Raw genomic sequence first — 57,671 nt, 5'->3', positions numbered from 1 at the left:
TGATCGAATACCGCCAGAAGATTGAATATTTAAATGTTTAAAATTTTTACAAATATCTATATATAATGGTATATTAGGCCCTAATAATGTTCCATCTCTAGATATATCTGTACATAATATATGTTTTAATTCAGTATCAGAAAAAAAATTTAATATCTCTTCTAAAGTAATATTAGTTTTTTTTTGCCAACCATGAATTAAAATATTTTTATTATTATAATCATCTATATTTATATCTAATGCTAAAACAATAGAGTCTGAACCATAAATAGATATCCATTTTTTTACTTCATTTTTATTTTCAATAACAGACGATCCAATAATTACTCGTTTTGCACCTAATGTTAAAAGTTGATCAATATCTTTTTCTTTTCTTATACCTCCACCTATTTGAATTGGAATAATATTATAAGAAATAATTTTTTTAAAAAATTTAAACTGTTTATTTTTACTATTTTGAGCTCCATCTAAATCAACTAAATGAATAATTTTGACACCTTTTTTACTGTAATATTGTAAATTATGATATAAATCTATATCATAATAAGTGATTTTTGAATAATTTCCTTGATATAAACGTACCACTCTGCTTTTTATAATATCAAATGCTGGAATAATCATATTATTATATCTCTATAAAATTTTTTAGTAATTGTGCTCCTACACTTCCAGATTTTTCGGGATGAAATTGTACACCAAAAAAATTATTTTTTTGTATAGCAGCACTAAAAAAAACTCCATAATTTGAATAAGCTAATGTATATTTATTAATTGGAACAATATAATTATGTACAAAATAAAATCTTGATCCTATTTTGATATTTTTAAATAATATATTTTTTTTATTAAAGATGACTTTATTCCATCCCATATGTGGTAATGGTAAATGATTAGATTTTAAAGGCTGAACAAAAGAATTTTTTAATATATCTAATGTATTAATACCTGATCCTTCTTTACTAAAACTACATAATAATTGCATTCCAAGACAAATTCCTAAAATAGGCTGTGTAATATTTCTAATAACATTTTCTAATTTATTTTTAGATAATCTTTTCATAACCGCAGAAGCAGTTCCAATACCTGGAATGATTATTTTTTTTGCACTAGATACTAGTGAAATATTTGATGTAATTGTAGTAGAATAACCCATTTTTTTTATTGCTATAGAGATTGATTGCAAATTAGCACACCCAGTATCTAATATAACTATATCCATTTATAAAATTCCTTTTGAACTAGGTATAGCATATCCATCTATTTTAATGGCTTGACGCAATGCTCTACCCAGTACCTTAAATAAACTTTCAGCACAATGATGATCATTCAATCCTTCACTAGATAAATGTAGTGTAATACCCATAGAATAACAAAAAGAATGAAAAAAATGTTCAATCATATTTGTACTTAAATCTCCTATTTTTTGATTATGAAAATTACATTTAAACTGAAAATATGGACGACCAGAAATATCTAACAAACAACTTGCTTTAGATTCATCCATCGGTAAGTGAAAACCAAAACGATGCAAACCTTTTTTTGAACCTAATGCTTGTAATAATGATTGGCCTAATACAATACCAGTATCTTCTACTGTATGATGATCATCAATTTTTAAATCACCTTGAACCATAATATTCATATAAATACCACTATGAAATGATAACTGTTCTAGCATATGGTTAAAAAAATTTATACCAGTATTAATATGACTTTTTTCATCTGAATCTAAGCTAATTTGTATATGTATTTTAGTTTCTTCTGTATTTCTTAGTATTTCACTATATCTATTTTTTTTAAGAATAAATTTAAAAATATCATTCCAATTACAAGTATCATCTTGATATTGAATTCCTGTAATGTTTATATTATGTGCCATCTCTATATCAGTTTTTCTATCTCCAATTACATAACTGTATTTTTTATCAATTATATTACTTTGTAACCATGGTGTTAATAATTTAATTTTTGGTTTTCTACAATCACATTTATCTTCTAAAAAATGAGGGCAAATTAAAATATCATCAAATATAATACCTTCTGAGCGAAAAATATCTAACATAAAAAAATGGGGAATGTTAAAATCCTCCATGGGAAAAGTACTTGTACCAAGACCATCTTGATTAGTAATCATAATCAATTTATAATTTAATTGAATTAATTTTAATAATGAAGAAATAACATTTTTTTTAAATATCAATTTATTTATGTTATCTACTTGGAAATTATCAGATGGTTCATCAATTAATGTTCCATCCCGATCAATAAATAAAATTTTTTCTTTCACTTATTCCTCATACAAGAATATTTTTCTGTAAACAAAATTTTTTAATTTCTGAAATAACACGAACACACTCAGTACGCGTTCCAATTGAAATTCTTATACAATTTTGAAGATATATCTTTTGATTTTGATTTCTTAAAATAATTCCACTGTTCCATAATTCTGTAAAAAGTTTCTCACACATATGAAATTTAACTAATATGTAATTAGCACTACTATCAAAAATTTTCTCTACACAAGAAAATATTTTTAATTGATTAGAAAACCAAATACGATTAGCATTTATTTCTAATACCCTATTGTTCATAGCTATCAAAGATTTTTTCTGTAAAGCTTGATATGCAATATCAGAAACTGGTATTGAAATAGGATATGGACTAATAACTTTATGTAAAATATCAATAACATCTTTATTCGCTAATAAAAAACCACATCTAATACCGGCTAAAGAAAATGCTTTAGATAATGTTCTTAAAATTACTAAATTTTTATGATTTTTTAAATCATTTACCATACTATTTTCTAAAGAAAATTCAATATAAGCCTCATCTACTATAATTAAAGATTTACCTAAAGTTATATCAAGTAAATCTATAATATCTTTCTTTGATATAATAGTACCAGTAGGATTATTAGGATTACATATATATATTAATTTAACTTGCTTAAGATTTAATTTAATATTTAATAAATCTAATTGCCATGTATTTTTTTTAGTTGGAATTTTTTTAATTTCAACACCAGCTATATCTGCAGTAATGTGATACATATCATAAGTTGGAGGACAGCAAATAATAATATCTTTTCCAGGTTCGCAAAATGCTTTAATTAACAACTCAATACCTTCATCTGCTCCTCTAGTCACTAAAATATTATTTGAATGAATATTAACAAAAGCAGAATAAGCAGCAATTAAATTTTTAGGTTGACCTTCTGGATAACGATTCCATTTTTTATTTTTTATTGAAAAAAATACTGGAACAGGAGATTCATTAGCATTTAAAAAAACATCACCTTTACCACCAATTCGTCTTGCAGATTGATAGGGTTTTAAAGATTTTATATTTTTTCTTACCAAATTTATAATATTATCTTGTTTCATATTGTTTCCTTGATCACATTCATTCGAACTTTTACAGCATTTGTATGTGCTTCTAATTTTTCTGCTGAAGATAAAACAATAAGAGAAGAAGATAATTTCATAAAAGCGGGATATGTTAATTCTTGTACTAATACACGCTTTTGAAAATCAGATACTCCTAATGCAGAATCAGTAGTAGATTTACCATATGTTGGTAAAACATGATTAGTTCCAGAAGCATAGTCACCTGCAGACTCAGGAGACCAAGGACCTAAAAAAATTGAACCTGCATTTGATATTTGATTTAATAGACATCTTGGATTTTCTGTTTGAATAATTAAATGTTCTGGTGCATACAAATTAGAAATTTGAACACATTCTAATAAATTTTTTACAATGATTATTTTACTATTTTTTAACGAATGTTTAATTATTTCTAGTCTAGATAAATGTTTATATTGCTGATTAAGAGATAAAATAACTTTTTTTGCTATATCTTCACTACAAGTAACAAAAATCACTTGAGAAGAAATATCATGTTCTAATTGAGATAAAAAATCTGCGGCAATAAAATCTGGATTGGCTGTATAATCAGCAATAATTAATAATTCTGATGGTCCTGCTAACATATCTATTGAAGGTCCGTTAAAAACAGTACTAACTTGCAGCTTTGCTTCTGTAACATATGCATTTCCAGGACCAAAAATCTTATCTACTTTAGGAATTGTCTGAGTACCACAAGAAAGAGCCGCAATAGCTTGTGCTCCACCAATTTGAAAAATTTTATTAACACCACACAGAGATGCAGTATATAATATTTCATCACTAATTGGTGGTGGAGAACATAAAATAATTTCTTTACATTTAGCAATTTTAGCAGGTATCGCTAACATTAAAACAGTTGAAAATAAAGGTGCAGTACCACCGGGTATATAAATACCAATAGAATTTAATGGAATATTAATTTGTTGACAACGTATACCAGATTGCGTTTCAATATCTATATTAGGCATTATCTGTGATTCATGAAAACACTCAATGTTATTTTTTGCAAGTAAAATTGCTTTTTTTAAATCTTTACTAATGCTTTTTTTGGCTAAATTAATTTTTTCAGAAGATATATCAAATGTTTTTAAGAAAATACCATCAAATAAAAACGTATATTCTTGAAGAGATTTATCGCCAAATTGATATATATTTTTAATAATTTTTTTTACTTTTTCTTTAAAAGTATTTTTTTGAATTAATATTGGTCGTAATAAAACTTTATTTTGTTCTTCTTTACTTAGCTTATTCCAGTAAATTATACTATCCATATATTTCATATAATTTTTACTCCATCATTTTTTCAATCGGTAAAACTAAAATCGAACTAGCTCCTAAAGATTTTAATTCTTCCATTGTTTCCCAAAATAATGTTTCACTACTAACCATATGCATCGCTACTTTAGTATCATCACCAGCTAATTTTAAAACAGTTGGTTTTTCTGCACCGTGCAATAAAGATATAACTTCTTTTAATTTTTTGATAGGTGCATGAAGCATAATATATTTAGATTCTCGAGCTTTTATTACACCTTTAATTCTAGTCATTAGTTTATTAATGACTTCTTTTTTTTCAATATTAATATTTCCACTTTTGGAAATTAAACACGCATTAGAATGAAAAATTGCTTGTACTTCATGTAATCCATTTGATTCTAATGTAGCACCAGTAGAAACTAAATCGCAAATTACATCAGATAATCCAACTCTTGGCGCCACTTCTACAGAACCATTCAACATACAAGATTTAAAAATAACATTTTTTTTATCAAGATATTTTTTCAATAAATAAGGATAGGAAGTAGCAATACGATTATTATTTAAACATGTTATATTAGAATATTGAAAATCTATAGGAACTGCAATAGATAATCTACAAATTCCAAAATCTAAACGCGTTAAAATAATATATGAATGCTCTAATCTTTGTGCTTGTCGACTTAATAATTCTTCATTTAAAACATTTTCGCCTACAATACCTAAATCCACAACTCCATCCATTACTAATCCAGGAATATCATCATCACGCACAAGCATAACATCAATTGGCATATTTTCTGCAAATACTATCAGTTTTTGTTGTTTTAAATTAATTTTAATTCCACAAGATTTTAATAATTTTATAGAATCATTACTTAAACGACCAGTTTTTTGCATGGCTATACGCACGCGATTATTATTGATCATATCTATTATTCCTTAAAATTTTTTTGTATTTTAGAATATACAATAGATGAATCTTATTTTGTTATTATTATCTATTTTTAATAATAAATAATATATATAAGAAATAAATTATACTCTTCGAATATTTTCAAATAATTAATCCTTATAAAAATAAAATTAAATTTCAATAATAACTATAATAGCAGCATTACTACCAAATATTTTAGAAGCCTGATGAAAAGCTATAATATCAGGATGTTGAGATAACCAAAAAGGTATTTGTTGTTTTAAAATACATTTTCCATATCCATGCATAATATGTGCACAAAAAATTTTTTCTTTTTTACAGACCCTAATTAATTGCCCTAATTCTTGTTGTGCTTGGTATTGTGTGAATCCATGTAAATCAAGAAATATATCTGGATAATATCGGTCTTTTTTAAGATTTTTTAAAATATCATATGAATTTTTATTGCGCACATAAGATACTGGATCTTTTTGAAAAAAATATTTTTTAGATTTTTTATAAGTAAAATAATGAATATGATCTTTCTGTTCAATAAAAATACGTTTTAATAAATTATTTTTTTTAGTTTTCTTTATTCGAGAATGAAATATAGTATCTTGTATTATTTCACGTGTATCCGTTAAATATTGGCGAAATAAAGTATTATCATCAGTAGTATATTGCCTGTTTTTATTCATGATTATTAATTACCAAACTCTTGATAAATTGAAACAATTACAGTAACATTTTTTACATAGTCTCTATATTATTATCTATAATCTTTTTAATTAATTATATATTTTACTTTTTATAAAAACAACAAATAAAAAACATTACTATAAATCTAAAATATATAAAAAATTTCATAAATCTAAAATATTCATATAAAAAAAATAAAAATATTAATTTTTCTATTTTATATTTAATTATATTAAACAAAACATATAATGAGTTAGATCATATGCCTGGAAATACAATTGGAAAAATATTTCGTGTAACTACTTTCGGGGAATCGCATGGAATTGCATTAGGATGTATTGTCGATGGAATGCCACCTGGATTAGAATTATCTATCGAAGATTTACAATATGACTTAAATCGACGAAAGCCTGGGAAATCTCGTTATACTACACCCAGAGCGGAATTGGATAAAGTAGAAATACTATCAGGAGTATTTAATGGAATAACTACTGGAACAAGTATTGGATTAATAATTTATAATACCGATCAACGCCCTAAAGATTATCACAATATAAAAAATATATTTCGACCAGGACATGCTGATTATACATATGAAAAAAAATATGGAATAAGAGATTATCGTGGTGGTGGAAGATCTTCTGCTCGTGAAACTGCAATGAGAGTAGCAGCAGGTGCCATTGCAAAAAAATATCTTAAAATGAAACATGGAATTTCTATACGTGCATATTTATCATCTATGGGTAATATTCTTTGTCCATTTAAATCATGGGAAGAAGTAGAAAAAAATCCATTTTTTTGTGCGAATCCTGAAAAAATACATCTTCTAGAAGATATGATTAAAAACTTAAAAAAAGAAGGAGATTCCATTGGTGCAGAAGTTACTATTATTGCAAAAAATGTTCCTATAGGATTAGGAGAACCAGTTTTTGATCGTCTTGATGCTGATTTAGCACATGCATTAATCAGTATTAATGCGGCTAAAAGTATAGAAATTGGTGATGGTATTTTATCAATTATACAAAAAGGAAGTGAACATCGTGATGAAATAACACCTAATGGATTTAATAGTAATCATGCTGGTGGAATTTTAGGAGGTATTAGTAATGGTGAAAAAATTATTTTAAAAGTAGGTTTTAAACCAACATCAAGTATTAAAAAAGAAGGAAATACAATTAATAATCAAAATGAAATGGTTAAAATTATTACAAAAGGACGTCATGACCCATGTGTAGGTATTCGCGCTGTACCAATTACAGAAGCCATGGTTGCAATGGTATTAATGGATCACTTATTAAGATTTAAAGCACAATGTAACAATAGTATTTTTTTTTTCTAATTAATTATAAAGTTATAGTGCTACTAAATTATTTTTTAGTAGCTTATAATTCTTTATTTATGCAATACAAAATATATTATTATTTTTTATATGATTAAAATATTAATACTTTATTATAAATTTATTAAAACATATTTTTTAGAAAAAAAATCATAACTTCCACAATAAATGTTTATAATATTAAAAATAAAAAATATAATTTTTTATATACAAACATTATGTTAAGTATAGTAATAATAATTAACCTCATTTTCTAATATATGTCAAACGTACCATAAAATTTTTTTATGGAGGAGGACAAATTATGTTCACAGGAAGTATAGTTGCACTAATCACTCCAATGAATCAAAAAGGTAAACTCTGTCGCTCAAGTTTAAAAAAATTAGTCGATTATCATATTAAAAATCAAACAAAAGCAATTGTTTCAGTAGGAACTACCGGAGAATCAGCAACATTAAATCAAGAAGAACATATTAATATTGTTATGTTTACATTAGAAATAGCAGATAACCGCATTCCTATTATTGCAGGCACAGGAGCTAATGCAACAGAAGAAGCTATTTTACTAACAAAAAGATTTGAAAAATCGGGTATCTCTGGATGCTTAACTGTAACACCATATTACAATAAACCTACTCAAGAAGGATTATATCAACACTTTAAAGCAATTTCGGAAAATACTGAATTACCTCAAATTCTTTATAATGTACCTAGTCGTACCGGTTGCGATCTACTTCCTCATACTATTGCTAGATTATCTAAATTTAAGAATATTATTGGAATTAAAGAAGCAACCGGTGATTTATCAAGAATTAATAAAATTAAACAGTTAATTAAAGATGATTTTTTATTAATTAGCGGTGATGATGTAACAGCTTTAGATTTTATGCAATTAGGAGGACATGGTGTAATATCAGTTACAGCCAACATAGCTGCAAAAGAAATGATGCAAATTTGTAATTTTGCATTAAAAAATGATTTTATTAATGCAAGAAAAATTAATCAAAAACTGATTTTATTACATGAAGCATTATTTATAGAGTCTAATCCAATGCCTATAAAATGGATAGCTAAAAAAATGGGTTTAATTAAATATGATACATTGCGATTACCTATGACACCAATTATGCAATCAACACGTTTACAACTTGAAAAAGCAGTAAAATATGCTAATTTATAGAAATTACTTAAAATATAACTATATCTTTAAAAAAAGAATAATTATATTGTTAATATTATGTTGTGTAATTACATCTTGTTCAAATATAGATAATTTTCAAAAAAAAAATATTTTTTTACAGAAAAATCATACATGTCAATTAAAAAAATTAATTATACCAAAGGGAATTCATTTTCCTAAACAAAATAAAAATTATGATATCCCATATACACAAGAAGAATTAAGTAAAAAAAAATTTAGCATTTTTCCTCCAGAATAATATTTATTTAAAGAGAAAACAGGTAAAAATTAAAAAATATCGTATTATATAAAATAATATGCATAATATTATTATATTAATGATACATATTATAAGTGTAGAGTATCTTTATGATATTCTGCACCAATTAAAATATGTTCATAAAAACATTAAATCAGTAATCTATGCATAATATTTTGATACATTAAACTTAATTTTTGTAAATCAGATATTTTTACAGATTCATTAATTTTATGAATAGTATTATTTAATAATCCTAATTCTATTATTTCTGATTTCATCATTGCTATAAAACGGCCATCTGAAGTCCCTCCAGAGGTAGACAAAATCGGTTTCTTTACATTAAATTGTAAAATACATTTTATAACTTCATTTATTAATATTCCTTTTTTTGTAATAAAAGGATTTCCTGAAAATAACCACTTAATAGAATAATTAATTTTTTCTTCTTCTAATATATTTTGTACTTTTGACTTAATAGTTTTTATCGAAATTTCTGTACTAAAACGAAAATTAAATTGAACAAAAAGAGATCCAGGAATAACATTACTAATATTTTCACCTGCATGAATATTAGCAATATTTACTGATGTAGGTGAAAAAAAAGAATTTCCATTATCTAATTTCATAGATAAAATTTTAATAAGAATAGGTAATCCTCTATGGATTGGATTATCTGCTAATTCCGGATAAGCAATATGACCTTGTACACCATAAATAGTTAAATTAGCTGTTATTGAACCTCTTCGTCCATTTTTAATAACATCTCCTACTATTTTAGTACTAGATGGTTCGCCTACAATACAATAATCAATTTTTTCATTATTTAATAACAGATATTCCACTACTTTTATTGTACCATTAATTGCACTAGATTCTTCATCTGAAGTAATTAAAAAAGATAGTCTTCCTTTATGATCCGGAAATTTCTGGATAAAACACTCAGCAGCAATAATCATAGCTGATAAAGCACCTTTCATATCTGATGCTCCGCGACCAAATAAAATTCCATTTTTAACCCATGGATCAAAAGGATCGGAAAACCATTTCGATCTATCACCAGCTGGAACTACATCAGTATGACCTGCAAATGTTAATGTCTTTCCAGTACCATGAAATGCCCAAAAATTTCGAGTATCATCATAATTAATTTGTTTTATTGTAAATCCGATATTCATTAATCTCTGTATCAAAATATCTTGACATCCTAAATCATTAGGACTGATAGATGGAATACGAATAAGATCTTGAGCTAATCGTGTAACTAAACAAACCATATTTTTTCCTAAATATTAATATATAATAATATAATAAAAAATTATAGAGTTAAAAATAGCTCTATAATTTTTTGCAATATATTTTAATAATAACTAAGTATTTAATAAAAATTGAGCTTTTTTAATAATATTTTCTTTAGTAAATCCAAATTTTTGAAATAAATCTTCTGCAGTACCAGATTGACCAAATGTTTTCATTCCAATCACTACACCTTCTAAACCTACATATTTATACCAAAAATCTTCTATACTAGCTTCAATTGCAATACGTTTTTTTACACTTGATGGTAATATATGTTCTTTATACGCAGGATCTTGTTTATCAAATATATTTGTAGAAGGCATAGAAACTACCCTAACAGAATACCCTAAAGAAGTAATCTCTTGTGCTGCAGATAAAGTAATATATAATTCAGATCCTGTTGATATTAAAATAATATCTAGAGATTTATTAGAATCATATAATATATATGCTCCATAACTAATATCTTTTAATTGTTGTGAACTTCTATTAAATTGATGTAAATTTTGACGTGATAAAATAAGAGCAGTGGGACCATTTTGTTTTTCAATTCCCATTTTCCATGCTATTGCAGTTTCTACCTGATCACTAGGTCTCCACACGGTAATATTTGGAATCATTCTTAAATGTGCTATTTGCTCTATTGGTTGATGTGTAGGTCCATCCTCACCTAATCCAATAGAATCATGGGTATAAACAAAAATATGTTTAGTCTTCATTAAAGCAGCCATACGAACAGCATTACATGCATATTCAGAAAAGATTAAAAATGTTGCAGTATATGGAATAAATCCGCCATGTTGAGCAATACCATTAGCTATAGCTGTCATACCAAATTCACGAACACCATAATGAATATAATTACCAGCTATATTCTTATTTATTGCCACAGAAGAAGAACATACTGTTAAATTACTAGGTGCTAAATCGGCAGATCCACCTATTAATTCTGGTAATAAAGGTTGAAAATTTTCTAATGCGTTTTGTGAAGCTTTACGTGTTGCTATATTACTAGAATTACGTTGTAAGTTAATAATAAAATTATTACTTTCTTCTTTCCAATTGTGAGGTAATTCTTGTTGAAAACGTCTAATATACTCTTTCGCTAAGATAGGATATTCTAATTTATACCTACTAAACATTACATTCCATTTTCTTTCATATTCTAAACCTTCTGATTTAAAATCCCATTTTTTATAAATTTTATTAGGAATTTCAAAAGGAGAATATGTCCAATGTAAATTATCTCTTATTAATTTTACTTCTTTATTTTCAAAAGGAGATCCATGAGACTCAGCGGTACCTGATTTATTAGGAGAACCAAAACCTATAATAGTATTACAAATAATTAATGAAGGCTGATCTTTATTATTTTTTGCTTCTTGAATACTTTTTTTAATAGATTCAGAATCATGACCATTAACATTATCAATTACATGCCAATTATAAGATTCAAAACGTTTTTTTGTATCATCAGTGAACCACTGAGACACATGACCATCTATTGAAATACCATTATGATCATAAAAAACAATTAATTTACCTAATTTTAAAGTTCCAGCTAAAGAACATGATTCATGTGAAATTCCTTCCATTAAACAACCATCACCTACAAATACCCAAGTATAGTGATTAACAATATTAAAATTTATTCGATTAAAATAAGAACTTAAATTTTTTTCAGATATAGCCATACCTACAGCATTAGCTAAACCTTGTCCTAATGGACCTGTAGTAGTTTCAATGCCAGGAGTATCACCATTTTCTGGATGACCTGGTGTTTTTGAATACAACTGTCGAAAATTTTTAATATCTTCTATAGATAATTGATATCCAGTTAAATGTAATAAACTATAAAGTAACATAGATCCATGACCATTAGATAAAATAAAACGATCACGATCATTCCAGTGCGGATTTGTTGGATTATGTTTAAAAAAATCTCTCCATAAAACTTCAGCAATATCAGCCATACCCATAGGCATACCAGGATGTCCTGATTGTGCATTTTGTATTGCATCTACACTTAACATTCGAATAGCATTAGCTAACTCTCTTCTTGAACACATACATTTTTTCCTTAAAATAAAACTTTATTATTCAATATAATAACCTATATTTTTTTAGAAAGAATATTTTCTAAAGATAATTGATCTTTACCAAAAGCATTAATTCCATCTGATAATTTTTGTACTGCCATTATATCTTGATTATGCTCCCAACGAAATTCTGCTTCTGATAATCGAGAAGGCGGTGTTTTAAATATATTAGGTGGAGTAAGTTTTCTTTCTATTTTATTAGTATTTAATTGTAATTGTTTTAATAAATCAATAGATATAGTCAATCGATCACATCCAGATAATTGTAAAATTTGATCAATATGACGAAAACTAGCACCCATAATTATTGTTTTATAAGAATGTTCTTTGTAAAAATAATAAATTTTACGTACAGATAAAACACCTGGATCTTCCGCAAAAGAAGATGATTTTATTAAATTATAAGATTTATACCAGTCATAAATACGACCAACAAAAGGAGAAATTAAAAATGCATTTGACTCAGCACAAGCACGTGCTTGTGCAAAAGAAAATAATAAAGTTAAATTACATAAAATATTATCTTTACGTAATTCTTCTGCCGCTTTAATACATTCCCATGTTGAAGCTAATTTAATTAAAACTCTATCACGAGAAATACCTTCATTTTCATACATATTAATTAATTTTTGTGCTTTTAAAATACATTTTTCTTGATTAAAAGATAAACGCGCATCTACTTCACTAGAAATATAACCAGGAATATGTTCTAAAATTTTTATCCCTAAATCTACTAAAATTTTATCACTAGCATTAATAATTTTTTGTTTATATGAACCCCCTTTTTTTTTAGCATATTCTACTGCTTTATCAATAAAATGCTGATTAGAAGGTAATTTAACCGCTTGTAATATTAAAGAAGGATTGGTTGTTGCATCTTCTGGTTGATATTTATAAATTGATTCTATATCACTGGTATCAGCTACAACAATAGTAAATTTTTTTAATTGATTTAATTGATTCAATGTAATAATCCTTATTATTTTATTTTTTTTATATATTAAAAACTATCTAAATAAAAATACATTAATATAAAATATATAAAATTCTTTGATAACATAAAAATAGCAAATAACTAATATTTTTTTAATACTAAAGAAACATTAGTACCTCCAAATCCAAAACTATTTGACATTGCAGTAGTAATTTTTTTCTTGATTCTTTTACAAGCAATATTCATATCTTTAGCTAAAAGTTCTAAATGATCAATATTAATTGTAGGTGCTATAAAATCATTTTGTAACATAATTAATATATAAATAATTTCATGAACTCCTGAGGCTCCTAAAGCATGTCCACTTATTGACTTAGTTGCAGAAATAATAGGTTTTTTTTTAGTATTATAAAAAACTTTTTTAATCGCTTCTAATTCTATTAAATCGCCTACTTTTGTAGATGTACCATGTGGATTTAAATAATCAATATTTAGATTATTTTTTGCTATATTCATACAACGAAAAGCTCCTTCCCCAGAGGGGGATATCATATTCGCTCCATCAGAAGTAGCAGAATACCCAATAATTTCTGCGTAAATATGTGCAGAACGAGATAAAGCAGAGTTTAAGTTTTCTAAAACCAATACTCCTCCACCTCCAGAAATAACAAAACCATCACGGTTAATATCATATACACGAGATGCTTTTATAGGATTATGATTAAATTGACTAGAAAGAGCTCTCATAGCATCAAATTGATAAGCTAATTCCCAACTTATCTCTTCACCTCCGCCAGCAAAAATTAAATCTTGTTTTCCAAATTGAATTAATTCAAATGCATTTCCAATACAATGAGCTGATGTAGCACAAGCTGAACTAATAGAATAATTTACTCCATACACTTGAAATATACTTGCTAAACAACCAGATATATTAGAAGGCATAGATTGAATCGCAATATAAGGACTTACAGCTTTTAAACCACGTAAACTTCTTATTGAATCAATGCCATTTATATGGTATTTACTAGATCCACCTCCAAAACCAAAAATTAAACCAATGCGAGGATTTTTTTTATAGTATTTTTTTTTTAAATTAGCATCTTGAATTGCTTGTTCCATTGATAAAAAAGAATATATGGCACTATCATTCATAAAACGAAATATTCTATTTTTTTTTAAATATTTAACATCCACTTGAATATTTCCGCATACATTGCTTCGCATACCAATATTTTTCATTTGATTTGAAAATGTAATTCCAGATTTTCCATTATATAAAGAATTAAAAACTTCTTTTTTATTATTACCAATACTAGAAATAATACCAAAACCAGTAATTACTACTCTATTCATTCATTTATTAACCTTTTTGCAATATTAATAAAATTATTAGATTAATTATATCAAATATGTTTTGGTTTATATAATCTATAAAATTTGATAATTTAACATATCTATTTTATAAAATAATATAAATTATACATGGATATAAAATGAATAAAAATGATAATGGAATACTTTATATAGTCCCTACACCAATTGGTAATTTATTAGATATTACTTATAGATCATTAGAAATACTTAAAAAAGTAGATATAATTGCAGCAGAAAATATTCAACATACTAAGATTTTATTAAATTATTTTAATATTACAAACTATTTAATATCAATGAATAAACATAATGAAAAAAAACAAAGTAATTTTATAATAAAACAATTAAAAAACAGAAAAAATATTGCAATAGTCTCTAATGCAGGAACACCTATTATTAATGATCCAGGATACTTTTTAGTAACACAATGTCGTTTACATAATATTAAAATTATTCCTTTACCAGGAGCTTGTGCAGCTATTACAGCACTGATTGCCTCTGGAATATCTGCAAATCGTTTTTGTTATGAAGGATTTATTCCTGTGAAAAAAAAAGAAAGATGCGATCTTTTTCAATCTTTAAAAAAAGAAAAAAGAACTATAATTTTTTATGAATCCAAACATAGGATATTAACCAGTATAAAAGATATTATAGAACAAATTGATGCAAATCGAAATATAGTTATAGCAAAAGAAATAACAAAAAAATGGGAAGCAATTTATTATAAAACAGCCATTAATATGTTTGAATGGATGAAAAATAATTCACAACACTATAAAGGAGAAATGGTAATTATCATAGAAGGTTTTAAATCAATTAAAAAAAATAATGTTTCTACAGAAGAAATCAATACATTCAATATATTAAATCCTATTTTAAAATTAAAAGAAGCTGTTTCTATAACTTCTCAAATACATAAAACAAACAAAAATAATTTATATAAATATGCTATTAAAAAAGAAGAAAAGTGACAAAGTCATAAAAATAATATATAATTTTCTTGTGAAGTTGACCAAAACAGTCGCTGTTTAGTTTAATATAAAAAACTAAAAAGAGGAAAGTCCGGGCTCCATAGAGCAAGGTGCCAGGTAATACCTGGAAAGCGTAAGCTTATGACTAGTGCAACAGAAAAAAAACCACCAAAAAATATGTTTTAAATATCTATTATATTTATGATTATACAAATGGAAAGGGTGAAAAGGTGTGGTAAGAGCACACCGCATAATTGGTAACAAATATGGCATGGTAAACTCCACCTGGAGCAAAGCCAAATAAAGGTTATATTGTATTGCTCGTACTTAAAACCTGGGTAGGCTGCTTGAGATAGTAAGTGATTACTATCCTAGATAAATGACTGTTAAATACAGAACCCGGCTTATAGGTCAACTTCTTAAAATATAATAAAAAATTGATATTATAAAGGTAATAGATATATTACCTTTAAAATAATAAGATGAATGTGATAAAATCTTAGTTACCTGATATTTGCATTTCAGAAATTAAAATAGAACCACACTGAATCTTACTGCGCATATCAATATCATTACCAATAGTAATAATATTCTTCCACATTTCCTTTAAATTACCCGAAATTGTAATTTCATGAATAGGATATTGAATTTTACCATACTCTACCCAAAATCCAATTGCACCTCGTGAATAATGACCACTAATAATATCAACTCCTTGTCCCATTAATTCTGTTACTAATACACCTTTATTCATTTTTTTTAAAAGCTCAATAAAAGATATATCATAATGTGTAATTAACCAATTATAACATCCTCCTGAATTCCCAGTACTCACCATTTTTATTTTTCGAGCAGTATAACTATTTAATAACCATGTTTCTAAAATACCATTTTTTACAATATATTTATTACATGTTGCAACACCTTCATCATCAAAAGGCTTACTTCCCAAACCTTTTTGTATATGAGGTTTTTCTTCAATATTTAACCAATTGGGAAAGATCATTTTTTTTAAATCATTAATTAAACATGTAGATTTTTGATATACATGATTACCACTAATAGCGTTAATAAAATGAGAAAAAAAAGAAGATGCAATAGATGCAGAAAAAATAATTGGCACTTTAATGCTTTTTATTTTTTTAGATCCTAATCTTGCTACTGCATTCATAGCAGCTTTTTTTCCAATGATTTCTGATGAATATAAATCATCAATTTTTCTTGCTACAGAATAATCAAAATCTCTTTCCATAGTACAATTATCTTTAGCAATCACACAAGTATAAATAGAATGATGGGTAGTTTTATAACTTTGTAACATATCAAAACTATTTCCAAAAACAATAATATTAATATAACTATTAAAAAAACTACCTTCACTATTAATAATTCTATTATCATATTTAAATGCTGCTTGTTCTGATATAGTAATTAAATTAATAAAATGATTAATATTAAAATCAATAGGATAAAATAAATCTAAATCAATTTTTTTAGAATATAATAAATCTGGATCAGGCAATCCAATAAAAAAATCAGAAGAAGAATATTCAGCAATACTAATTGCTTTATTTAACATACTTTCAATATTATTTATACTAAAATCTTTAAAAGATACACTACCTTTAGAAAACTTTTTATATACAGTAATAAATAATCCGCCATCATTATTATATTCTATATTTTCAAGATTTCTATTTCTAATATTAACACGAATACCAAAAGTTTTTTTTACAGAGATTTCAATTAAACAATTTTTATTTTTTGCTAATTGTAGTGTTTTTTTTACAGTATCAATAATAATTTTTTTTTCTTGCTCTATTTCTTTAAATAATTGCATATTTATACCTTGCTATTTTTTTATATTTTAATATTATTTAAAACATAATGAATTATTAATATAATTATATGAAAAAAAAATTAATATTCAACTATAAGAATTTAAGTATTCAAAATATAATCTTTTTAATATCCATACTTATTCTAATATTATATTTTTATTTTTTATAAAAAATATTAAAATATAAAATACTTCTATTTAATAAAAAATTATTTGTATAAGGAAATTATGAATTTAAATCAAATTGTTGCTGGAGAAAATATACCGAGTGATATTTATGTTATTATTGAAATTCCAGCATATTCTGATCCAGTAAAATATGAAATCAATAAAAAATATAATGCTCTTTTTGTAGATCGTTTTATATTAACACCGATGTTTTATCCTTGTAATTATGGATATATCAATCATACTTTATCTCTTGATGGAGATCCTTTAGACGTATTAGTACCTTCTCCGTATCCTATACAATCTAATTCTGTTATTCGATGTAAACCAATAGGGATACTACATATGAATGATGAATCAGGTAGTGATGCTAAAATTATAGCCGTACCACATAATAAAATTTCTAAAGAGTATGAAAAAATCAATGATATATCAGATTTACCAGAATTATTAAAAAAACAAATTATACATTTTTTCCAATATTACAAATCAATAGAAAAAGAAAAATGGGTGCAAATTATTGGATGGGGTGATTACAAAGAAGCTCAATTAGAAATTAATTCTGCATATCAACGCGGAAAATAATATAAAAATGAAATCTTATATAATATAATCATATTCATAAATGATTAAAAATACATACAAAAAATATTTTCATAATTATTGAAAAATATAAATAACATTATACTTAAAAATATAATATAAATTTTTATATGTAAAAAAATAATATAATAATTACAATATCTAAATAAGTATCGCATATATATATTTGTTTAAATATCTTTAATTAAATACCTACTTTAAATACAGTAAGATAATTATCTTATATAAAATTAATAATATAAAGTATTTCTCTGTAAATAATAAAACATCTTATATTAAATTGATTATAAATTATAATTATAGTTTTATAAAAATATGTTAAAATTATTTTATTATCTGTTTAATTAATAAAAGGAGAATTCAATGTCACGAATCTGTCAGATTACTGGAAAAAAACAAATGATTGGAAATAATCGATCTCATGCAATGAACGCTACAAAAAGACGGTTTTTACCAAATATTCAATATCATCGTTTTTGGATACCTGAAAAACAAAGATTTATTAAATTACGTGTTTCAATGAACGGAATGCGCTGTATTGATAAACATGGAATTGAATTTATATTGAATAAAATGAAATTAAAAAATAAAGGTTAATACATGGCTAAAAAAATTCGCGAAAAAATAAAAATGATTTCATCTGCAGGAACAGGGCATTATTATACTACTACTAAAAATAAAAGAAATACGCCTAATAAACTGATCTTAAAAAAATATGATCCTGTTATTCGTAAACATGTATTATATAATGAAGGAAAAATAAAATAATAAATAATCCAAAAAATAATTAAAGTATAATTTATTAAAAATTATACTTTACATAATACTAATATATTTTAAAAAAATTAGTCATAAATATAATTAATTGATTTAGTATAATTTTAAAAAATGGAAAAATAATATTAATTAAGAAGTATAATAAAAATATACCAATTAATAAATTTAAAGGTAAACCAATAGAAAAAATAGATATTTGAGGTGATAATCTATTTATTATACCCATTGTAATGTTTGATACCAATATAAAAATTATTATTGGTAACACAAACATAATACTATTAATAAAAATATATCCAGAAAATTTTAATATAATCAATAACATATTAGCAGATAAAATATTTTCATCAATGGGTATATTATAAAAACTATTTACTAATATATAAATTAAATATAAATGACCATTTAATGATAAGAAAAAAAATAATACAATTATTTTAAATAAACGAGATATAATAGATATACCAATATGCGTATAAAAATCAAAAAAAGTTGCAAATGATAAACCGATTTCTAAACCTATTATTTCACCAGCTAAATTTGCTGTAACAAATAAAACTTGTGCTATAAAACCTAATGTAATTCCAATTAAAATTTGATATAAAAATAATATAAAACCAATAGAAGAAAAAAATGATATTTTTATTTCTGGTAAAAAAGGCGCAATTAAAAAGCTAATACAAAGAGATAGTATTATTTTTGTTTTTCGATTAATCAATTTATCACTAAATACCGGTGCTGAAGAAAAAAAAGACACAATTCGAACGAAAGGCCAAAAAAAATAACTAATTAACGTAGTAATATAAAAAATATTAAGATGTAACATTATTTAGTAATCAAAGGTATAGTATTAAATAAATTATGCATATAATCTATCATGACATTTAACATCCAAGGTCCTAATATAGACATCATACCTATAACGGAAAGAATTTTTGGAATAAAAGAAAGAGTTTGTTCATTCACTTGTGTAGCAGCTTGTAATATACTAATAATTAAACCACTAATAAGAGCTGCCAACAACAACGGTGATGCAATCATTAATGTTACTTTCATAGCTTCATGAAAAATTAACATAATATGTTCAGATGTCATATAAAATTCCTTTGTTTATAAAAACTAATTTAAAAACATTATTAAAAAAAATAAGTTTATATATTAAAACTTTGTACTAAAGAACTTACTAATAATTGCCATCCATCTACTAAAACAAATAAAATTAGTTTAAAAGGTAATGAAACAGTTGCCGGTGGAACCATCATCATTCCTAATGCCATTAAAACACTTGCTACTACTAAATCAATAATTAAAAAAGGTATAAATATTGTAAAACCAATTTGAAATGCTGTTTTTAACTCACTAATAATAAATGAAGGTAATAAAACACGCATAGGTATATCTTTTTTATTTTTATAAGAAGACAAATGTGCTAATTTTAAAAATAAATCTAAATCTGATACACGAGTTTGATTCGACATAAATTTTTTTAAAGGAATAGAAGCTTTTGTAAGAGCTTCTTCTACACTAATAGAATTTTGACTAAATGGTTTATATGATGTGATATATACTTTTTCTATAGTTGGTGACATTACAAAAAAAGTAAGAAATAATGCTAAACCTATTAATACTTGATTAGGTGGCGCATATGGAGTACCCAAAGCATTTCGTAATAAACCAAAAACAATAATAATTCTAGTAAAACCAGTCATCATTAATATACATGCTGGAATAAAAGTTAATGATGTAATAAATACTAATGCTTGAATTGGTATAGACCAGTCTTGTGAACTATTTTTAAACAATTGATTTGTGATATTAGTAATATCAGCATGTGCTATTGAAGAAAATAAAAATAAAAATAATATTATTGGAAAAAACAAAAATTTTTTCATTTGATGAATATCTGGATCTTTTTGATGAATATCTGGATCTTTTTGATGAATATCTGGATCTTTTTGATGAATATCTGGATCTTTTTGATGAATATCTGGATCTTTTTGATGAATATCTGGATCTTTTTGATGAATAGTGTTTAATTTATATAAATAAGAAATATTTTTTGGAGTAACACCTAAAATTAATTTTTCTTTTTGAATACTAATAACAATAATAGATTTATGAGAGTCTAAAGATATTTTATCTATTATTTGTATTAATGGAAGAGTTTTAAATTTTCTATAAAAAGATAATTTTTTTATAATCCAACTAAATAATAATATTAAAAATATAACCTGTGATAATGAAGTTATTACTTGAAAAAAATAATGATTATCAAATAATGACTTCAACATATTAGATACTAATTGAAAAAAAGTATTATTATTATTCATAAAGTTTAAACTCAGACTGTAGAATTAATTGATTGTCTTGAATCTTTAATACTAGTAATACGAAGACCATATTTTTTTTCTAAAAATACAATCTCTCCTGAAGCAACTAAATAACCATTAATAAAAATATCTAATGGTTCTGTATGTAATTTATTTAATATTAAAATACTATCTTCGGAAAAATTAAGAAAATCTTGAATTTTTATTTTAGTTTTACCTAATTCTACAGTAACATTGACAAATGTATTTAAAATAATATTCTTTTTTTTTAATACATTACAAACATTATCTTGAACATCTATATTTTTTTCAGACTGAATTTTGTCTTCAATATTTAAATCCTTTTTCTCTAATTTATTTTTTATCTTATTTATCATTATATTTTCTCTATTTATTATTTTTAGTTAACATTAATAAAATCTTTTATTATAATACAAGATTTTTCATAAAATAGTTTATAATCTCCAGATAAAACTGGTATATTTTCAATATAAGCTATAACTTTTTTAGGATTGTTAATTTCTAAAATATCTCCTACAGATAAATTACAAATTTTTTGTTCACTAATAGAAAAATCTTCTAACTGTGCTATAATCTTTAATTTAACATTTTTTATCATTTCTATAGATAGAGGATAAGATATTTTTTTAGATACATTAGTATAATTATTTGGTGATAAATTTTTCTTTTTATGTAATTTATTTAAAATAGTCATTGGACTAATTAAATAAAAATAAAAAATTATATCATTTATCTTAAAAAAAAATTTATAAATTACCGGTATATTTTTATCATTTAAATAATCTTTTTTAAAATCTGTATTTTTTTTTACACTAATACAATTCATTTCAATAGAAAAAAATTTTTTCCAAGCATATGAATAAGATTCAATTAAAAAACATATTATTTTATGATTAATTAATAATTCAGTAGAATTTTTTTCGAAATTTTTATTATCATTATGTAAATTCTGAATATTTCCTCCAAATAAAATATCTATTATAAAAAATAATATATTTGTAGGAAAAATAGCATATAATTGACTTTTTATTGGTAATATTTCTATTGTATTAAAATATGTTAATACTTTTTTTATATTTATTTCATCTAAATCAGATTCCTCTATTAAACAAAAAGAAATAAATTTTATTTCAATATTAATAAAATTAGAAATTTTTTTTATAAATTCATTTATAAAAATATTATTTATTTCTTTTAATATTTCAATTTTTTCTTTAAAAATATCATTATTAAATATTTTTTTTTTCTTCTTATATTTTTGAAATTGATTTATAATATCATTCATTTCATTCATTATTATACGCCTCATAGATACAATTTTAATATAGGATATATAATAAAATTAAATAATTAATAATCATATTCCATACTAAATAAAAAATAGTTTTAATATAATTAATTATACATATATATCAATACCTTGATGATTGATATACTTTACATCTCTTTGAGATATATTAGAAAAATTTTCTATATTTCTCTTTTTTATATAATCACTATTCTTATTTTCTATATTTTTTTTTATTTTAATGTTTGTATCATCTGAAATTACCGGGCTATGAATATTAATTTTATCTACTTGAATACCTCTTTGTACTAAAGAAGATTTTAAAGCAGGTGTAATACTGTTTAAAAATTTTTTAATCTGACTACAATAAGAAATAAAATTTACTGTTGCTTTATCACTTTTCATTCTAATTTGAACATATATGGGATTGAGATTTTTAGGTTTTATATTTATCTCAGCTACATTTTCTCTGTTCAAAATAAAAAATAATAACTGTTGGCTAATTGCTTTTTTCCATTCACTATAATCTTTAATATTATTTTTAGCTGATAAATCTATATGAGAATTTAAATTTATTTTTTTATCTATTCTATTTAATACACTTATTCTTGAAAAGATATTATTATATTGATATGTATTTTTTTGAATATTTTTTCCATAATTATTATTTATAATACTTTTCTTTATATTTCTTATTATATATATAATATCTTTAATATTTTTTATATAATTTATGTTTTTATCATATGTATTAAATTCAGATATATTATTTAATAAAGACGAGTTAATATGAATATGATTAAAATCTTTTTTAAAATTATTAAATATTTTATTATTATGGTGAGATTTAATTTTAATATTTCTTAAACGATTAGATAAAGGCTTTTTTAAAAAATTTATTATTTTTTTATGATTTTTAATACTTAAAATATTATCATTATAATTAGAATAAAAAGAAGGAAAAGTTAAATGTTTATCATGATCTATTTTTTTTTTAACTATATTATGCTTTTTAATTGTACGAGAAACAGAATCTAAAAAAATATTCTTTTGATTAAGAATATCAACTAAATTTTGCATGATACAATTAATAAAAATAGTATTATTTTTTTTTTTTCTTCTGCAGAAATATTATCAAATTCTATTTCTCTAGTTAGTAAAGAATTAATAATTTTATTAAATACTAATTTAGATGACATCTGTAAATTAACATTTTTTAAAGTATTATGATCTTGATTAGAACATTCATTCTTATTTATTATTATACTCTCAATTATTTTTAGCATTATGATAAAAATCCTTATTTTAATAACTTTAAATACATATCATCATCAATTTGTCTTTGATCCATTAACTTTTTAGATCTTAAGATCATTTTTCTTTTTTTTAAAGATAAATATTTCCATGTTTTTAATCGTATTTGATTTTTTAATAATACATGAATACTATCTTTAATTTTTTTTTTATTTTTATATATTTCGTCTATATGATTTCTAATAATAGAATTCAATATAATAAGAAATTTATTATAATTATCCCAATCATATACTGTAATACCAATTAATTTTTGATTATATAATTTATTTTGATATTCTATTTGATATTTTTGTAATAATTTTAACTGCTCATTATTTTTCATTTTTTCAGAATATAAATATTTTATTTTTATAGATTCTTTTTCTATTTTTTTTTTTCTATTGTTTCTAAAACATAAAATAAATTATTTTTATTATTCATGAACTATATATCCTCACAAAAAGATAAATGTACATTACATTAAAAGATTTTCTAATTCTTGACAAGAATGAAAATAATCACTTTTTTCTAATATTTTTTGTTGTAAAAATTTTTCTATAGAAGGCCAAATTTTAATAGCATGATCTAATGTTAAATCAGTTCCATGCACGTAAGCACCAATGCTAACTAAATCTCTATTTCTTTGATAAGATCCCAGTAATTTTTTAAAATTACAAATATAAGAATATTGCTTTTTACTAATAATAGATTGCATTACTCGGCTAATAGATAATTCAATGTCAATAGCAGGATAATGACCTAAATCAGCATAATAACGAGATAATATAATATGACCATCTAATATAGCACGAGCAAAATAAGATACTGGATCTGATTCATCTACATCTTCTGTTAATATTGTATAAAATGCAGTAATAGATCCTTCTGATTCATTATTTCCTGATCGCTCAATTAAATGAGGAATTTTTGAAAAAACAGAAGAGGGATAACCTTTAGAAACCGGTAATTCCCCCATAGATAAAGCAATTTCACGTTGTGCTATTGCATATCTAGTTAAAGAATCCATAATTAATAATACATGCTTATTTTGTTTTCGAAAATATTCTGCAATACTAGTAGCATAAGAAGCACCTTGTACTTGCAAAATAGGAGAAACATCAGCAGGCGCTGCAATGATTACTGATCGTAATAAACCATCTTTTCCTAATATATTTTCTATAAATTCTTTAACTTCTCTTCCTCTTTCACCAATCAATCCTATAACAATTATATCTGCTTGAGTATACTTAGCCATCATTCCTAATAAAACACTTTTACCAACTCCAGAACTAGCAAAAATACCAATTCTCTGACCTCTTCCGATGGTTAATAAACTATTAATAGCACGTATACCAGTATCTAATATATCAATAATCGGTTTTCTTTTTAATGGATTAATTACATTACCAGTATCACCTAAATAAGTGAAATGATCATAATTTAACTGTGATAAATTATCTAATGGTTTTCCTGTACTATCTAATATACGTCCTAATAACTGATAACCTAATGGTAATTTTTGTATGATATCATTATCATATAAACTAATATTATTTATTGGAAAAACACGAGCACCAGGAAAAATACCATTAGTATCATCAAAAGATAAAAGTGAAATTTTATCTTTTTTAAAACTTATTACTTGAGCAATAATATTTGAATATTTATCATCTATTCGTCGTTCAATAATACATTTTGCTCCAATCGGAATTTTTAATCCCTCTGCTTCTAAGACTAAACCATGAATCCCAGTAAGACGTCCATAATAAATTATATTAGGTAATACACTAATTTTTTTTTCCAAAGAAGAAAGTTGATTTAACCATTGATTGATTCGAATATTCATTCATATTCCTTAGAATTTACTAGTCGACATAACTCTTGCCATCTAGCATCAATAGTCATATCAATATCACCACTATCTGACATAACTTTACAACCATTGACATCTATATTTTTATCATAAACTAACTTCCAATCATATGTATTAATACAATTTAAAAAAAATTTTTCTACTAATTTTTTATTTTGAGGGTGAATTATTAATCTTGGTTTTTTCAATAAAATATCATCCTGTATAATAATTTTTTTTATATATGATAATACATGATCTTTATTAACATTAATATTTTTACCAATAATATAAGCTGAAACAGTTAATATGACTTTTAGTAAATAAGAAAATAATAATTTATCATAAGATAATATAGAATTTTCAAAATCTATAAATATTTTTTTTATTTTGTTTTGCAATATTATTTTATTTTTTTCACAACCTTTTGTAAAACCTTTTTGATATTCTTTTTCTTTTAAATTTTTTATTTCTATATCGTTCATATATAATATTTTAGAACTATCTTGAATATTTTTTTTACATTTTTCATTATCTTCATTTTCTATTTCTGTATATAAATTCTTTTCCAAAATATTTGTAGAATATAAAATATTTTTAGAATTTTTACTTGTGTTTTTTAAAAATATTTTTTTAGGACACCATAATTTCCAATATTGTTTTTCAATGAATTTTGACATTATATTTCCTAAATCAATTAATTATTTTTTTTTATAATCGCCTTAATCATCATTAATATTAATTTTTGTTCGTTTTTAATAGCTTGATCTGAAATATAAGAGTGTTTTTGTAAACTTAAATTTAATTCAAAAGCTTGATTTTCAGGCATATTTTTAAAAAATTTTTCTCTAATTTTTAAATTGGTATTTTGTAATGCAACATATAATTTTTCATGATCAATACTTTTAACTAATAATTGAATATAATCATCTTTTAAATTTAAGATATTATCAAATGAATGCATTTCCTTTAAAATTTGTGAAGCAAGATGATTATTATATTCATACATTTTCTTCATTATTTTTTTTTCAGAAACAATATTCATCGAATTTAAAATACTAGCTGCAATTTTTATACCTCCTTTATCAGATAAAATTAATTTTTTATTTTTTAATAAAGTACTTATAACTTCTTTTAATTTGATTAAATTAGATTCTTCAATTCCAGTAAACTCTGCAATTCTTAATATAATCTCCGAACGCATTTCATTGCTAAAAAAAGAGAGAATACGAACCACTTGTTTTTTTTCTAAATGTACCAATATTGTAGTAATAATTTGTGGATGTTCTTTAGACAATAAAGCAAAAATATGATTAGGGGGCATAAAATTAAATGCTTCAATATACATTTTTGTATTGTGTATCTCTAATACTTCTTGTAGTAAAATATGACCTTTATTTTCCCCTAATGCTTTAGTTAACATAGAAGAAAGATATTTATCACTATTACAACTAATATTATTTATATTCTCTGTATTTTCATAACATTCACGTAATACTTTTATCAACGTTTTAGTAGAAAATTGATTTAAATTAACCATGGCGGTAATTAATGTTTGAACTTCAAAAAAAGTTAAATGTTTTAATATTTCTCCAGATTGTTCAGATCCTATAGACATTAATAATAATGCGCTTTTTTCGATACCATTTAAAATCATATTTTATTACTCATCCATTTTCGAATAATTAAAGCTATAATGCGTGGATTTTTATTAGATATACTAATAATATGACGAATTAAATCATCAACATTTAAATCTTGTTTAATATTTTCTTTAACAATAATAGATTTTATTTGATTATTTTCTGTATTTTTTTCTGTATTATTTTCTATATCTTTTATTTTAATATTTTTTGAAGAAGAATAATAATATTTACGAAAAATAAAAATAACACATATCATTATTAAAAAAAATGATATTTTAGGAAAAAAAATACTGGATTTTTGAAAAGAATCAGAATGATTTAATTGGATTGGTAATTTGATATTTTTTTTAATAAAATAATCATTCATAACATATATACTATCACCACGATATGAAGAATAACCTATTGCTTCACGTACTAAATGATTAATATTTTTTAATTGTTTTTCTGTTAAACTTATTAATTTTCCATTTTGATCTTTAATAAAATTTACTACTACTGCAGCTGATAATCTTTTAATTTCTCCTATATTCATTTTAGTATGTGAAATAAGATGGTTTAATTCATAATTTACTATATCTTCGTGATTAATATTAGATTTTTTAGGACCAGAAAAATAATTAATATTTGGATTGCCTTGCATAATAACATTTTTATCTTTAATAATATTATTTGATGTATTAGTAATATTTTTTCTTTTAGAAATATTATTTGATACAGTATTTGGAATTTTTTTATGAGTATCAAGATGATCTATTTCATCATGAATCATTGTCTGACGAGAACGCATAGATTGGTTTTCATTTTGTACATTAGGTGAATATTGTTCTTGTGTGCGTTCTTGGGTATTAAAATTAACTTGAGCTGTAACTTGAGCATGGACATTGCCAACTCCTAATATAGGCTCTAAAATATTTTGAATTCTATTTTGATATCGATTTTCAATAGCTTCAATATATTTAATATGCATATCATTAATTTGATTTTCTTCTAGAGATGAATGATTTAATAATTTTCCAAATTGATCTAGTATAGTAATATTTTTTATAGGTAAATCAGGAACACTACTTGAAATAAAGTGTGCTATTGCATTAATTTGATTATTATCTAAAGATCGATTTGTCTTTACATGTAATATTACTGAAGCAGAAGATTCTTTTTTATCTCGTAAAAATAATGAAGATTCAGGTAATGCTATATGTATTCTTGCATTTTTTATAATATTAATTTTTTGTATAGTTCGTGATAATTCACCTTCTAAAGCGCGTTGATAATTTATTTTCTCATTAAATTGACTAATACCAAATTTTTCTTGATCCAATAACTCAAAACCAACATTATTATTTTCTGAAAAACTATTTTCAGAAAAATGTAAATGTAATCTATGAATATAATCTTTTGGTACTAATAAAATTTTTTTATCTTTAGAAAAATGATAAGGAATATTCATTTCTTCTAATTCATTGACAATATTGATTTTATCTTCATTTGATAAATTTTCATATAAAACTTCATCATCAGAAGATTTAAAAAAAATAGCAATAGAAACAACTGTAATCACTAATGCTGATAAAATAATAACTAAAACTCGAGAATTAGCATAAAATCGAGAAAAAAAACTACTATTTTTTTTTTTCTCTTCTAACACTGAATTTTCTACAGTATTTCTATTCATGAAATCTTCCTATCTCAAGTGAACATTAATTCAAAACCAGTTGACATAAAATCAATTTAAATATTAAAATATATTAATTAAAATAAAACATTTTTTAACATTAATAATCAATTTTACATCAGTAAATACATTAAACACATACATTTAATATTAATAATATAAACAATAATATTAATATATTTAAGGAAAATATGTTTATTAAAAATATTAACTCTTATCATGATTATTCATCAATACTAATTCCAAAAAATAATAAGATTAGCGATAACTCTAAATATGATGATTTTGCGCAGAATGCACAAGAAATATTAAAAGAAATGAATCGCGAACAAAATAATGCACAAAAAAATACTGAAAAATTTGAATCAAAACAATCTAATATATCTCTTAACGAAATATTAATAGATTGGCAAAAATCATCTATTTCTATACAAATGGCAGTACAAGTTAAAAATAAATTAATATCAGCTTATCAAGAAATAATGAATCAACAGGTATAATATTATATTTTAAAAATAAATTTTTTATGGAGCTAAGCGGAATTGAACCGCTGACATCTTGCATGCCATGCAAGTGCTCTACCTACTGAGCTATAGCCCCCAATAATTACAATATAAAAACACATGAATTCTGTCAATCATATTTTGTATAAAATAACTTTTATAAAAAATATAAAAATTTTTATATATAAATATCAATTATTTAAATTTTTAATATAATCAATTGCATTTTTAATTCTTAATAATGTTTTTTCTTGACCCATTAAAAATATTATAGAACTAATACTAGGAGAAGAAATATTACCAGTAATTACAAATCTGAGTAATGTACTTATTATTTGTATTGAAATCACATATTCTTTTGATAAATTATTGATTATTTTAAATATCTCTTTAGAATCCCAAATTAATATTTTAGATATATTTCTATATATTAATTCTAAAATATAAACATTACTTGAAACTAAATATATGTTACTGTCTTTTTTATCAGATAAAAAAAATTCTTCATAAAAATAACGACAAGATTTAGCTATTTCTTTTAATGTATTATTACGAGTTTTAAATAAATCTATTAAAGATTCTAAATTAGGTCCATTTTTTATATTAATTTTTTCCTTTTTTATATATTCTTTTAAAATAGTAGCCAAGTAATTAGTAGATAAATTATTAATATAATATTTGTTAATCCATAACATTTTTTTCACATTAATAATACTTGATGATTTACTAATAGATTCTAAATTAAATAAAGATTGCATTTCTTTTAAAGTAAAAATTTCTTGATTACCATAAGACCAGCCTAACCTAATTATATAATTTAATAAAGCTTCTGGCAAAATACCATTATTGCGATATTCCATAATATTTATAGCGTTATTTCTTTTAGAAATTTTTTGACCTTCTTCATTAAAAATCATAGATACATGTGCATATACTGGTATTTTTGCGCCTAATATTTTTAAAATATTAATTTGACGTGGTGTGTTATTAATATGATCTTCACCACGAATAACATGTGTAACATTCATATCTAAATCATCTACTACTACGCATAAGTTATAAGTCGGTATTCCATTTGAACGTTGAATAATCAAATCATCTAGTTCTTCATTATTAATAGAAATTTTACCTCTAACTTTATCATTAAAAATGACTTTTCCAGAAAGTGGATTTTTAAATCGTATAACATAATCATTATCAAAAAAATGATTGTTTTTTAAATATCTGCATGCATGATTATAACGTGGTTTTTCTCCTTTTAATATTTGATTTTTTTTTTCTTCTTCTAATTTTTTAATAGAACAAAAACATTTGTATGCATATCCATTATTTAACATATCCTTAATAATATTTTGATATCTTTTTAATCTTTTGCTTTGAAAATATGGACCTTCATCCCAGTATAAACCTAACCATTTTAATCCATCTAAAATAGATTGAACTGATTCTGATTTAGATCTTTCACAATCTGTATCTTCGATTCTTAATATAAATTTTCCATTATAACGCCTTGCAAATAACCAAGAATATAAAGCAGTACGAATACTACCAATATGTAAATTACCAGTAGGACTTGGTGCAAAACGAGTTATAATTTCCATATATTCCTTAAAATATAAAAAATAAAACAATAAAAAAAATGATAATATATATTATTATATGTAATATCTTAAAATTATTAAATATTATTATATAAATATCTAAAAAATACTAAAAATATATCTTTTTTTTTAAAAAAAAGATTGACTCTATTTGTTCTGGTATTACAATAAAGTAATCAAGTAAATAAACGGGTGATTAGCTCAGTTGGTAGAGCTCCTCCTTTACACGGAGGAAGTCGGCGGTTCAAGTCCGTCATCACCCATAAATATTTTTGGGTCGTTAGCTCAGTCGGTAGAGCAGTTGACTTTTAATCAATTGGTCGCAGGTTCAAATCCTGCACGACCCATAAAATAAAATATTTTTATATTAAAAATAAAAATTCCTTTTCACTAATTAATTTTATTTTTAATTTAGATGCATTGAAATATTTAGATCCTACTTTTTTTCCATAAATTAAAAAATCAGTATTTTGAGAAATATTATTTAATATTTTAGCACCTAATTTTATTAGTATTTCTTTTATCTCTCTACGAGAATAACTTTTAAATTTACCAGTTAAAACTATTTTTTTATTGAAAAAAAATGTTTTTTTTAAAACATCATTTCTTTTATCACTCTCATCCCATGAAATTCCTATATTTTTTGTAAGTTCAATAATAACATTACGATTAGAATCTAATGAAATATAATTAAATATACTATTCGAAATAGTATGACCTATTCCAGAAATAGAATATAATTCCAATATATTTGTATCTAATAATTGTTTTACTGTTATAAAATAACTAGCAATTTTTTCAGAAATAGTTTTTCCAACATAAGGTATACTTAAAGCATAAATAAAACGACTAAAAGTAGTCTTTTTAGATTTTAAAATAGCATTAATAATTTTTATACTTTTTTTTTCTTGAATATATTCTATTTTTTTTAATTTTTCAGGTGTTAAATAAAAAACACTCATTACATTATCAATAATATTATGCTTAATTAATTGATTAATAATAGAAGGACCTAAACCAATCACATTTAATGCTGATTTAGAAAAAAAATGATGTATTATTCTTTTTTTTTGTGCATAACAAATAAATCCAGCATGACATCTTATAATAGATTCATCTTCATTTTTTATTAATAAACTATTACACGAAGGACATAAAACAGGAAAAAATATTTTTTTTATATTACTTAATCTTTTATTTTTTATAACATTAGTAATTTTTGGTATCACATCACCTGCTCTGCGAATAATAATCATGTCATTAATATGTATATTTAATCTCTGAATTTCATTTTTATTATATAATGACGCTTTTCTAATAATTACCCCTGATATTTTAACAGGTTCAAAATAACCTACAGGTGTTATAACACCAGTTCGACCAACTTGAAATTTTACGTCAATTAATTTTGTAATTTTTTCTTTATCAGGAAATTTAAAAGCAATAGCCCATTTTGGGGATGTATTATTATTTCCTAATTTCTTTTGTAATAAAATTGAATCTGCTTTTATAACAATACCATCTATATGAAAATTTAAAAAAAATCGATTTTTTTCAAATTTTTTATAAAAATTATATACTTCTATATGTTGAATACACAATAATATATTTTTTTGTACTAGAAAACCCCATTTTTTACATTGTTTTAATCGTTCATAATGACTACTTATTTCTTCTGTTGTTTTAAAAAAATTACATCCATAACAAAAAAAAATCAATTTTCGTTTCTCTGTTATATCTGGATTAATTTGACGTAATGATCCAGAAGCAGCATTTCGAGGATTAGAAAAAATTTTTTTGTTATCTAATGCTAATTGATTATTTAATGTTATAAAATCAGATTTTAACATAATTACTTCCCCTCTAATTTCTAATCTAGACGGTATATTATAACTGTTTAATCGTATAGGAATAGATTTAATCATTTTTGCATTAGACGTTACATTTTCTCCGATATAACCATCTCCACGAGTACTTGCTCTCACTAATACTCCTTTTTCATAAATAATACTTAAAGCAACACCATCCATTTTTAATTCACAACAAAACAAAGCAGGTTTACCAAAATCTTCAACATTTTTTATGCGTTTTTCAAAAGATAAATAACCATTTAAATCAAAAGTATTTTCTAAAGATAGCATAGGTGAAAAGTGAACCACTTTTTTAAAATTATTTATTATATATGAACCTACTTTTTGTGTAGGAGAATCTAAAGTAATCAGTTCTTTATTATGTAATTCTAAATTATATAATTGATTCAACAAATAATCATATTCTGCATCTGAAATCAGTGATTGATTTAAAGTATGATAAAAAAAATCATATTTTAAGAGTTTTTTTCGTAATTCATTAATTTTTTTTTTAATAGATTTCATAATGTATTATAGATTAGTTAGTAAATGATAAAATTTGTAGTTTTTAAATTAAATAGACTAATAATATTAGTATTTTCTATATATTATTTTAAAAAATAGAATTATAAAGTATGGTATAAAAATAATTTTCATATTTAAATAATAGTATTCAAGAAAACAAAAAAATTATTAAAAAAATTAAGTTTTATTATGTATATTAAAACTATCTGAAAAAAAAATATAATAAATAGATAATTATATTGATGTTATATATTAATAAAATACATCATTTAAATATATTGTATTAAGAAAATATATAATATTTTATATAAATTATATCATTAAAAAATTTTATACTATTTAGGAAAATTATGAATAAAATATATACAGATAATTCTTTTACTATAGGAAATACACCTCTAATTCGTTTAAATAATATGGGATTCGGAAATATTTTAGTTAAAGTAGAATCAAGAAATCCAAGTTTTAGTGTTAAGTGCAGAATTGGCGCGAATATGATATGGAATGCAGAAAAAAAAGGAGATTTAACAAAAGAAATAGAATTAATAGAAGCTACTAGTGGAAATACTGGAATAGCACTGGCATATGTTGCTGCCGCTAGAAACTATAAATTAACTTTAACTATGCCAGATACTATGTCAATAGAAAGAAAGATGTTATTAAAAGCATTAGGAGCTAATTTAGTATTAACAGATGGAGCATATGGTATGCCTGGCTCAATATCAAAAGCTAATTATATAGCATCTTCAAATCCTAAAAAATATCTTTTATTAAAACAATTTGAAAATCCTGCTAACCCTGAAATTCATCAAAATACTACAGGTCCCGAAATTTGGAATGATACTCAAGGAAATATAGATGTTCTTATTTCAGCTGTAGGTACAGGAGGAACAATTACAGGAATAACAAGATATATTAAACATATTAAAGGTAAAAAAAATCTTATTAGCATTGCTGTAGAACCAAAAGAATCACCTGTAATTACACAATTTATAAAAGGAAAAAAAATGACACCGGGACCACATAAAATTCAAGGTATCGGACCAGGATTTATTCCTAAAAATTTAGATTTAACAATCATTGATCAGGTTATTACAATTTCAAGCGAAGAAGCAATACTAACATCTCAAAATTTAATGAAAAAAGAAGGAATATTATCAGGAATTTCTTCTGGTGCAGCCTTAGCTGCTGCTTTAAAAATACAAAAACAAAAATATTTTATTAATAAAAATATTGTAGTCATTTTACCATCTTCAGGTGAACGTTATTTAAGTACAGAATTATTTTCTACATCATTATAAACCAAAAAACAAAAAATAAAAAACTTTTTTAGACTACTTTAATTATATATATAATATATTTAAAAATTTATATTTATTACTAATATATCAAATTTTAACAATTATGACATTATACACTAAAATTAAGAGAGAAAAAGATATGTTTCAAAATACAATTACAATTAATGCACCACATGGTTTACATACTCGACCTGCAGCACAATTTGTAAAAGAAGCAAAAAAATTTACGTCTGAAATTAATATTATTTATAACGGTAAAAAAGCAAACGCAAAAAGTTTATTTAAAATTCAAACATTAGGATTAGTTCAAGGTAGTCTGATTATTTTATCAGCAGAAGGAGAAGATGAAAAAAAAGCAATTCAACATCTTTCTAAAATTATGACAGAATTAGAATAAATCATCAAGTGAAAAGAGCAATATATATTTTTTTATAAAAAAGGAGGTAATATATTATTTCCCAAGTATTTTATAAAATAAAAACACTTTTGCCTGATATTAAATATTTTTTTTCTATAAATAAACATAATTAACATTAAAGGTAATGTTATGATTTCAGGCATTTTGGCATCACCGGGTATTGCTTTTGGCATTGCTCTTTTATTAACAGAAAAAGAAATTGTCATTCATTCGAAAACAATTTCTGTTAATAACATTCAAACAGAAATACAGAAATTTTTTGAAGGTAGAAAAAAATCAGTAGAACAATTAACAAAAATTAAAAATCAAACAAAAAAAATATTTGAAGAAAAACAAGATAGTATTTTTGAAGGTCATATCATGCTGTTAGAGGATGAAGAATTAGAACAAGAAATTATTTCTTTAATTAAAAAGAAACATATTTCTGCTGCAGCATCAACTCAAAAAATTATTGAAGGACAAGCAAAAGTATTAGAAAATTTACAAGATGAATATTTAAAAAATAGAGCTATTGACGTTAGAGATATAGGAAAAAGATTAATAAAAAATATATTAAACTTAAATATTATTAATTTAAATAATATTAAAAAAGAGGTAATTCTAATTGCAAAAGATTTAACTCCTTCAGAAACAGCACAAATTAATCTTAAATATATATTAGGTTTCATCACTGATCTAGGCGGAAAAACATCTCATACATCTATTATAGCTAGATCTTTAGAAATTCCTGCTATTGTTGGAACAGGTAATATTACTAATCTTGTAAAAAATAATGATTTTATTATATTAGACTGTATTAATAACCAAATTTTTATCAATCCATCTCAAAAGATTATTGATCAAAAAAAGAAAATACAAAATAATTATTTTTCTGAAAAAAACAGATTATTAAAATTAAAAAATGTATGTGCTACTACTATTGATGGTCACAGTATTATAATTGGTTCAAATATTAGTACATTACAAGATATACATTCTGTAAAAAAATATGGAGCTGAGTGTATTGGTTTATATAGAACAGAATTTTTATTTATGGACAGAGAATCGTTACCTACTGAAAATGAACAATTTCAGGCTTATAAAGAAATAGCTATTGCTATGAATAATAACCCAGTTATTATTAGAACTATGGATATAGGAGGTGATAAACATTTACCATATATGAATTTACCAAAAGAAGAAAATCCTTTTTTAGGATGGCGTGCAATACGTATTTGTATGGATCGTAAAGAAATTTTACATTCTCAAATTAAAGCCATACTCAGAGCTTCAGCTTATGGAAAAATACGTATATTATTTCCAATGATTATTTCAGTTGAAGAAATTAGATCACTTAAAATTGAAATTCAAAAACTTAAATTTCAATTAAAGAATAATAATATTATTTTTGATGAAAATATTGAAATTGGTATTATGATTGAAACTCCTGCATCAGCTATTATAGCTGAATATTTAATAAAAGAAGTAGATTTTTTTAGTATTGGTACTAATGATTTAACACAATATACTTTAGCAGTAGATAGATGTAATGATTTAATCTCACATCTATATAACCCAATGAGTCCACCTATTTTAAAATTAATTAAACAAGTAATAGATATTTCTCATTATTCTCAAAAATGGACTGGAATGTGTGGAGAACTTGCAGGTGATGAACGTGCTACTATCCTTTTACTGGGCATGGGATTGGATGAATTTAGCATGAGTTCATCTAGTATTCCTAAAATTAAAGAAATCATTCGAAAATCATCTTTTAAAAATGCACAAAAATTAGCAAAAAAAGCATTAACACTATCTACTGAAAAAGAAATTAATAATTTAATAGATAATTTTATTAATAATGAATATAAAATAAAAACTAAAAAAAATAGCAGTACTTAGGAGAAAAAAATGAGCTTATTTTCTGCTTTTTTTAATAGTAAAAAAAGTAATAGTTCTAAAAAAATAGATATTATAGCACCATTATCCGGTGAAATAATAAATATTAAGGATGTACCAGATATAGTTTTTTCTAAAAAAATTGTAGGTGATGGAATAGCAATTAAACCATTAGGAAATCAAATATTATCTCCAGTCAATGGTACTATTGGAAAAATTTTTGATAGTATACATGCTTTCTCAATTATATCCGAAGATGATGTTGAATTATTTGTGCATTTTGGAATTGATACAGTACAGCTTAAAGGAGAAGGTTTTACACAAATAGCACAAGATAATCAAGACGTTAAAATAGGAGATTTAATTATCAAATTCAATCTAGATTTTTTACAAAAAAATGCTAAATCTATTTTAACTCCTATTGTAATTTCTAATATAGATCAATTTAAAAAAATCGAAAAATCATCAGGCACTGTTATTGCTGGAAAAACTATTATTATGTCTTTATATAATTAAAATTTTATGTAAAACGGTGCTTTTTTTAGTACCGTTTTATTTAAGAAAAGGAGTGATAATTTTGTACTTTTATCAAATTATTCTATCTATCATTATTGGTATAGTAGAAGGGATTACTGAATTTTTCCCTATATCATCCACTGGACATATGATTTTTTTTATTAATTTATTCAACATGAAACAAAATAATATTAAAATGTTAGAAACGTTTATCCAATTAGGTTCTACAGTTGCTATATTTATATATTTTTATAAAAAAAAAGATATGTTTTTCAATTTAACAATAATAAAACAATAAAAAAAATATATATCTTTATTTCTATGTTACCAACAGTATTTATAGGATTAATATATTATAAAAAAATTAAATTATTATTCAGTATTAATCATATTCTTTACTCTTTAATATTAGGCAGTTTTTTTTTATTTTTAGCTGAAACATATAAACCAAAAATAAAAAATACCATTTATATTAATCAAATTACTTTATTACAATCTATTATTATTGGTTGTGGTCAAGTATTATCATTATACCCAGGATTTTCTCGATCTGGTTCTACAATCGCAACAGGGATATTATTAGGAATAAAACGATCTCTTGCTATAGAATTTTCTTTTATTATTTCTATTCCATTAATAATAGGAGCTTCTTTTTTTGATATAATGAAAAATATAAAAGATATTACCATAATAGATATTCCTATATTTTTTACAGGATTTATCACATCTTTTACAATTTCTTTATTTTATGCAAAAAAACTATTTTATATTATTAAAAAAACATCTTTAATTATTTTTGGAATATATAGATTATTATTAGCTATATTAATCTATTTTATTAATTATACATAGTAAACTAATAATAATATAAAAAAATTATATTTTAATATAATTTTTTTTAATTAAATATTGCGTTCTCCATGATTCTAATTTATTTATTCTTAATCGTAATAATTCTTCTTTTATTTTATATCCTGTAAAACCTTTTTTTAAAATTAATTTAATAGAAATATTATTAACAATAGAAAAACATTTTTTTAAAAAATCACCTGATTGCAAAAGAAATACTTGAGATATAAAAACATTATAAAAATTAAAATTACACAAATATGCTAATTGACTAATACGTTCCGGTTTTCTCCAAGCATCAATTTTTAAAAATAACATTATAATATTATGTGATGACTGGTAATGAATAGTTGCTAAAAATTCAAAAAAACCAGCACTGATAACTGCTAAATCTGTAATATCAGTTGGTACACTTAATCGCTTACAAAATTGACGTACTATAGAAGCAGAATTAATATCATAAAAATTTTTTATAATATTCTTATTATACAAAGAAAAAGATAAAAATTGACATAAAAATGAAAAACGTATACTTAAATCATTAGTTAAAGCGGAAATTTTAGCTAAACCCATAAATATTAAAAATTTATTTTTTATTTTATTTATTAAATAATGATGAAAATTAATTTTTTTTTCATACAAAAAATGAATTTCAGGAAATAAATATTTTAAAGCTTGACAATTATATAATACTTGAAAATACACATGTGGATTAGAAGTGTTTAAAGCTTTTTCAGTTTCATTCCATATTCTATTTGATGTTAAATATGATAGCTCCTTTTGATTAACTATGATACACATTAGCTTCATTGTTTCTTCTGCAATTTGAAATCCTAAATGCGCTAAAGATGCAGCAAATCGTGCTGTACGTAAAACACGTAATGGATCTTCTATAAAAGCAGAAGAAACATGACGCAATATTCGATATTTTATATCTTCTCTACCATTAAAAGGATCAATATAATTTCCATATTTATCTTTTGCAATAGCATTAATAGTTAAATCACGTCTAATTAAATCTTCTTCTAAAGTTACATTAGTATTATAATTTGTACTAAAATTAGTATATCCTTTTCCTGATTTTCTTTCTTGCCTTGCTAATGCATATTCCTCATGTGTGTCTGGATGTAAAAAAACAGGAAAATCTTTTCCTACTTGTTGAAAATTTTTATCTAATAACATTTTTTTAGTACCACCAACTACTACCCAATCCTTATCTTTAATAGGTATTTTTAATAAAGAATCTCGAATTGCGCCTCCTACTAAATAGATTTTCATATAATGCTCTTTTAAAATATAAAAATTTAAAAAATAATAATTGTTATAATATAAACTAATTAATAAATAATAAAAATTATTTAAAATATTAAAAAATATTATATACACTAATATTTAGTGAAAAAAGATATTTATAAGAAATATTTTAAATAATCTCTTATTTTTTATAAAAATAAAAAATTATATATAATTAACTATATTTCAAATGAATAATTTACATAAATATTTATATTGAAATTTATTGAGAATATAATAAAATATTTTTTTATCTGAAATAAAAAATTTAATATCTATGAATTTTTATATATAATATATTTATTATTAATATTTAAAAATATTTATTAAGGTTGTAAAATGAATGAAACACTTCTATCTCAGTTTGGAACACCAATCGAAAGAATACAAAATGCTATTATCTCACTAAAATCGGGAAATGGAATTATCATATTAGATGATGAAAAACGCGAAAATGAAGGAGATCTGGTTTTTTCACCTGAAAAAATGACTGTAGAACAAATGGCATTTACCATTAGAAATGGAAGTGGAATTGTTTGTCTTTGCATTACTGAAGATAGGCGAAAAAAATTAAATTTACCGATGATGGTCAAAAAAAATACTAGCCTTTACCGAACAGCATTTACAGTTACTATTGAAGCCGCAAAAGGAATTTCTACTGGTGTATCTGCAAAAGATAGATTAACGACAATTAAAACAGCAATGGCTGATGATGTACGACCTAGTGATCTTAATAAACCAGGTCATGTATTTCCTTTACAATCTCATCCTGGAGGTCTTTTAGAAAGAGCAGGCCATACAGAAGCAGCTGTTACCATTGTCTCGTTAGCAGGATTTAAACCAGCAGGAGTTATTTGTGAATTAACCAATAAAGATGGATCTATGACACGTACTCCAGAAGCGATAGAATTGTCTAAATATTATAATATCAATATAATAACTATAAAAGATATTATCTTATATTTAAAAAAACATGACTTTGATATAAAAAATAAATAAAATCATTAAAATATATTATGAATTGACCATTTAGGTTTAATAATTATTTCTAAATTAGTATTTTTAACTTTTTTTCTATGCAAAAACCCTAAATAAGCAATCATAGCTCCATTATCTGTACATAATGTAGAATCAGCAAAAAAAACTTCTCCATTAAAATAATTTTTCATCATTATTTTCGATTTTTTACGCAAAAGAATATTTGCACTTACACCACCAGAAATTACTAATCTGTTTAATCCTGTATTTTTTAATGCTTTTTTACTTTTAATTAAAAGTATATCAATAACAGAATCTTCAAAAGCTTGCGCAATATTTGCTTTTTCTTCTATGCTTGGATTACTTTTTTTTATAATATTTGCAGTAAATGTTTTTAAACCTGAGAAACTGAAATTTAAGTTAGAATGATATATCATTGGACGAGGGAAATATAATTTATTGTTTATGCTCATTTGAGCCAATTTCGAAATCGAAGGACCACCTGGATATTTCAATCCTAATAATTTTGCTGTTTTATCAAAGGCTTCTCCTGCAGCATCATCAAGAGAATCGCCTAATAATTTATATTGTCCTAATTTTTCTGCATAAACTAACTGAGTATGTTTTCCCGAAACTAATAAACCAATAAAAGGAAAGGGAATAGAATTCAAATATACCATAGGAGATAATAAATGTGCTTCCATATGATTGACAGGTAAAACTGGAATATTTAAAAAAAATCCTAAAGAACACGCAAATGTTGCTCCTACTAATAATGATCCTGTTAAACCTGGACCTGCAGTATATGCAATTAAATCAATATCAGACATAATATTTTTTTTTTTAAATATTTCATCTAAGAATTGGACCATAGATTTCATATGCATACGCGCAGCTAATTCAGGAATAATACCACCATTAAAATTATGTAAATCACTTTGATGATATAATTGATTTATTAAAAATCCATCATTACTGTCATATATAGCGATCCCAGTATCATCACAAGATGTTTCAATGCCTAATATTTTCATAAATTAAACCTATTTATTTTTAATTAATATGTAATAAAATATAAAATTTTTTAATGAATATTATAAAAATAAAAAATAATAATCATTAAAAATATTCATTATTAAATAGCATAATAAAAATGAATGCTTTACAATATCTTACTAGTTACAATCAATTTATTATTTATATAATATTTTAAAATTATTTAAAATCAAAAAATAATTCAATATCAGGACAAATATAGTTATGCCAATTATTAAAGTACGTGAAAATGAACCATTTGATGTTGCACTACGTCGTTTTAAAAGATCATGTGAAAAAGCTGGTATTTTAGCTGAAATTAGAAGAAGAGAATTTTATGAAAAACCTACTACAGAACGTAAACGTGCTAAAGCTTCAGCAATTAAACGTCTTGCAAAAAAACTTACACGAGAAAATGCAAAACGAATTCGAATGTATTAATTATATTTTTAGATTATCATTAAATAGTTAAAAACTGTTTTTTATAAAACAGATAATAACTTTATACAAAATATATGCCTGGAAAAATACCAAAATACTTTATTAATGATCTATTATCTCGAACAAATATTATAGAATTAATTAATGCACGCATAACATTAAAAAAACAAGGAAAAAATTATAAAACTAACTGTCCTTTTCATCATGATAAAACTCCATCTTTTACTGTAAGCTATGAAAAACAATTTTATTATTGTTTCGGATGTAATGCACATGGTAATGCTATTGATTTTCTTATCAATTATGATCACTTAAATTTTATAGAAAGTATTGAAGAACTAGCAATAACTAATGGATTAACAATACCATTTCAAAATAAAATAAAAAATGAATATTTTCAAAAAGAGAAAATATATTCATTAATGAAAAAAATATCTAAATTATATCAAAAAAATACACTTCTAACAGATTCATCTAAAAAATATATAAAAAATAGAGGAATCAATCAAGAAATGATAGATTTTTTTTCCATTGGTTTTATTGATAAAAATTGGAATGATTTTTCTAAAAAATTTAATATTAGTGAAAAATTTCAACAAGAATTGATAAAAAATGAAATTCTTTCCATTACTCCAAAAGGATATATATACAATCGATTCTATGAACGAATCATATTTCCTATTCATAATAAACATGGAAATATTATCGGTTTTGGAGGGAGAGCATTACACAATATTACTCCTAAATATATTAATTCTCCTGAAACTGATATTTTTCATAAAGGAAAAGAAATTTATGGATTATACCAAGTCAAAAAAAAATGTCTTAAACCAGAATATTTATTAGTTGTAGAAGGTTATATTGATGTTATAACATTAACACAATATAACATTAACTATGTTGTTTCATTATTAGGCACTGCAACAACAAAAGAACAAATAAAAATTTTATTTTGTACTACTAATATAATTATATATTGTTATGACGGAGATCTTGCCGGTATTAATGCAGCCTGGAGAGCATTAAAGATTGCACTTCCATATATATCAGAAACAAAAATATTAAAATTTATATTATTACCTAATAATGAAGATCCAGATACAATTATTCGTAAAGAAGGATATAATCATTTTAATAATCGTATTAAAAATGCAATGACCATGTCACAATTTTTTTTTCAAAATATATTAAAAAACGTTAATTTATATTCAATAGATGATAAATTTTATTTTAGCAAATATGCTCTACCTTTAATTGATAAGATTACTAACGACACAGTGCGTATTTATTTTCGTCAAATACTGGCTAGAAAAATAGGCATCTTAGATGATAATCAATTTAATAAATTTCTATATGAAACAGAAAATACTAAAAAACAAGATTACCAATTTAAAATTAAACGAACACCTATGCGAGTTCTTATTGGGCTCCTTATACAAAATCCTAGTTTAGCTCAAATAGTACCTAAAAAACTAAATTTTAATAATATTAAAATAAAAGGTTTACCTATTTTTTTAGAAATATTAAAAACATGTATAAAGTTTCCAAATTTAAATACAGGTCAATTACTAGAATTATATAGAGATCAAAAAATAATTAATATCTTTAAAATGTTAGCTAAATGGGATCATATGATTGCACCTAAAGAAATTAAAACAATGTTTTTAGATTTATTAATAAACATAAATAATAAAATTTTACAAAAAAGACAAGAATATCTTATTTCTCAAGAAAGAATCACAGGATTAACAATTAATGAAAAAAAAGAAGTTTGGTCTATTAATCAATCATTATCAAAAAAAACACAATATGACTAAATTTTTATTTAAAAAAATACTAACTATTGAAAACAAATAATATTTTTATTACTCATGATTGACAGATCAGTCAATTAATACTCATACAATTAAAAGAAGTTGGATAATGTATTATGGAGCATAACCCAAAATCTCAACTTAAACTACTTGTTACACATGGTAAAGAGCAAGGATATTTAACCTATTCTGAAATTAATGATCATTTACCAGAAGATATTATTGATTCTGAACAAATTAATGATATTATTCAAATGATTACTGATATGGGTATTCAAGTAGTAGAAGACGCACCTGATGCTGATGATCTTATTTTAAATGAAACAAATACAGATACTGACGAAGATGCTGTTGAAGAAGTAACACAAGTGCTTTCTAATGTAGAATCGGAATTAGGTCGTACTACTGATCCAGTACGTATGTATATGAGAGAAATGGGAACTGTAGAATTACTTACACGAGAAGGTGAAATTGATATTGCTAAACGTATTGAAGAAGGAATTAATCAAGTTCAGTCTTCTGTTGCTGAATATCCGGAAGCAATTACTTATTTGCTTGATCAATATGATCGTATTAAAACAGGTCAAATACGACTATCAGATATTATTACTGGTTTTATTGATCCAAATGTAGAAACATTATTTTCTCCTGTTAATATTCATATTGGTTCAGAATTATCTCATGAAGAACATGATCATGAAGAAGACTCAGAAAATAATCCAGAAGAACATGAAGAAGATCATGCAATTGATCCAGAATTAGCTAATGAAAAATTTTCTGAATTACGAAATCAATATATTAATACTAGTAATACAATAAAAAATAAAAAAAGAAATCATAAAGATTCATTAATAGCAATCTATAATCTTTCAGAAATTTTTAAACAATTTAGATTAGTACCAAAACAATTTGATTACTTAGTAAATAATATGCGTTATATGATGGAAAGAGTACGCATACAAGAAAGATTAATTATGAAATTATGTATAGAAAACTGTAAAATGCCAAAAAAAAATTTTATTAATCTATTTTTAGGACATGAAACTAATAATCAATGGTTACTTGTTGCACAAAATATGAATCAACCCTGGTCTGAAAACATTAAAACAGTAAAAGAAAAAATTATTATTAGTATTAATCAATTAATTAAAATAGAACAAGAAACAGGTCTAACTATTGAACAAGTAAAAGATATTAATAAAAGAATGTCTATTGGAGAATTAAAAGCTAAACAAGCAAAAAAAGAAATGGTTGAAGCTAATCTTAGATTAGTTATTTCTATAGCTAAAAAGTATACTAATCGAGGTTTACAATTTTTAGATTTAATTCAAGAAGGTAATATTGGACTTATGAAAGCAGTTGATAAATTTGAATACCGACGTGGTTACAAATTTTCCACATATGCTACTTGGTGGATTCGACAAGCAATTACACGATCTATTGCAGATCAAGCCAGAACGATTCGAATTCCTGTACATATGATTGAAACCATTAATAAACTTAATCGTATTTCAAGACAAATATTACAAGAAATCGGTCGAGAACCCACTCCAGAAGAACTATCAGAAAAAATGTTAATCCCCGAAGATAAAATTAGAAAAGTTTTAAAAATTGCAAAAGAACCTATTTCTATGGAAACACCGATTGGAGATGATGATGATTCGCATTTAGGTGATTTTATTGAAGATACTACTTTAGAACTACCATTAGATTCAGCAACATCTGAAAGCTTACGTTCTGCTACACATGATGTTTTAGCAGGATTAACAGCACGAGAAGCAAAAGTATTGAGAATGCGATTTGGAATTGATATGAATACTGATCATACTTTAGAAGAAGTAGGAAAACAATTTGATGTTACTCGTGAAAGAATTCGACAAATCGAAGCAAAAGCTTTAAGAAAACTAAGACATCCTAGTAGATCTGAAATATTACGCAGTTTTTTAGATGATTAATTTAATTGTCTTATTTTTAAAATTTTATATTTAAAATAATTAAATTTATATAAAGTTTTCAATGTGAAATATTTTAAATACCATCTCCATATTGAAATGTTTTTCTATTTGCACAACTATTATTCTCTTTTGTAAAAAATATTTTTTTACTATCTGATTTTCTAACAATTTTAGCTGGAACGCCAGCCACTGTCACATATGAAGGAACAGTATGTAATACTATAGAACCAGCACCTATTTTTGAGCCGACACCTACTTCAATATTTCCTAAAACTTTGGCTCCTGCACCAATCATGACTCCTTTTCGAATAATAGGATGTCTATTTTTACCAATATTCTTGCCTGTACTACCTAGTGTTACTGATTGTAAAATTAAAACATTATCTTCAATAATGACATTTTCTCCAATTACAATACCAGTTGCATGATCCAACATTACACCAGATCCTATATGTGCAGCTGGATGAATATCAATTGCAAAAACACTAGATATTCTACTTTGTAAATAAAGAGATAATTCAGTATTATTTTCTCTCCAAAGAATATTACTCACTCTATGTACAGCTATAGCATGAAATCCTTTAAAATACAATAATGGTGTTAAATAATTTTTTACTGCTGGATCATGTTCCACTATATTTCTTATATCTTGGGATAAAAAATATAATATTTCTGGATATTTTAAATAAATCTTTTTAAAGACTTGTTGAATACTATCTGTAGAGATAAGAAATGTAGATAATTTATTCGCTAATATATAACTTAAACAATCACTAAATTTTTTATGATCTAATATACTTTTTTGATAAAATTGATATAAAAAAGGTTCTTTTTGAATTATTAAAGAAGCTTCTTCTTTTATTTTATGCCATATTTCTGATACTATTAAAAACATACATTTTCCTAAATATATTTTATTTTTAATATTTTAATTGTATGTATAAAATATTTATTAAAAATTATTATTTTTTATTATTATTTTTTTCTAATTCAAGATTTTTATAATAAATTGAATCAAAATTAATTGGCTCCAAATTCAATTGAGGAAAACTAGCATGTGATACTAAATTAGAGATACATTCACGTACATATGGAAATAAAATCGTAGGACAATAAGAACATAAACAATGTTTTTTCATGTCTTTATCTAAATTAGTTATAAAAAATATACCTGCTTGCTGTACATCACATAAAAAAACTAATTTATCTTCACTTTTAACTGTTACTCGGACATGTAAAACAACTTCAAATATATTTAACTCTACTTTAGTAGATATAGTTTTAAAATCTAAATGTATAGTAGGTTTCCAACTTTCACTAAAAATATTAGGTGTATTAGGAGCTTCAAAAGAAGCGTCTTTTATATAAATACGTCGAATTTCAAAATATTTTTTTTTTATTTCTTTTTCTATCATATTTTCTCCATTATAACAAATAATAAATTTATACTATTTTTAAAAAAATAAAAATTTTTTAAAATTATTTTTTTATTAATAATTGTTCCGTAGAAATTAATGGATAATCTTTAAGATTCCAAAATTCTATACTATCTTCTAATATATAAATACGATTAAATCCATATTTATTTAATTTATTTGTATATTGATAAATCTGATTAAGATCACTAAAAATAAAAATTAAAGGTTTTTTTTTATATAAAAATAATTTTTCTATTTTTCCCGATAAAATATTTTCTAAGGGGATATGAATAGATTTTATAATATGGCTTTTATTAAACAGTTCTATAATGCGTGTATCAATTATTATTGCATCTTCTTTAGAAAGTAATTTTTCTGCTTTCTGATTATTGATTAAAATAAATTTAGAAAAAATATTTTGTATAATAGATGATATTGACAATATGAATAAAAAACACCATATAATACTCAGTATTAAATTTTCATGAATAAAAAAAAATATATTTTGCATGAATTATATATTCCTTTAATATAAAAGGTATTTAAAGATAATTATTTTATATTAAATAATAAAAATATAAAATTTCAATTAAAATTATCTCAAAAATACAGAATCATAAAATACTAAAAAATATTTAGTCTTTTTTTTGATTTTATAATTTCTTGACAAACTTGTTCAGGAGCTACACCACCTTTAGATTTCCTTTTTTTTAAGCATGATTCTAAAGTAATATGTTCATATATATCTTCTTCAATTAGATCACTATATTTTTTAAATATGAATATTTCTAAATTATTTAAAGATTTATTATCATGAATTGCTCTTAATACTAATTGACCAGATATATGATGCGCTTCGCGAAATGTTAATCCTTTTTTTACTAAATAATCAGCGACTTCTGTAGCATTAGAATAACCTTGTTCTGCTGCCTTTTTACAGGACAGACTTTTCATTTTTATATTATTTAATACTAATTCAGATACAGATAAGCAAATATTCCAGGTATATAATGCATCAAATAAACCTTCTTTATCTTCTTGCATATCTTTATTATATGATAAGGGTAATCCTTTTAATACTGTTAATATAGAAAATAAAGATCCGTGTACACGACCACATTTAGCACGAATTAATTCTAATGCATCAGGATTTTTCTTTTGCGGCATTAAAGATGATCCTGATGTAATATCATCAGATAATTCAATAAAATTTGCTTCACCGGAATTAAAAAAAATTAAATCTTCAGAAAAACGTGATAAATGAATCATACCAATAGATGCTACAGATAATAACTCAATAACATAATCTCTATCAGATACGCTATCAAGACCATTTCTAGTTGCTGAAGAAAAACCCATACTTTTTGCGAGTTCTTCGCGATCAATATTCCATGCTGTACCTGAAAGAGCACCAGAACCTAAAGGGCTTATATTAAGTCTTTTTAATACATCCTTAAGTCGACTTACATCTCTTCTAAGCATTTCAACATAAGCTAAACACCAATACGAAAAAGTAATAGGTTGCGCTCTTTGTAAATGAGTATATCCTGGCATAATAATATTATGATTAGATTCTGCACTAATAATAAATTTTTTTTGTAAAGAAATAATACTATTCAATAATAAATTAATTTTACTTTTACACCACAGTTTTAAATCTGTTGTAATCTGATCATTTCTACTACGTCCAGTATGCAATTTCTTTCCAAGATTACCAATTTTTTCAATCAGTTTCATTTCTACCCAGCTATGAATATCTTCTGAATCACTAATTAAAATATTTTGATTATTATCTTTTACTTCTTTTAATAATGATAAAAGTGCAATTTCTATTATTGATTGTTCTTTATGAGTTATAATATTACTCTTCATTAACGCTTTTGACCAAGCAATAGAAGCAATAATATCTTCTTTTGCTAGAATATAATCAAAAGATAAAGAAGAATTAAATTTTTTAAATAACTTATTTGATTCTCGAAGGAATCGTCCACCCCAAAGAGTCATATTATTTCTCTATAAATTAAATAGTAAGATAATGTTAATTAAAATATATACATTGAATAAAAACAATAATTTTATTTATTTTTTGCACGTATTCTCGAAGAAAGTGAAAATAAACGAATAAAACCTTCTGCGTCTGATTGATTATATACTTCATCTTTACTAAATGTTGCATATTCTTCTGAATATAATGAATTAGGAGATTTTTTTTGTACAGCGGTAACGCTACCTTTATATAATTTTAATATTACTTTACCATTTATTTCAGATGATAAAGAAGAAGATGCAGCTTGTAAAGATTTTCGAATTGGAGAAAACCAAAACCCATCATAAATAACTGAAGACATTTCTAAAGCAATTTTTTCTCGCCATTTAAAACTAGCACGATCCAATACTAACTGTTCAATGGCTCGTATACCACAAAACATAATAGTACCACCTGGAGTTTCATAACATCCTCTTGATTTAATACCAATTATTCGATTTTCTATAATATCAATTCTACCTATAGCATGTTTAGAACCAATTTTATTTAATTTTTCTAAACAATACAATGGATTTAATCTTTCATTATTAACCGCAATAACACAACCTTTTTCAATTTCTAATAATACATACTCAGCCTTTTCTGGAGCATTTTCAGGATTTATTGTCCAATTCCAACAAGAAGTATTAGAAGGATTCCAAGGATTCTCTAATAATCCTCCTTCAGTTGAAATATGCCAAGCATTTTCATCTTTACTGTAAATTTTTTCTAATGTTGCAGTAGTTTTAATATTACGATCAGATAAATATTGTAATAATGACTCACGTGAATAAAGATTCCACTCACGCCATGGAGCAACAACATATAAATCTGGAGCTAATGATGCATAAGCTATCTCAAATCGTACTTGATCATTTCCTTTTCCAGTTGCACCATGACATAATGTATTTGCACCTATTTCTAATGCTAATTCTACTTGTTTTTTTGCAATTAATGGTCTAGCAATAGCTGTACCTAATAAATAATTTCCTTCATATAATGCACCAGTTTGCAACATAGGATAAACATAATCTTTTATAAATTCTTCTTTTAAATCCAAAATAACACAATCAGATGCACCTGAATGCAATGCTTTTCCTTTAATATTATGTAAATCTTCTTTAGATTGTCCTATATCTGCAACAAAAGCAATAACTTCTATATTATAATTTTCTTTTAACCATGGAATAATTGCTGAAGTATCCAAACCACCAGAATATGCTAAAACAACTTTATTAATTTTTTTATTTCTCATTATTTACACTCATTTAATTATCTTCTAATGATAAAAAGTAATAATTCTCATATTATTTAATTATATTTTTAATTTTTTATCATTTTATTTATATTTTAAAAATCAAAATACAATATAAATAGAAATATATTTATTAGAATAGTGTTTATGCATAATAATTATAATTTACTATAATAAAAATAATTTATTTTATACCAAAAAATAAATAAATATATAAAATCAAAATTAAATCATAAAATGAAAAAAATTTTTTCTATTTTAATATAAAATCAAATTATTATGCATATTATTAATATATCAAAAATATATTTATATTTAATACTTTAATAATCATATAAAATATTAATTAATTTTTAAAAACTAAAATATGTATTAAACATATATAAAAAAATTATCTTATATTTATAAGATATTAATATCAAAATTTTTCCATTAAAAGTACAAAAAATAAAAATATTAATCTCTCTATTTTTATTATAAAATACTTATATAAAAGAAAAAATATTTTTTAAATAACATATATCCATATATCAGCATCTTAACATATGACAAATAGAATAAATAACTTCATATTTATTTAATGTATAAAAATGAAAATTATTAATTCCTTCAGATAATAATTTTTTAACAATATCTACCACTATTATACTACCAATAATTTCTTGAGTAATTAAATCTTTTTCTAACCCTTTAAACATATGTAATATCCATTTAGGAATACATACATTAGTTAAAGCAGAAAAACGTTGTAATTGCAAAAAATTAGAAATAGGTAAAATCCCAGGAATAATATCAATATTTATTTGATGCTTTATACAATTATCTCGAAATCGTAAATAATTATCAACATTAAAAAAAAACTGAGTAATTGCTCTATTGGCACCTGCATCTACTTTCTTTTTTAAATTAATAATATCCATTGTAGAATTTTTTGATTCTGGATGCATTTCAGGGTAAGCCGCTACAGTAATATCAAAATCAGCAATATTTTTTAACAATTTTACTAAATCTAAAGCATACATTTTATGTTTATAATTTTTTTCTGGAGAATCACCACGTAACGCAACAACACTTTTAAAACCACTATTCCAATATTTTTCTCCGATTTCTTGTAATTCAGCAGATGTAGTGTTAATACAAGTAATATGTGGAGAAGTTGTAATACCAGTTTTTTTATAAATTTTATTCACAATATTATACGTTTTTTTCCGTTCACCGCTATTTGCACCATATGTCACTGAAAAAAAAGAAGGCTTTAATATTTTTAATTTATCAACAGACATCCATAATTTTTCTTCTAAAATAATATCTTTAGGTGGAAAATATTCAAAAGAAAGATTATTAATAACATTATTATTTATTAATTTTCTATTTAATCTATCTTTATAATGTTGATTAAAAAAAATCATACATCAACTCCATTTATATGTTTGTATAAAATTGTACAATAACGTATTTAAAATTGGATAATATTTATATGTATATAAAACATGCTGATTATAATTTATCTTTAAAAGATTTAAACACATTTGCTGTTAATGTAACAGCAAAAAAAATAATTTTTGTTAGTACTATTTCACTATTAATAAATATATGGCATAAATGTAAAACTTCCAAAGTACCTTTTATCATATTAGGTGAAGGAAGTAATATTTTATTTTTAGAAAATTATCTAGGAATTGTAGTTATTAATCGTATTAAAGGCATTAATATTACAGAAAAAAATAATTTTTGGTATTTACATGTTAATTCTGGAGAAATATGGCATGATCTCGTACAATACACTTTAAAAATAGGATTATTTGGATTAGAAAATCTAGCATATATTCCAGGTTGTGTAGGATCAGCAGCAATTCAAAATATTGGTGCATATGGTCTAGAAATCAAAAATGTATGTAATTATGTTGATATTATTTCATTAAATAATGCTTCAATACAAAGAATTAATTTACAACAATGTAATTTTTCTTATAGAAATAGCATTTTTCAAACAAAGTACAATTATGGTTATGCTGTGCTTTCAGTAGGAATAAAACTTTCTAAAATTTGGAAACCAATAATTTTCCATTCATTTTTTAAAAATATTAATCTAATACAAATAAACCCATATAAAATATTTAATACTATATATAATATTCGAAAAAAAAAATACCTAATACTAAGAAAATAGGTAATGCTGGTAGTTTTTTTAAAAATCCAATTATTCCATTAGAACAAGCTCAAAAAATCATTGCATTATATAAAAATATTCCATTCTACCCTCAAAAAAATGGATATATAAAAATTTCTGCAGCCTGGTTAATTAAAAAATATCAATTTAATGATATTAAAATTGGAGGTGCGTCTATTTATAAAAAAAATAAATTAATATTAATTAACAAAAATAAAGCATTACCTAAAGATATTATCAATTTAGCAAAAATTATACAAAAATGTATCAAGAAAAAATTTAATATTATATTAGAGCCAGAAGTATATCTAATTGATTCTCTAGGAAATAAAAAATCTCTCCAAGAAATATCATTTTAATATTATTAAATTAATTATTCAAAATAAAAATATATAAATATTTTCAATTATTAATCTTGTTTAAAATAAATTTTTTAAAAAATTTAATATTTTTTGCTAAAAAACTTGCAATAATAATAGAAAATTATATAATTATTATATATTCAAAATAAAAAGCCGGCTTAGCTCAGCAGGTAGAGCAACTGACTTGTAATCAGTAGGTCACCAGTTCAATTCCGGTAGCCGGCAAAAATTGTAAGGTGGGATTCCCGAGCGGCCAAAGGGAGCAGACTGTAAATCTGCCGTCATAGACTTCGAAGGTTCAAATCCTTCTCCCACCAAAATATTTTATTATGCGGACATCGTATAATGGCTATTACCTCAGCCTTCCAAGCTGATGACGCGGGTTCAATTCCCGCTGTCCGCTAAATTGAATAAAAAAATCTATCTGCTAAATTAATAAAAACTGCTGATATAGCTTAGACAGGTAGAGCACACCCTTGGTAAGGGTGAGGTCCCCAGTTCAATTCTGGGTATCAGCATTAATTTAAAAATTCCCAACAATACAATAAATTTGTATTATAATATTTACTCCAAAAAAAAATATGGTAAAATTATTTGCCAAAAATCTCACCTAAAATTTTCTATATTCTTAATATCATATAATATTTTAAAATTTATTATAATCGGTATATTTATAAAAATGTATTATTATGAATGTTTTTAATTCTAATTATCAATATTATTGAATATAAAAATTAACTATAGAAAAATATATATTTTTCTAACTTATTTTATAATGTTAACAAATTATGAATATTATTAATTATGAACATCAAAAAAGATCTAAACTATTAGAAAAAATAAAATGGATATCTATATTTATACTACTGTGTATATCTTTTTGTAGTACATACTATTTATATAAAAATTATTTTTTTCTTTATATTACTATTTTATCTTTATTAATCGGAATAGGAGTAAAAATTATACTATCCACTAAAAAAGGAAAAAATAGTTTAATTTATATAAAACAATCATATGGTGAAATAAAAAAAATAATATGGCCTCAATATAGAGAAACTTTATACACTACATTTATTATTATTATTGTTACGATTCTTATGTCTCTTATTCTTTGGGTTTTAGATAGTATAATATTCCGTTTAATAGCATTTGTTATTAATATAAGGTTTTAAAATGAATCAAACTCAAAAAAAAAAATGGTATGTATTACAAGCTTTTTCTGGATTTGAAAATCGTGTTGCACAGTCAATACGTGAATATGTTAAATTAAATAAAATGGAAGATGCTTTTGGTGAAGTCATGATTCCTTCAGAAGAAGTAGTCGAAATTAAAGGTGGACAAAGAAAAAAAAGCGAATATAGATTTTTTCCTGGTTATGTTTTAATTCATATGATTATGAATGATTCCACTTGGCATTTGATTAAAAATATTCCTCGGGTTCTTGGATTTATTGGCGGAAAATCTGATAAACCCTCTCCAATTAGCGATAAAGAAGTAGAAGCAATTGTCAATAGATTACGTCAAATTGGCGATAAACCAAGACCAAAAACTGTATTTGAACCAGGAGAAATGATTCGTGTTAAAGATGGTCCTTTTGCAGATTTTAATGGTATTGTTGAAGAAGTAGATTATGAAAAAAGTAGATTAAAAGTATCTGTTTCTATTTTTGGCCGATCTACGCCTGTAGAATTAGATTTTAAACAAGTTGAAAAAAATTAATATTATTTTTTACTTTTAAGAAAAATATATTATCAAGAGATTATACAATGGCTAAAAAAATACAATCTTATATTAAATTACAAGTATCTGCAGGAATGGCGAATCCAAGCCCTCCGATTGGTCCAGCATTAGGTCAAAAAGGTCTAAATATTATGGAATTTTGTAAATCCTTTAATGCTAAAACCGAAAAAATAGAAAAAGGATTACCAATTCCAGTAATCATTACTGTTTATTCAGATCGTTCTTTTACATTTATTACAAAAACTCCACCAGCTTCTATTTTATTAAAAAAAGCAGCAGGTATCAAATCAGGCTCCAAAAAACCAAAAATAGAAAATATTGGAACAGTTACTCATGAACAAATTAAAGAAATAGCAATCATAAAACAAGATGATATGACTGGTTCTAATATTAAAAATATTATTCGTTCTATTGAAGGAACTGCTCGTTCCATCGGTTTAACTATAAAGGAATAAGAATGAATAAAAATACTAAAATAAAAAAAAATATCCATGATCAAATTGATTTAAAAAAATTATATCATATTGATGAATCTATAGAATTATTAAAAAATTCATCTACCGTAAAATTTATTGAAAGTATTGATATTGCAATTAATTTAGGAATTAATCCTAAAAAATCAGATCAAAATATCAGAGGATCAATCATTCTACCTAATGGTACTGGACGTTCTGTTAGAGTAGCGGTATTTACTCAAGGTAATAATATTGAAATTGCTGAAAAAGCTGGTGCAGAACTAATAGGAATGGACGATTTAGTTGAAAAGATAAAAAAACAAGGTATAAATTTTGATACTGTCATTGCATCTCCAGATGCTATGAAAATAGTAACAACAATTGGTCATATTTTAGGACCTAGAGGTTTAATGCCTAATCCTAAACTAGGTACAGTCACTACAAATATTGCTCATGCCATAAAAAATGCTAAAACAGGACAAATCTGTTACCGAAACGATAAAAATGGCATTATTCACGCTACTATTGGACGTTTAAATTTTCATAAAAATAAAATTAAAGAAAATTTTCATACATTCTTAGAATCTATTAAAAAATCAAAACCACCGCAATCAAAGGGAATATATATAAAAAAAATCACATTATCAACAACTATGGGAATAGGATTAACTATTGATCCATCTAGTTTATTAATTTAAAAAAGTAATTTCTATTATATACTAGACGTTATACAAAAAATTATCTATAATGATGTCCCCGTTTTTTAATAAACATCCAAAAAAAATTAATTTTCATTAAATATATTTTTAACATCATATATCGATTATATTAATAAATTAATTTTATAATTAAAGTATGATGATACTAAAACTATGTAATTTAAAAATTAATATTAATTTATTTTATAAATAAAAATACGGGAGACTCGCATAAATGGCATTAAATCTTCAGAAAAAAAAAACAATTGTATCTAAAATTCATGAAATTTCTAATATAGCACTTTCTGCAATAACGGCAGATTCACAAAATATTAATGTTAATACAATGAATCAGTTGCGAAAAGATGGACGTAAAATAGGCGTTACAATGAGTGTTGTACAAAATACTTTATTATCTTTAGCTATTAAAAATACATCTTTTGAATGTTTACAAAAAAATATAAAAGGTTCAACTTTTATTGCATATTCTATGCAACATCCAGGAAGTGGTGCAAGATTATTTAAAGAATTTTCAATAAAAAATAATCAATTTAAAATTACAGGAGGTGTATTTGAAGGAAAAATACTATCACTTTTAGAAATTAATCAACTTGCAGATATGCCTACGCATAAAGAAGCAATTATTAAATTAATATTAACATTAAAAATAGCATCTATTGGAAAACTTGTTTATACATTATCTGCTATAAAAAAACAAAAAGAAAACTTATAAATAATTATTATTTTAATATATTGTTAATATTTAATATAAGTTTATATAGTCATTAGGAATAAATATTTATGTCTATTACTAAAGAACAAATTTTAGAAGCTGTATCAACAATGTCTGTAATGAATATTGTAGAATTAATTTCTGCAATGGAAGAAAAATTTGGTGTTTCTGCAAATATGGCCATGAATACTAATAATAATACAGAAAATAATGCCGTTGAAGAAAAAACAGAATTTGATATCTTTCTAAAAGTGATTGGCCCAAATAAAGTATCTGTAATTAAAACTGTACGTAGCGCTACAGGATTAGGATTAAAAGAAGCAAAAGATTTAGTAGAATCTGCTCCAACAGTATTAAAAGAAAATATTAGTAAAGAAGATGCAGAATCACTTAAAAAAACACTAGAAGATGTTGGTGCTGAAATCGAAATCAAATAAAATCTATTATCACTATAATTTAATTAATCCTTTAAAAAGGCTGGTGCAATGTGAACACCAGCCATTTTAAGAATATTATATAATGAAAAATTAATTTTATAAAAAAATATTAATTTATATAATTAATAAAATATAAACATTATCTCTCCTGTTAAAATACATTTAGAAACTAATTATTCGT

At 23.8% G+C, this 57,671-nt stretch carries 58 protein-coding genes, 7 tRNA genes, 1 other RNA gene and 2 pseudogenes (1 of these 68 only partly in view); 32 read left to right on the top strand and 36 right to left on the bottom strand.

Going from position 1 to position 57,671, the window contains the following annotated elements; genetic code table 11:
• The 7 genes from hisA to smrB form a co-directional block, all read right to left on the bottom strand.
• Positions 1–621, bottom strand: partial view of a 1-(5-phosphoribosyl)-5-[(5-phosphoribosylamino)methylideneamino]imidazole-4-carboxamide isomerase gene (gene hisA, locus ACOI1G_RS01540; protein WP_422667562.1) — the 5' portion only. It extends 117 nt beyond the left edge of the window; 621 of the gene's 738 nt are visible here — the first part of the coding sequence; its start codon is at positions 619–621; its stop codon lies off the left edge, out of view.
• Positions 622–625: 4 nt separating this feature from the next.
• Complete coding sequence (gene hisH, locus ACOI1G_RS01535; protein WP_422667561.1) at positions 626–1,219, bottom strand: imidazole glycerol phosphate synthase subunit HisH; 594 nt, start codon at positions 1,217–1,219, stop codon at positions 626–628.
• Positions 1,220–2,287 carry a bifunctional histidinol-phosphatase/imidazoleglycerol-phosphate dehydratase HisB gene (hisB, locus tag ACOI1G_RS01530; protein ID WP_422667560.1) on the bottom strand — a complete coding sequence of 356 codons (1,068 nt, stop codon included), beginning with the start codon at positions 2,285–2,287 and terminating at the stop codon, positions 1,220–1,222. It abuts the gene before it with no gap.
• A gap of 7 nt (positions 2,288–2,294) precedes the next feature.
• Positions 2,295–3,386 (bottom strand): histidinol-phosphate transaminase, encoded by a 1,092-nt coding sequence (gene hisC / locus ACOI1G_RS01525; protein WP_422667559.1) that lies wholly within the window; start codon positions 3,384–3,386, stop codon positions 2,295–2,297.
• Complete coding sequence (hisD, locus tag ACOI1G_RS01520) at positions 3,383–4,690, bottom strand: histidinol dehydrogenase (RefSeq protein WP_422667558.1); 1,308 nt, start codon at positions 4,688–4,690, stop codon at positions 3,383–3,385. The genes hisC and hisD overlap by 4 nt, the downstream gene beginning before the upstream one ends.
• 7 nt (positions 4,691–4,697) lie before the next feature.
• Positions 4,698–5,597 carry an ATP phosphoribosyltransferase gene (gene hisG / locus ACOI1G_RS01515; RefSeq protein ID WP_422667557.1) on the bottom strand — a complete coding sequence of 300 codons (900 nt, stop codon included), beginning with the start codon at positions 5,595–5,597 and terminating at the stop codon, positions 4,698–4,700.
• Positions 5,598–5,753: 156 nt separating this feature from the next.
• Positions 5,754–6,281, bottom strand: coding sequence for an endonuclease SmrB (gene smrB, locus ACOI1G_RS01510; protein ID WP_422667556.1), 528 nt, complete (start codon positions 6,279–6,281; stop codon positions 5,754–5,756).
• Positions 6,282–6,544: 263 nt separating this feature from the next.
• Here smrB and aroC point away from each other — a divergent pair, with 263 nt between their 5' ends.
• The 3 genes from aroC (at position 6,545) to ACOI1G_RS01495 (ending at position 9,060) form a co-directional block, all read left to right on the top strand.
• Entirely contained in the window at positions 6,545–7,621 is a 1,077-nt protein-coding gene (aroC, locus tag ACOI1G_RS01505; protein WP_422667555.1) for a chorismate synthase, read from the top strand.
• 304 nt (positions 7,622–7,925) lie between these two features.
• Entirely contained in the window at positions 7,926–8,801 is an 876-nt protein-coding gene (gene dapA, locus ACOI1G_RS01500; protein WP_422667553.1) for a 4-hydroxy-tetrahydrodipicolinate synthase, read from the top strand.
• Between the two features lie 46 nt (positions 8,802–8,847).
• Positions 8,848–9,060 carry a hypothetical protein gene (locus tag ACOI1G_RS01495; protein ID WP_422667552.1) on the top strand — a complete coding sequence of 71 codons (213 nt, stop codon included), beginning with the start codon at positions 8,848–8,850 and terminating at the stop codon, positions 9,058–9,060.
• Positions 9,061–9,209: 149 nt separating this feature from the next.
• On the opposite strand, the gene dapE is transcribed toward ACOI1G_RS01495, so the two are convergent.
• From dapE to ACOI1G_RS01475, 4 genes are all read right to left on the bottom strand, one after another.
• Complete coding sequence (dapE, locus tag ACOI1G_RS01490) at positions 9,210–10,337, bottom strand: succinyl-diaminopimelate desuccinylase (protein ID WP_422667551.1); 1,128 nt, start codon at positions 10,335–10,337, stop codon at positions 9,210–9,212.
• A 93-nt stretch (positions 10,338–10,430) separates the two neighbouring features.
• Positions 10,431–12,428 (bottom strand): transketolase, encoded by a 1,998-nt coding sequence (gene tkt, locus ACOI1G_RS01485; protein WP_422667550.1) that lies wholly within the window; start codon positions 12,426–12,428, stop codon positions 10,431–10,433.
• A 44-nt stretch (positions 12,429–12,472) separates the two neighbouring features.
• Positions 12,473–13,423 (bottom strand): transaldolase, encoded by a 951-nt coding sequence (gene tal, locus ACOI1G_RS01480; protein WP_422667549.1) that lies wholly within the window; start codon positions 13,421–13,423, stop codon positions 12,473–12,475.
• A gap of 110 nt (positions 13,424–13,533) precedes the next feature.
• A complete protein-coding gene (locus ACOI1G_RS01475) occupies positions 13,534–14,748 on the bottom strand; it encodes a beta-ketoacyl synthase N-terminal-like domain-containing protein (RefSeq protein ID WP_422667548.1) in 1,215 nt (404 codons plus the stop codon).
• 140 nt (positions 14,749–14,888) lie between these two features.
• Between ACOI1G_RS01475 and rsmI the strand changes: the two genes are divergently transcribed.
• Positions 14,889–15,740, top strand: a complete 852-nt coding sequence (rsmI, locus tag ACOI1G_RS01470) for a 16S rRNA (cytidine(1402)-2'-O)-methyltransferase (protein WP_422667547.1) — start codon at positions 14,889–14,891, stop codon at positions 15,738–15,740.
• A 33-nt stretch (positions 15,741–15,773) separates the two neighbouring features.
• Positions 15,774–16,163: RNase P RNA component class A (gene rnpB, locus ACOI1G_RS01465), an RNA gene on the top strand.
• A gap of 76 nt (positions 16,164–16,239) precedes the next feature.
• Here the strand turns inward: rnpB and pmbA are convergent.
• Positions 16,240–17,580, bottom strand: a complete 1,341-nt coding sequence (gene pmbA, locus ACOI1G_RS01460; protein ID WP_422667546.1) for a metalloprotease PmbA — start codon at positions 17,578–17,580, stop codon at positions 16,240–16,242.
• 228 nt (positions 17,581–17,808) lie between these two features.
• Between pmbA and ppa the strand changes: the two genes are divergently transcribed.
• From ppa to rpmG, 3 genes are all read left to right on the top strand, one after another.
• Positions 17,809–18,333, top strand: a complete 525-nt coding sequence (gene ppa / locus ACOI1G_RS01455; protein WP_422667545.1) for an inorganic diphosphatase — start codon at positions 17,809–17,811, stop codon at positions 18,331–18,333.
• 381 nt (positions 18,334–18,714) lie between these two features.
• The gene (rpmB, locus tag ACOI1G_RS01450) at positions 18,715–18,948 is read left to right on the top strand and encodes a 50S ribosomal protein L28 (protein WP_422667543.1); all 234 of its coding nucleotides are present in this window, start codon (positions 18,715–18,717) and stop codon (positions 18,946–18,948) included.
• Between the two features lie 3 nt (positions 18,949–18,951).
• Positions 18,952–19,119: a 50S ribosomal protein L33 gene (gene rpmG / locus ACOI1G_RS01445; RefSeq protein ID WP_422667542.1), complete on the top strand. Its 168-nt coding sequence runs from the start codon at positions 18,952–18,954 to the stop codon at positions 19,117–19,119.
• Between the two features lie 58 nt (positions 19,120–19,177).
• On the opposite strand, the gene fliR is transcribed toward rpmG, so the two are convergent.
• The 13 genes and pseudogenes from fliR to fliF all read right to left on the bottom strand — a co-directional run bounded on the left by fliR (position 19,178) and on the right by fliF (position 29,236).
• Complete coding sequence (gene fliR / locus ACOI1G_RS01440; RefSeq protein WP_422667541.1) at positions 19,178–19,954, bottom strand: flagellar biosynthetic protein FliR; 777 nt, start codon at positions 19,952–19,954, stop codon at positions 19,178–19,180.
• Positions 19,954–20,223: a flagellar biosynthesis protein FliQ gene (fliQ, locus tag ACOI1G_RS01435; RefSeq protein WP_422667540.1), complete on the bottom strand. Its 270-nt coding sequence runs from the start codon at positions 20,221–20,223 to the stop codon at positions 19,954–19,956. The genes fliR and fliQ overlap by 1 nt, the downstream gene beginning before the upstream one ends.
• Positions 20,224–20,279: 56 nt before the next feature.
• Positions 20,280–21,020 (bottom strand): flagellar type III secretion system pore protein FliP, encoded by a 741-nt coding sequence (gene fliP, locus ACOI1G_RS01430; RefSeq protein WP_422667584.1) that lies wholly within the window; start codon positions 21,018–21,020, stop codon positions 20,280–20,282.
• Positions 21,021–21,137: 117 nt separating this feature from the next.
• Positions 21,138–21,419 (bottom strand): annotated as a pseudogene (locus ACOI1G_RS01425) (FliO/MopB family protein); the annotation flags it as partial.
• A gap of 50 nt (positions 21,420–21,469) precedes the next feature.
• Positions 21,470–21,835: a flagellar motor switch protein FliN gene (gene fliN / locus ACOI1G_RS01420; RefSeq protein ID WP_422667539.1), complete on the bottom strand. Its 366-nt coding sequence runs from the start codon at positions 21,833–21,835 to the stop codon at positions 21,470–21,472.
• A gap of 23 nt (positions 21,836–21,858) precedes the next feature.
• A complete protein-coding gene (locus ACOI1G_RS01415; RefSeq protein WP_422667538.1) occupies positions 21,859–22,773 on the bottom strand; it encodes a FliM/FliN family flagellar motor switch protein in 915 nt (304 codons plus the stop codon).
• 105 nt (positions 22,774–22,878) lie between these two features.
• Entirely contained in the window at positions 22,879–23,847 is a 969-nt protein-coding gene (locus ACOI1G_RS01410; RefSeq protein WP_422667537.1) for a flagellar hook-length control protein FliK, read from the bottom strand.
• Positions 23,835–24,053, bottom strand: coding sequence for a hypothetical protein (locus tag ACOI1G_RS01405; RefSeq protein WP_422667536.1), 219 nt, complete (start codon positions 24,051–24,053; stop codon positions 23,835–23,837). Before ACOI1G_RS01405 ends, ACOI1G_RS01410 begins: the two co-directional genes overlap by 13 nt.
• A 14-nt stretch (positions 24,054–24,067) precedes the next feature.
• On the bottom strand, positions 24,068–24,430 hold the full coding sequence (locus tag ACOI1G_RS01400; RefSeq protein WP_422667583.1) for a flagellar export protein FliJ: 363 nt from the start codon (positions 24,428–24,430) through the stop codon (positions 24,068–24,070).
• 108 nt (positions 24,431–24,538) lie between these two features.
• A complete protein-coding gene (locus ACOI1G_RS01395; protein WP_422667535.1) occupies positions 24,539–25,909 on the bottom strand; it encodes a FliI/YscN family ATPase in 1,371 nt (456 codons plus the stop codon).
• Entirely contained in the window at positions 25,906–26,595 is a 690-nt protein-coding gene (locus tag ACOI1G_RS01390) for a FliH/SctL family protein (RefSeq protein ID WP_422667534.1), read from the bottom strand. The genes ACOI1G_RS01395 and ACOI1G_RS01390 overlap by 4 nt, the downstream gene beginning before the upstream one ends.
• 17 nt (positions 26,596–26,612) lie before the next feature.
• The gene (locus ACOI1G_RS01385) at positions 26,613–27,572 is read right to left on the bottom strand and encodes a flagellar motor switch protein FliG (RefSeq protein WP_422667533.1); all 960 of its coding nucleotides are present in this window, start codon (positions 27,570–27,572) and stop codon (positions 26,613–26,615) included.
• Positions 27,569–29,236, bottom strand: coding sequence for a flagellar basal-body MS-ring/collar protein FliF (fliF, locus tag ACOI1G_RS01380; RefSeq protein ID WP_422667532.1), 1,668 nt, complete (start codon positions 29,234–29,236; stop codon positions 27,569–27,571). Before fliF ends, ACOI1G_RS01385 begins: the two co-directional genes overlap by 4 nt.
• Positions 29,237–29,427: 191 nt before the next feature.
• Here fliF and fliE point away from each other — a divergent pair, with 191 nt between their 5' ends.
• On the top strand, positions 29,428–29,736 hold the full coding sequence (fliE, locus tag ACOI1G_RS01375; RefSeq protein ID WP_422667531.1) for a flagellar hook-basal body complex protein FliE: 309 nt from the start codon (positions 29,428–29,430) through the stop codon (positions 29,734–29,736).
• Positions 29,737–29,763: 27 nt separating this feature from the next.
• Here the strand turns inward: fliE and ACOI1G_RS01370 are convergent.
• Positions 29,764–29,836, bottom strand: a tRNA-Ala gene (locus ACOI1G_RS01370).
• A gap of 94 nt (positions 29,837–29,930) precedes the next feature.
• Complete coding sequence (gene gltX / locus ACOI1G_RS01365; protein ID WP_422667530.1) at positions 29,931–31,340, bottom strand: glutamate--tRNA ligase; 1,410 nt, start codon at positions 31,338–31,340, stop codon at positions 29,931–29,933.
• A 190-nt stretch (positions 31,341–31,530) separates the two neighbouring features.
• Here gltX and ACOI1G_RS01360 point away from each other — a divergent pair.
• Together ACOI1G_RS01360 and ACOI1G_RS01355 are read left to right on the top strand one after the other, a co-directional pair.
• A tRNA-Val gene (locus ACOI1G_RS01360) sits at positions 31,531–31,603 on the top strand.
• 11 nt (positions 31,604–31,614) lie between these two features.
• A tRNA-Lys gene (locus ACOI1G_RS01355) sits at positions 31,615–31,687 on the top strand.
• A 15-nt stretch (positions 31,688–31,702) separates the two neighbouring features.
• Here the strand turns inward: ACOI1G_RS01355 and ligA are convergent.
• Positions 31,703–33,715 carry an NAD-dependent DNA ligase LigA gene (gene ligA, locus ACOI1G_RS01350; protein WP_422667529.1) on the bottom strand — a complete coding sequence of 671 codons (2,013 nt, stop codon included), beginning with the start codon at positions 33,713–33,715 and terminating at the stop codon, positions 31,703–31,705.
• 350 nt (positions 33,716–34,065) lie between these two features.
• On the opposite strand from ligA, the gene cysK reads away from it, so the two are divergent.
• The 5 genes and pseudogenes from cysK (at position 34,066) to ACOI1G_RS01325 (ending at position 38,680) form a co-directional block, all read left to right on the top strand.
• Entirely contained in the window at positions 34,066–35,016 is a 951-nt protein-coding gene (gene cysK, locus ACOI1G_RS01345) for a cysteine synthase A (RefSeq protein WP_422667528.1), read from the top strand.
• Positions 35,017–35,155: 139 nt separating this feature from the next.
• A complete protein-coding gene (locus tag ACOI1G_RS01340) occupies positions 35,156–35,413 on the top strand; it encodes an HPr family phosphocarrier protein (RefSeq protein WP_422667527.1) in 258 nt (85 codons plus the stop codon).
• 150 nt (positions 35,414–35,563) lie between these two features.
• Positions 35,564–37,315, top strand: a complete 1,752-nt coding sequence (gene ptsI, locus ACOI1G_RS01335) for a phosphoenolpyruvate-protein phosphotransferase PtsI (protein WP_422667526.1) — start codon at positions 35,564–35,566, stop codon at positions 37,313–37,315.
• Between the two features lie 9 nt (positions 37,316–37,324).
• Positions 37,325–37,828: a PTS glucose transporter subunit IIA gene (gene crr / locus ACOI1G_RS01330; protein ID WP_422667525.1), complete on the top strand. Its 504-nt coding sequence runs from the start codon at positions 37,325–37,327 to the stop codon at positions 37,826–37,828.
• A 58-nt stretch (positions 37,829–37,886) separates the two neighbouring features.
• Positions 37,887–38,680: pseudogene (locus tag ACOI1G_RS01325) on the top strand (undecaprenyl-diphosphate phosphatase).
• Between the two features lie 24 nt (positions 38,681–38,704).
• Here ACOI1G_RS01325 and ACOI1G_RS01320 read toward each other — a convergent pair.
• A complete protein-coding gene (locus ACOI1G_RS01320; protein WP_422667524.1) occupies positions 38,705–39,955 on the bottom strand; it encodes a tRNA CCA-pyrophosphorylase in 1,251 nt (416 codons plus the stop codon).
• A 354-nt stretch (positions 39,956–40,309) separates the two neighbouring features.
• Here ACOI1G_RS01320 and ribB point away from each other — a divergent pair, with 354 nt between their 5' ends.
• A complete protein-coding gene (gene ribB, locus ACOI1G_RS01315) occupies positions 40,310–40,969 on the top strand; it encodes a 3,4-dihydroxy-2-butanone-4-phosphate synthase (protein WP_422667523.1) in 660 nt (219 codons plus the stop codon).
• A gap of 5 nt (positions 40,970–40,974) precedes the next feature.
• Here the strand turns inward: ribB and tsaD are convergent, their stop codons facing one another.
• The gene (gene tsaD / locus ACOI1G_RS01310; RefSeq protein ID WP_422667522.1) at positions 40,975–41,982 is read right to left on the bottom strand and encodes a tRNA (adenosine(37)-N6)-threonylcarbamoyltransferase complex transferase subunit TsaD; all 1,008 of its coding nucleotides are present in this window, start codon (positions 41,980–41,982) and stop codon (positions 40,975–40,977) included.
• Between the two features lie 226 nt (positions 41,983–42,208).
• Here tsaD and rpsU point away from each other — a divergent pair, with 226 nt between their 5' ends.
• The 3 genes from rpsU (at position 42,209) to rpoD (ending at position 46,193) form a co-directional block, all read left to right on the top strand.
• Positions 42,209–42,424, top strand: coding sequence for a 30S ribosomal protein S21 (gene rpsU / locus ACOI1G_RS01305; protein ID WP_053940044.1), 216 nt, complete (start codon positions 42,209–42,211; stop codon positions 42,422–42,424).
• 74 nt (positions 42,425–42,498) lie between these two features.
• Positions 42,499–44,241 carry a DNA primase gene (gene dnaG / locus ACOI1G_RS01300; RefSeq protein ID WP_422667521.1) on the top strand — a complete coding sequence of 581 codons (1,743 nt, stop codon included), beginning with the start codon at positions 42,499–42,501 and terminating at the stop codon, positions 44,239–44,241.
• Between the two features lie 113 nt (positions 44,242–44,354).
• Positions 44,355–46,193 carry an RNA polymerase sigma factor RpoD gene (rpoD, locus tag ACOI1G_RS01295; RefSeq protein ID WP_422667520.1) on the top strand — a complete coding sequence of 613 codons (1,839 nt, stop codon included), beginning with the start codon at positions 44,355–44,357 and terminating at the stop codon, positions 46,191–46,193.
• A gap of 73 nt (positions 46,194–46,266) precedes the next feature.
• On the opposite strand, the gene cysE is transcribed toward rpoD, so the two are convergent.
• From cysE to metF, 6 genes are all read right to left on the bottom strand, one after another.
• Positions 46,267–47,088, bottom strand: coding sequence for a serine O-acetyltransferase (gene cysE / locus ACOI1G_RS01290; protein ID WP_422667519.1), 822 nt, complete (start codon positions 47,086–47,088; stop codon positions 46,267–46,269).
• A 67-nt stretch (positions 47,089–47,155) separates the two neighbouring features.
• On the bottom strand, positions 47,156–47,608 hold the full coding sequence (secB, locus tag ACOI1G_RS01285; RefSeq protein WP_422667518.1) for a protein-export chaperone SecB: 453 nt from the start codon (positions 47,606–47,608) through the stop codon (positions 47,156–47,158).
• 64 nt (positions 47,609–47,672) lie between these two features.
• Positions 47,673–48,122 carry a rhodanese-like domain-containing protein gene (locus tag ACOI1G_RS01280; RefSeq protein WP_422667517.1) on the bottom strand — a complete coding sequence of 150 codons (450 nt, stop codon included), beginning with the start codon at positions 48,120–48,122 and terminating at the stop codon, positions 47,673–47,675.
• Positions 48,123–48,235: 113 nt separating this feature from the next.
• Positions 48,236–49,615, bottom strand: coding sequence for an argininosuccinate lyase (argH, locus tag ACOI1G_RS01275; protein WP_422667516.1), 1,380 nt, complete (start codon positions 49,613–49,615; stop codon positions 48,236–48,238).
• Positions 49,616–49,686: 71 nt separating this feature from the next.
• The gene (locus tag ACOI1G_RS01270; RefSeq protein WP_422667515.1) at positions 49,687–50,892 is read right to left on the bottom strand and encodes an argininosuccinate synthase; all 1,206 of its coding nucleotides are present in this window, start codon (positions 50,890–50,892) and stop codon (positions 49,687–49,689) included.
• 530 nt (positions 50,893–51,422) lie between these two features.
• A complete protein-coding gene (metF, locus tag ACOI1G_RS01265; RefSeq protein WP_422667514.1) occupies positions 51,423–52,301 on the bottom strand; it encodes a methylenetetrahydrofolate reductase in 879 nt (292 codons plus the stop codon).
• A 68-nt stretch (positions 52,302–52,369) separates the two neighbouring features.
• Between metF and murB the strand changes: the two genes are divergently transcribed.
• The 12 genes from murB to rplL all read left to right on the top strand — a co-directional run bounded on the left by murB (position 52,370) and on the right by rplL (position 57,490).
• Positions 52,370–53,062, top strand: coding sequence for a UDP-N-acetylmuramate dehydrogenase (gene murB, locus ACOI1G_RS01260; RefSeq protein ID WP_422667513.1), 693 nt, complete (start codon positions 52,370–52,372; stop codon positions 53,060–53,062).
• Positions 53,041–53,421, top strand: a complete 381-nt coding sequence (locus ACOI1G_RS01255) for a hypothetical protein (protein ID WP_422667582.1) — start codon at positions 53,041–53,043, stop codon at positions 53,419–53,421. The genes murB and ACOI1G_RS01255 overlap by 22 nt, the downstream gene beginning before the upstream one ends.
• A gap of 155 nt (positions 53,422–53,576) precedes the next feature.
• Positions 53,577–53,649 (top strand) — tRNA-Thr (locus ACOI1G_RS01250).
• 10 nt (positions 53,650–53,659) lie between these two features.
• A tRNA-Tyr gene (locus tag ACOI1G_RS01245) sits at positions 53,660–53,741 on the top strand.
• A gap of 14 nt (positions 53,742–53,755) precedes the next feature.
• Positions 53,756–53,827 (top strand) — tRNA-Gly (locus ACOI1G_RS01240).
• A gap of 41 nt (positions 53,828–53,868) precedes the next feature.
• Positions 53,869–53,942, top strand: a tRNA-Thr gene (locus ACOI1G_RS01235).
• A 279-nt stretch (positions 53,943–54,221) separates the two neighbouring features.
• Entirely contained in the window at positions 54,222–54,599 is a 378-nt protein-coding gene (gene secE, locus ACOI1G_RS01230) for a preprotein translocase subunit SecE (RefSeq protein WP_422667581.1), read from the top strand.
• 1 nt (position 54,600) lies between these two features.
• A complete protein-coding gene (gene nusG / locus ACOI1G_RS01225; protein ID WP_422667512.1) occupies positions 54,601–55,146 on the top strand; it encodes a transcription termination/antitermination protein NusG in 546 nt (181 codons plus the stop codon).
• Between the two features lie 47 nt (positions 55,147–55,193).
• Positions 55,194–55,622 (top strand): 50S ribosomal protein L11, encoded by a 429-nt coding sequence (rplK, locus tag ACOI1G_RS01220; protein ID WP_422667511.1) that lies wholly within the window; start codon positions 55,194–55,196, stop codon positions 55,620–55,622.
• Positions 55,623–55,624: 2 nt separating this feature from the next.
• Entirely contained in the window at positions 55,625–56,320 is a 696-nt protein-coding gene (rplA, locus tag ACOI1G_RS01215) for a 50S ribosomal protein L1 (protein ID WP_422667510.1), read from the top strand.
• Positions 56,321–56,555: 235 nt separating this feature from the next.
• Positions 56,556–57,053 carry a 50S ribosomal protein L10 gene (gene rplJ / locus ACOI1G_RS01210; protein ID WP_422667509.1) on the top strand — a complete coding sequence of 166 codons (498 nt, stop codon included), beginning with the start codon at positions 56,556–56,558 and terminating at the stop codon, positions 57,051–57,053.
• 68 nt (positions 57,054–57,121) lie between these two features.
• Positions 57,122–57,490: a 50S ribosomal protein L7/L12 gene (gene rplL, locus ACOI1G_RS01205; protein ID WP_422667508.1), complete on the top strand. Its 369-nt coding sequence runs from the start codon at positions 57,122–57,124 to the stop codon at positions 57,488–57,490.
• Positions 57,491–57,671: the final 181 nt, after the last annotated feature.

This window comes from Buchnera aphidicola (Pterocomma populeum), assembly GCF_049314985.1.
GTDB lineage: Bacteria > Pseudomonadota > Gammaproteobacteria > Enterobacterales > Enterobacteriaceae > Buchnera > Buchnera aphidicola_BQ.
Note: the sequence above shows the minus strand (reverse complement) of the source record. Positions and strands in the feature narration are given on the sequence as shown.

Excerpts from the sequence above, each read along its gene's own strand:
- hisH (WP_422667561.1), bottom strand. The coding sequence starts at position 1,219 with ATGGATATAGTTATATTAGATACTGGGTGTGCTAATTTGCAATCAATC.
- hisC (WP_422667559.1), bottom strand. The coding sequence starts at position 3,386 with ATGAAACAAGATAATATTATAAATTTGGTAAGAAAAAATATAAAATCT.
- hisD (WP_422667558.1), bottom strand. The coding sequence starts at position 4,690 with ATGAAATATATGGATAGTATAATTTACTGGAATAAGCTAAGTAAAGAA.
- hisG (WP_422667557.1), bottom strand. The coding sequence starts at position 5,597 with ATGATCAATAATAATCGCGTGCGTATAGCCATGCAAAAAACTGGTCGT.
- smrB (WP_422667556.1), bottom strand. The coding sequence starts at position 6,281 with ATGAATAAAAACAGGCAATATACTACTGATGATAATACTTTATTTCGC.
- aroC (WP_422667555.1), top strand. The coding sequence starts at position 6,545 with ATGCCTGGAAATACAATTGGAAAAATATTTCGTGTAACTACTTTCGGG.
- dapA (WP_422667553.1), top strand. The coding sequence starts at position 7,926 with ATGTTCACAGGAAGTATAGTTGCACTAATCACTCCAATGAATCAAAAA.
- dapE (WP_422667551.1), bottom strand. The coding sequence starts at position 10,337 with ATGGTTTGTTTAGTTACACGATTAGCTCAAGATCTTATTCGTATTCCA.
- tkt (WP_422667550.1), bottom strand. The coding sequence starts at position 12,428 with ATGTGTTCAAGAAGAGAGTTAGCTAATGCTATTCGAATGTTAAGTGTA.
- ACOI1G_RS01475 (WP_422667548.1), bottom strand. The coding sequence starts at position 14,748 with ATGAATAGAGTAGTAATTACTGGTTTTGGTATTATTTCTAGTATTGGT.
- rsmI (WP_422667547.1), top strand. The coding sequence starts at position 14,889 with ATGAATAAAAATGATAATGGAATACTTTATATAGTCCCTACACCAATT.
- pmbA (WP_422667546.1), bottom strand. The coding sequence starts at position 17,580 with ATGCAATTATTTAAAGAAATAGAGCAAGAAAAAAAAATTATTATTGAT.
- ppa (WP_422667545.1), top strand. The coding sequence starts at position 17,809 with ATGAATTTAAATCAAATTGTTGCTGGAGAAAATATACCGAGTGATATT.
- rpmB (WP_422667543.1), top strand. The coding sequence starts at position 18,715 with ATGTCACGAATCTGTCAGATTACTGGAAAAAAACAAATGATTGGAAAT.
- rpmG (WP_422667542.1), top strand. The coding sequence starts at position 18,952 with ATGGCTAAAAAAATTCGCGAAAAAATAAAAATGATTTCATCTGCAGGA.
- fliR (WP_422667541.1), bottom strand. The coding sequence starts at position 19,954 with ATGTTACATCTTAATATTTTTTATATTACTACGTTAATTAGTTATTTT.
- fliQ (WP_422667540.1), bottom strand. The coding sequence starts at position 20,223 with ATGACATCTGAACATATTATGTTAATTTTTCATGAAGCTATGAAAGTA.
- fliP (WP_422667584.1), bottom strand. The coding sequence starts at position 21,020 with ATGAAAAAATTTTTGTTTTTTCCAATAATATTATTTTTATTTTTATTT.
- fliN (WP_422667539.1), bottom strand. The coding sequence starts at position 21,835 with ATGATAAATAAGATAAAAAATAAATTAGAGAAAAAGGATTTAAATATT.
- ACOI1G_RS01415 (WP_422667538.1), bottom strand. The coding sequence starts at position 22,773 with ATGAATGAAATGAATGATATTATAAATCAATTTCAAAAATATAAGAAG.
- ACOI1G_RS01410 (WP_422667537.1), bottom strand. The coding sequence starts at position 23,847 with ATGCAAAATTTAGTTGATATTCTTAATCAAAAGAATATTTTTTTAGAT.
- ACOI1G_RS01405 (WP_422667536.1), bottom strand. The coding sequence starts at position 24,053 with ATGCTAAAAATAATTGAGAGTATAATAATAAATAAGAATGAATGTTCT.
- ACOI1G_RS01395 (WP_422667535.1), bottom strand. The coding sequence starts at position 25,909 with ATGAATATTCGAATCAATCAATGGTTAAATCAACTTTCTTCTTTGGAA.
- ACOI1G_RS01390 (WP_422667534.1), bottom strand. The coding sequence starts at position 26,595 with ATGTCAAAATTCATTGAAAAACAATATTGGAAATTATGGTGTCCTAAA.
- ACOI1G_RS01385 (WP_422667533.1), bottom strand. The coding sequence starts at position 27,572 with ATGATTTTAAATGGTATCGAAAAAAGCGCATTATTATTAATGTCTATA.
- fliF (WP_422667532.1), bottom strand. The coding sequence starts at position 29,236 with ATGAATAGAAATACTGTAGAAAATTCAGTGTTAGAAGAGAAAAAAAAA.
- fliE (WP_422667531.1), top strand. The coding sequence starts at position 29,428 with ATGTTTATTAAAAATATTAACTCTTATCATGATTATTCATCAATACTA.
- gltX (WP_422667530.1), bottom strand. The coding sequence starts at position 31,340 with ATGGAAATTATAACTCGTTTTGCACCAAGTCCTACTGGTAATTTACAT.
- ligA (WP_422667529.1), bottom strand. The coding sequence starts at position 33,715 with ATGAAATCTATTAAAAAAAAAATTAATGAATTACGAAAAAAACTCTTA.
- cysK (WP_422667528.1), top strand. The coding sequence starts at position 34,066 with ATGAATAAAATATATACAGATAATTCTTTTACTATAGGAAATACACCT.
- ACOI1G_RS01340 (WP_422667527.1), top strand. The coding sequence starts at position 35,156 with ATGTTTCAAAATACAATTACAATTAATGCACCACATGGTTTACATACT.
- ptsI (WP_422667526.1), top strand. The coding sequence starts at position 35,564 with ATGATTTCAGGCATTTTGGCATCACCGGGTATTGCTTTTGGCATTGCT.
- crr (WP_422667525.1), top strand. The coding sequence starts at position 37,325 with ATGAGCTTATTTTCTGCTTTTTTTAATAGTAAAAAAAGTAATAGTTCT.
- ACOI1G_RS01320 (WP_422667524.1), bottom strand. The coding sequence starts at position 39,955 with ATGAAAATCTATTTAGTAGGAGGCGCAATTCGAGATTCTTTATTAAAA.
- ribB (WP_422667523.1), top strand. The coding sequence starts at position 40,310 with ATGAATGAAACACTTCTATCTCAGTTTGGAACACCAATCGAAAGAATA.
- tsaD (WP_422667522.1), bottom strand. The coding sequence starts at position 41,982 with ATGAAAATATTAGGCATTGAAACATCTTGTGATGATACTGGGATCGCT.
- rpsU (WP_053940044.1), top strand. The coding sequence starts at position 42,209 with ATGCCAATTATTAAAGTACGTGAAAATGAACCATTTGATGTTGCACTA.
- dnaG (WP_422667521.1), top strand. The coding sequence starts at position 42,499 with ATGCCTGGAAAAATACCAAAATACTTTATTAATGATCTATTATCTCGA.
- rpoD (WP_422667520.1), top strand. The coding sequence starts at position 44,355 with ATGGAGCATAACCCAAAATCTCAACTTAAACTACTTGTTACACATGGT.
- cysE (WP_422667519.1), bottom strand. The coding sequence starts at position 47,088 with ATGTTTTTAATAGTATCAGAAATATGGCATAAAATAAAAGAAGAAGCT.
- secB (WP_422667518.1), bottom strand. The coding sequence starts at position 47,608 with ATGATAGAAAAAGAAATAAAAAAAAAATATTTTGAAATTCGACGTATT.
- ACOI1G_RS01280 (WP_422667517.1), bottom strand. The coding sequence starts at position 48,122 with ATGCAAAATATATTTTTTTTTATTCATGAAAATTTAATACTGAGTATT.
- argH (WP_422667516.1), bottom strand. The coding sequence starts at position 49,615 with ATGACTCTTTGGGGTGGACGATTCCTTCGAGAATCAAATAAGTTATTT.
- ACOI1G_RS01270 (WP_422667515.1), bottom strand. The coding sequence starts at position 50,892 with ATGAGAAATAAAAAAATTAATAAAGTTGTTTTAGCATATTCTGGTGGT.
- metF (WP_422667514.1), bottom strand. The coding sequence starts at position 52,301 with ATGATTTTTTTTAATCAACATTATAAAGATAGATTAAATAGAAAATTA.
- murB (WP_422667513.1), top strand. The coding sequence starts at position 52,370 with ATGTATATAAAACATGCTGATTATAATTTATCTTTAAAAGATTTAAAC.
- nusG (WP_422667512.1), top strand. The coding sequence starts at position 54,601 with ATGAATCAAACTCAAAAAAAAAAATGGTATGTATTACAAGCTTTTTCT.
- rplK (WP_422667511.1), top strand. The coding sequence starts at position 55,194 with ATGGCTAAAAAAATACAATCTTATATTAAATTACAAGTATCTGCAGGA.
- rplA (WP_422667510.1), top strand. The coding sequence starts at position 55,625 with ATGAATAAAAATACTAAAATAAAAAAAAATATCCATGATCAAATTGAT.
- rplJ (WP_422667509.1), top strand. The coding sequence starts at position 56,556 with ATGGCATTAAATCTTCAGAAAAAAAAAACAATTGTATCTAAAATTCAT.
- rplL (WP_422667508.1), top strand. The coding sequence starts at position 57,122 with ATGTCTATTACTAAAGAACAAATTTTAGAAGCTGTATCAACAATGTCT.